Genomic DNA, 57671 nt, shown 5'->3' with positions numbered 1-57671 from the left:
ACGATCCCGATATTCGTATCGATATCCTCGATAAACGAGCTCATCGGCCCTTGAAGCACGTTCTCATTCGTAGGGGATTCCACCGTCCGATTTAAGACAATAGGGAACGGATCGACAATGGCACAGCTTCGTTCATTCTCGAAAAAAATAATCATTTTGCCCCCGACAAACAAGGTAAGGGCTTCGTTTATATCTATTTCTCTTACCTCTCCGGATAGCGCCATGATGTCCGCTAACGTTTTTGGCGCAGGATTAGCGTTGTCTACATTTTTTCGCAATGCTATTTTTGTGCTGACCAAATCAAACAGCGATGTAAAACCGAGCAAAACTACGGGTTCCCCGTAAATCTTGTCCGGCTGCATGAGGAAATCGTCGTTTCCACCAAACCGCTCCTTTACTTCCTGCAGAAAAACATCCATATCCCGCTTCTCCTTATGTACAATTATTCCATCTTACGATTGTCCCCTCCTCGGTGCTTTATATACTAAAAAAGGAGCGCCCTATGAATAAGGACACTCCTTTGCTGCGTTGCAGCTGGATTTAACCGCTGGTTAGCCGCTCCATTACAAACTGCTGAAACTCCTCGGCCGAATCAAAAATACGCTCCGGCTGGATCCGGTAATGCTTATCCTGTACCACTGCCATCCACTGTGCCGCAAAGGTTCTTACGCCAGCCTCTTCGCCCGCTTGCATATCATCATTGCTGTCGCCTACAAAAATAGTCTGCTCGCGCGCCCAGCCAAGCGCGCTCAAAATCTGATGAATGCCTTCAGCCGAAGGCTTGCGCTTCTGCACATCGTCACCGGTTACGATTTTATCAAAGCCCACGTCCCAGCCCAGTTTGTCCAGCGAAATATCCAGCGTGCGCCGAGATTTTCCTGTAAATAAAGCTACTCCAAAGCCCGCCTGCCGAAGGGTGCTAAGCATCTGCGCAATCGCCACGTTTCGCTCCACAAGCTCCTCATGATGCTGCTCATAGTCTGCTAAAAACTCATTTATCGCCGTTTCAACCTGCTCCCGATTCGCCAAATGCCGCTCGATGATCTGCAGCTCCGTTGGTCCCGCCATCGTATAAATATCCTCAATCGACACTTCCCGGTTGTCATGCCTTTGGAATACGCCAGCACAAGCCTGATACATTACCGGCCAAGTATCGGCAAGCGTCCCGTCAAAGTCAAAAATAATAGACTTAATCTCCTGCATAAAAAATCACTCCTCTCCCGTTGCTTTCACTCTCCATTATAAGCCAAAAAGGCGCTCCTGCTAGAGGAGCGCCTTACTTGCTATTTATTGATGGCTAGTCGGGTGATTCACGGTAAGCGGTATTTCATTATTGAACAGCCTTGCAATGTCGCCGGTCAGCCGCAAATAAAAATCGGAGGATACGGCGACGCCGTCTGCATCCAAGGTAAGGAAATATTGATTGTTTGGAATCATCGAGCTGTTTTCCGCCGCTTTGGCAATCGCCGTCGCTTCGTCATACTCGTCAAACATCGCAATGTAACCCGTGTTCACGCCGAGGCTCTTCAAATTATAAGCCTGACGCCACATAAAATCGCCATGAAGCCGCGGAATTTCATTAACGGGGCCATTTTTCATGTTTTTCCAAGCAAAGCCCGGCCAAATAACCGGCTGATACACGATGCCATTTTGCTGTGTAAATGCATAATCGGGCTGCCATTGATTGGTCTTGTAATGATCGGCTCCCGCAAGCTGGCTGAACCGTCCGACAAACCACGGAGACAGCATATCAAGCGATTTGTACACATCAAGGAAACCCGGCTTCGAATCGTTGTCGCCATTGCGCCAATGGGTTGGCACTCCGCCGATGACGTAATAGCCTTGGTTCTTAAACCAAGCGATCAAGTCCGCGGATTCCGCTGCTGTTCCCGGCCGGTCGGTAAAGCCGATTCCCCAAATACAAATGACAAGCTTCCCGTCCTGCTTGGCGTAAGCCGACGAGGAGGTCAGATTCATTGTGCCGACTACATTGTTCGTAAAATCATTTTTGACCGCATTGACCCATTGGTTTGGATCAAGTCCCGTAATATCATACATGACATAAAATTTGCGGCTGTATGCTTCTGCTGCATTTTTCACCTTAACGGCTACGCTGTCGCGGTTCTGGTTCCAGCTACTCGGCGCATAGTTCGCATCCGCTCCAAACCTTTGAAGCGCCGCTCCGCTGATGTTGTACGTCTGCATCCATTCAAAATGCTTGTTGACCGTTTCCTGATCATAAGAAGAAAACAGCTTAGCTGGCTGGCCGTTGCCCAAATTGCCCAGATTCGTCTGATAAAGCTTGGAATATTCCCGTAAATCCGGATACATCTCGAAATTCACGTTCGAATTCGCCGTAAGGTTATTGTTGTTTTTCGACCAGTGCGTCCAATTGTTAAGCGGAGAGCCGTCACCGCCTGCGGTGAACCAGCCTTGATAGCCGGCAAATATTTTGCCGACCACATCGCCGCCAAGCGAAGCGGCTGCGAACTTAAACCACTGCACATTAAACAGATTTCCGGCTCCGCCGGTAAATTTCAAATACAGATTATGCACCCCGCTTATCGTCGATATCGCGCAGTTTTTCGTAGTCCAGGATTGCCAGCCGCCCGTGCTCGTCACCGCGCATGTGCCTGCTAACGTACCGCTGGCGCTATCCAGCCTTATTTCGATATTGCCGCCGCTCGTTTGACTCGCTACGCGCAGCGCGACCGAGGAGGCGCCGCTTCCGAAATTCACATTATCGAAAGCGATGTAATCCCCGTTATCCACGAAGGCAACATTTTGCCCGCCTTCGCTGGAGGCTTCCAATTGCGTGCCCAACTGGCTCGTAAAGCTGGAAGCCGCCGTTTGAGCAAAAGCCGAGAAAGAGCTCGGCGCAGCAGTAGGCTGCATCGTAGCAGTTGGAGTCGGCGATGGTATCGTTGCCGGTCCATATACTTCCAGCTCGGATAGCTGACCGCCGCTGGCCCCCGTATTTGCAGTGATGCTAATTTTAATGTATCGCGCGCTCGCGCTGGCAAAATTAATCGTCACCGCATTGGTGCCCGCGCTAAATGAATAGGCAGTTGAAGCAGCGACCGTGCTGTAAGCGATGTCGTCGCTGCTCTTCTCCACCGATAAGGTTTGCGAACGTGCTCCCCATGTCGCCGGAAGCTTAAGAACAACTTGATTGACGGTCTGGCTGCTGCCGAGATCCACTCTGACCCAGCTCGGATAGCTGTTTGCCGCTCCCTCCCAATAGGTGCCTTGATTGCCATCGGTAACGTTTGAAGCTGCATAGCTCTGGGTATGGCTGCTTTCCGTTACGCTTTTGTTTAGCGCTAGATTCGTAGCTGCGGAAACCTTGGATGAAGAAAACGAAAGCTGCGTGGAAATAAGTGCAAAAACAAGCAAAGCGATTACGTACGCTTGATTCCTTCCTTTTACCATCATACTTGCCTCCTCATTGATTGGAATGATAGAGAAACAAAAGCCTGTCGTTCAATTGGTCGATCCTACCACCTCCCTCTCTGCTTTTGTATTTTCAAAAAAAAGAGCCTGGTCCCGGGGGACCAGGCTCGCGGATTAAGGCTGCCTTGCGGATTCAGCTTGCTGTTGTCGCCTTGGTAAAGCTTAGCTTGAACGTATGCGTATTCCATATTAAGAAAATGTATTCGCTTACATTATGATTCAAAGGAGAAGCCTCCCTTTTTTAATAGCAGGTCGGCTTCTCATGTGGTGTGCGTATTATTTTTTGGCTGCAAGGAATTCATCGATTTGTCTTTGCGTTTCAGCGATGATGACGTCAAGGCCGTTTTTCTTTTGAGTTGCGATATAATCGGCTACCGCTTTCTCAACATCTTTGACGACGCCAAACTCAATCGGTCTGTTCAGCTCATCGTTTGCCGTGTCGCGTTTGGCAATTTCATTTTTCATATTGTCTTCCGCGATGAACAAGCCGTCAATTGGAGAGTTTACGTTGTTAGGCTTGCTTGCAAACTCAGCTTCCTTCAGCCAGAAGTCCTTGCCGTAAGTCATAGTCGGACGCATGAATTGCGGCTTCCAGAATGCCCATTGGCCGCCCCACTCCATGTAATTGCTCGTTGTCGTTTCCATGCCTTCTGGATACTCGGCTGTTTCACCGTTCAATACATAGGTTTTGCCTTCGATGCCGTATTGCACAAGGTCATACAGCGTTTTGTCGGTTTCCATCATATCGAGGAAGCGAAGGACGCGCTCTGGGTTTTTGGAATTGCGGTTGATCGCAACGACGTTGGCAAGAGCGGTACGGTTAACGAAACGTTTGTCAGGATAAAGCTCGGCAGATTCCATTTTGAACGTTGGATCAGAGAAACCTGGATTTGCGCTTACCCACTCATGCGACGTTACGGTAAACAGCTTTTTGCCGTTTCTCCACTCAGCCGCTTCATCCGATTTGTCAATCATAGCGTCGCGGTTGATGAGGTTATCGTCATACCAAACCTTGGCAAGCTTCGCAGCTTCAAGATAGAAAGGCTGCTGCTCAACCGGTTTAACCGTAATTTTATCGTCGCTCAAATAGAAGCCGAGACCGTGGAAGTTAAGGTCAACCCACTCATCACGAATCATAATGAGCGAAACGGGCGGCGTGCGGGAAATTCTTTCGTTTGGATACGCTTTTTTGAGCTCGCGCAGCAATCTGTCGACATCCTCAATCGTCTTGATGGAGCCCGCAGGAATATCAAGGCCTGCTTTCTCTACAAGATCGGAACGCCAGCCGGTAAACTTGCGCTCATTCATTTTCATCGTCCAAGGAAGACCTACGATGTTGCCGTTAACTGTTGCTGCAGCCAGCGTTCCCTGCTCCTCGTACTTTTTGTGCAGATTTGGAGCATACTCAGGCAGCAAATCGTTCAGCGCCATATAGGAGCCTTTTGCGGCCATTTGCTTGTACGACAGCCAGTCGCCGTCGAAATTCATATCCCAGTTATCGCCGGAAGCAGCCATAACGAGCATTTTCTCTTTGAAATCGCCGAACGGGATAAAGTTAATATCAAACTTTACGTTAAGCCCTTTAGCCTTCACGTATTCGCTGACCTTGGACCAAACCTCGTCCGTAGCCGCTTTTTTATCCCCGCCAAAATAAAACTTAAGCGTAACTTCATCCTCCTGCTTCTCCCCTGATGCATTCGAAGGCGCATTCGTTGCCTCATTGCTTGGGGCATTTCCGTTGTTTGAGCTGCACGCTGCCAGAATAACGCTAAACAGCATAATGACGGCAATAAGTAGCGGCAGTTTTGCTCTGCTTTTTTGCATGTAAACCTCTCCCCTTAGCTTGTGATTTATATACTACACGGCTGATGCCGACATAGTCATCCTTTTACAGCGCCAACCATCAAACCTTTTACGAAAAACCGTTGAACGAACGGGTACAAGAAAATGATTGGCCCGATCGTAACGACCGTCAGCGCCATCTTGATCGATTCCGAAGGAATCTGCGCCGATATTCGCTGCATGGCTGACGCGTTGCTCGAGCTCTTCAAAAATTCCACATTGGATATGAGCGTTCGCAGCAGCAGCTGGAGCGGTTGAAGCTCCTGCTTATCGACGAACATGAGGCCAAGAAACCAGTCATTCCAGTAGCTCAGCGCTACGAATAATCCTACTGTGGCAAGTACCGGCAAAGAGAGCGGCGCAATGAGGCGGTAAAAGATTTTAAAATCGCCCGCTCCGTCCATCTTCGCGGATTCATTCATGTCCTCGGGTATCGATAACATAAAGTTTCGGATGAGGAACATATTGAACGCATTGGCGAGCATCGGTAAAATAAGCGCCCAAAGCGTATCTTTCAGATCCAAATATCTGACGCAAATGATGTACCAAGGCACTAGTCCGCCATTGAACAGCATCGTAATAATGACGTAGACGGACAAAATATTCCGGTACTTAAACGACCGCCTCGCCATGACGTATGCGCCCATGCTTGTGACGAACAGCGACAGCACCGTGCCCGCTACCGTTACGAACAAGCTGACGCCATAGGCATCAATGATGCGGGTCGAGCCGAGAAACAGAATGCGATAAGAGTCAAACGTAATGCTTTTGGGCCATAACGTATACCCATAATCCATAATGTCCTTCTCCGTGCTAAGCGAGCCCGAAATAACCATAATGAACGGAAACAGGCAGGACAAGCTGAACAGGGAGATGGCTACAATGATGATAAACTGTGAGATGGAAAACTTTTTCGCAAGCATATGGATGATCCTCCCTTGATGTAAAATGACGTTTTTAGAATATCGCCGAATCCTTGTCTATTTTGCGAGCTGCATAGTTGCTGCCGATAATAAGCACGAATGCGATAATCGATTGCAGGAAGCCCGCCGCAGATGCCATTCCGATATCTCCAGATTTGCGCAAGCTGCGATAAACGAACGTATCGATAACGTCTGTCGTCGGGAACAAGAGAGAAGCATCGCCAACCATCGCGTAAAACATCCCGAAATCCGCATTCATAATTCTTCCCACCGCAAGCAGCGTTAAAATGATAATCGTAGGCCTCAGCATCGGTATGCTGATGTAGCGAATTTGCTGCCATCTGGTCGCTCCGTCGATCGAAGCCGCTTCGTAATACGAATTATCGATTGACGTGAGTGCCGCCAAATAAATGATTGTTCCGTAGCCTGTAACCTTCCACCGCACCGCGATGGTTAGAATCAGCGGCCATAGGCCGGCTTCGCTATAAAAATCGATCGGCTGCATGCCAATCGTTTCAAGGAGACGATTGATCGCCCCGCTCTCGAAATTCATGAGATTGTAAGCGAACACGCCAACGACAATCCATGAAATGAAGAAAGGCAGGAACGTTAACGACTGCGTTACCCGTTTAAAATATTTGTTCCTAATCTCGTTAAGCAGGAGTGCAAATCCAACCTCGAACAGCAGCCCCACCGTAATGAACAATGCGTTTAGCAGAATCGTGTTTCTCATCGCCCGGAAAGCGGTGGAGGAGGAGAACAAATAGTCAAAGTTGTTCAGCAGCGGGTCCATCCAATCGCTGCCGAAAATACCTTTGGCAAAGTCAAAGTCCTTGAAGGCAATGACCAGCCCTGCGAGCGGCAAGTAATTAAAGAGAAAAAGGAGCGTCGCTACGGGCAGGAACATGAGCAGCAACGTGCGATTTCTAAGCAATTCCCGAATGACTCCATTAGATTTCATATCAATTTCCCTTCCCCATATGTGATACTTTTATTCTAATGGAGGCTATAAGGGCTTACTATGAGCCATTCTTATACTTTGTGGTTTAGGTTTATCCTCATCGCCTCTGGCTTGTCCTTGCAGGCGAATGAGAGAGGAATACGCAGGATATCTAGCCTTTGGTGAAAGCATGCACGTAAATGCACTAACCAGCATTCAGCGTATAACCAGCTCAATCTAACTAGCATGAGTTACCCGCACACCCTCTTGATACAAAAAAAAGCTGCCCCACAAGGCAAATACCTTGTTAGACAGCCTATCCGGCGAATTACCGCTTCCACTTCTTCCGCAATTCCAGCGTTTGTTTGTTCCATGCTTCCGTCTCCGCAATGATCCGGTTAATATCATGTCCCTGGAAGACGATATCGTTAATCACGTTGATCCAGTTGTACTCGGAAAACCCGGGAATCGTTGCGCCTGGCAGCACGAGCCCGTTATCCTTGGTCATCTTGACCGCCTCTATGTTTTTCCCCTGCCACAAAGGAACCTGATCGATATACGCCGTCAGCTCCGGCTCGATGACGGAGGCGTTGGCGCCCTTCTCGATCTTCCACTTTTGCGCCTCCGTCTCGAATTGGAAGCTAATCCATTTGTACGCCTCCTCCTTATGCTTCGAGCCGCTCAGCAGCGCAAGCGGACCTAGAATATGGAAGGAAAATTGGTTAACCTTGCCTCTAGGAAAGGGCAGAATATCCCATTCAAACTTCGCTTCCTTCTGCAGCTTTGGGAGCAGCCAGTCTCCGCCGATTTCAAATGCGGTTTTGCCATTGATGAATTGTTTGACCACGTCGCCCTGCTCTGCCGATTTGCTCCATGACAGCATCGAGCCGTCCTTGGTGACGAATTCCGTCAGCCAGCGCACATCCTCCATAACAGCCGGCGTGTTAAGCAGGCTTTGCGTCAGTCGCTCATTCAAATAGGCTAAATTCGGAGCGTGTCCGTCGGCCGCCGCTTTCATCGGGAGCAGGCGCATCACGAAGTCGCTGCTCGTTGTCAGGCCGTATTCGCCCGCCGCAGGCTCCGTCACTCGCCTTGCGATATCTCGAAAATCATCAAAGGTCCAATTATTCGGCGGCATATCTACGCCATGCTTCGCAAGCAGATCCTTGTTCACGACAATCCACATCGGCACGTCAACGAACGGCACCGCAAGCCTGCGGCCATTAAACGCCATCGTATCGAAGTAACCGTCAGGCAGCACCTTTCCTTGGAAGGAAGCATCGGCGTCCATATACGGCTTCAAATTTTCTAAGAGGCCATGCTGCTCGAAGCGCAGCAGGTCACCCACGACCCACGTCAGATCAGCAGGCGTACCTGCAGCCTGAAGCGCAAGTATTTGATCCAAAATGCCGTCATCGCCGCCCTCGATTGGAATGGGCTCAATCGTAATCCAAGGATATCTCGCATTAAATTTGTCATACAGCTCCTGGTACGTATCATCGGCCCAAGTCAGCAGCTTCAGCGTGACGGGAGCTTTAGCAGGTTCCGGCTCCTTGTTCGTCGTGCGAACTCCCTTTGCCGCATCTCCGCCTCCCCAGCCATTGTACGAGCAAGCGGTAAAAACGAGCATAAAAATCAGGAGTAAACTTATAACAAATGTGTTTGTACGTTTGTTTTTCAAGGTTATGCCTCCTTAGATACTCACGCTTCACCCATTCCCAATCGCATCCAAATCCTGACCTTCCTTCAGGATAGGATGCCTTAACGTAATCTTCGTGCCTATTTCGGGCCCTGTCTCGATCTGGAGCTTGTACGCGTCGCCAAAATAAAGCTTTAACCGGTCGTTCACATTGCGAAGCCCCACTCCCCTGCGCGTATGGGAGAACTGGACGCTAGGCTCCTCCTCCTTCTCCAGCTGCTCCAGAACCGAAGCCGGAATGCCTTTTCCGTTATCACTCAAATCGATAACGATGTCGTCGCCTTCTTTTCTAGCCGATATGATGATTTTGCCCTTCTCAAAATTGTCCCGCACGCTGTGCTGAATCGCGTTTTCCACAAGCGGCTGCAGCAGAAGCCGCAAAAACGGCAAATCCATCGTCGCTTCCTCGCAAGCATACAAGATGCGAACAACCTTCCCCATTCGCGCTTGTTCAATTAACACATATGCTTTGACCTGCTCGATCTCGCGGCGCAGCGTTGTAATCTCCTTGCCCTGGTTCAGGCTGAGCCTTAGCAGATTGCCGAGTGCCGACACCATCTCGCTAATGTCGCTGCGGCCATGGTTTTCCGCCTTCCACCGAATCGATTCCAACGTATTATACAAAAAATGTGGATTAATCTGATGGCTCAGCACTTGGAATTCGAGCGCTTTTTTGTTTCTCTCCGAGCGCGCTGCTTCCTTAATCAACCCTTCAATCCTCTGCACAAGGCTGCCAACCCCTCGGTAAAGCCATCCAACCTCGTCCTTACGCGACGACCATGGAAGCAAATAATGCAGATTGTCCGCTTCCAGCCTTCTCATAATGCGAACCAGATGAGCAATCGGCTGCGTGTAATAGGCGGTAATATAAAAGACGACGCTAATGCAGCAGACCAGATAGACGATCAGAAAAATAACGAGCATCCGGTTAATCTCATCAATCGTTCCCGTCAGCTCGTGCAGGGGAGTCAGACTGACGATGGTCCACGGATGGTTTGCCATTTTAATATAGGTCGCCAGATAGGTTTGCCCATTGAGCGTAATGGATTTGGAGCCTTCATCCCCGGTGTTCATATAGGAGATAAAGGGGGCTGACGGAAACTCCTTGCCGGTCCATTCATTAGCCGATGAATCGTAGTGCACGACGCCCTTCTCATTGATAAGCAGCAGCTTTTGGTCCTTCAGCTGGTCGGATGGCGAGAAATAACGTTTCAAATAGTCCTCGGATAAATCCGTAGCAATGATCCCTCTAACTTTCTGGTCGTACAGCCCCGAAAAACGTTTGACATAGGAGAGCAGCGGCTTTGCGTATTTGCCCTGCTGCGGCATGGTCAGGTACCAAGTCGGGCTGACTGTCGCTTTGGAGCGCTGGAACCAATACTGGTCGCCAATGCGAACCGATTCATCTATCGTCCTCATGTACGAGGGATAATCGGTTGGCTTGATCGGATAAACCTTGACCCTGAACCCATCGATCGCCGGAGTAGCATGATACAGCACGGTCAACAAATTAACTGTAAACGCTTCCTCTTCTGCTTGGTCCTTTGGCTCTTTTTCGAGCAAATCCTGAAGCGCTTTATTGCCGATCACTTCATTAACCTGATCGTTTAATTTATTGAGATAGATTTCAAAGTTTTTTCTCGCTTGGAGAAGATAACTCATGGACATCGTCGTATTCGTATTGGAAATGCCCTCAATCGATTTGATATGCGCATAATACGCGAAGAGCAGAAACGGAACGATTATGATCATAAAAAAGATTAGAATCATCCGATTGCGGAAGGATGAGGCCAACCGAAAGGAAACTTTATTCATCTGCATGTACCTTCCTTCGACTATGCTGCCCCCTGCGCGCAGGTAGACTTGTCCTCGATTTTATACGCATTACCGTTCATCCTGCAAGATGCAATTTCCTCTTATGCAGGAGCATCTCTATGCCTTTTGGCTCTTTCGGCCCGAAACGATAATAATTCCCCTTAAAGTTTGTTTTTCCCTCATTGTGACCAAGCTGCGGATTCATTACACTATTCCCGTAATACCTAACCTTTCACGGAAAAGAGGAACAACGATGACTGCATCTAAAAGGGTGGTACATGTCATTTCCCACACCCATTGGGATAGAGAATGGTATATGCCTTACGAGGCCCATCATGTGAAGCTTATTGAAACGATGGACACGCTGCTGGAAACGTTCGAGTCCGATCCTGATTTCCGCAGCTTTTATTTGGATGGGCAAACGATTATTTTGGACGATTATTTGCAGGTATACCCGGAGAAACGCGATCAAATCCAAAAGCTTTGTGATGAAGGCAAGCTGTCGCTTGGCCCTTGGTATATTTTGCAGGACGAATTTCTTACGAGCAGCGAAGCGAATGTCAGAAACTTGCAAATCGGGCACCGGGATGCGGCAAAATACGGACCGATCTCGAAGCTTGGCTATTTCCCCGATTCATTCGGCAATATGGGCCAAGCCGCGCAGCTGCTCAGGCAAGCGGGCATCGACACCGCTGTCTTCGGAAGAGGCGTCAAGGCTACGGGCTTCAACAACCGAGTGGAGGATAGCTCCGGTCTTGAGTCTCCTTTCTCCGAGCTGATCTGGCAGGCGCCTGACGGCTCCAGCGTACTCGGCATCCTGTTTGCCAACTGGTACAACAACGGCATGGAAATTCCGGTAGATCCGCTGAAAGCGAAGCCTTACTGGGAGCATCGTTTATCGCGCGCGATGCAGTATGCGTCAACCTCGCAGCTGCTGCTCATGAACGGCTGCGACCACCAGCCCATTCAGACGAATCTCTCTGAAGCGCTTCGCGTTGCCAGGGAGCTCTTCCCGGACTACGAGTTTGTGCATTCTAACTTTGCTGACTATATAAAGGCCGTTCAGGCCGAGCAGCCGCCAACCTTAAGCTTGACGCGCGGCGAGCTTCGCGGACAGCAGACGGACGGCTGGTATTCCTTAGTCAATACCGCTTCCGCCCGCGTCTATATCAAGCAGCTGAATCAGCGCAATCAGACGCTGCTGGAGAAAGTTGCAGAGCCGATCGCAAGCTTAGCGCATCAGCTGGGCAAGCCTTACCCGCATGGGCTGTTCCAATATGCTTGGAAGACATTGATGCAGAACCACCCGCATGACAGCATTTGCGGCTGCAGCGTAGATGAGGTCTACCAAGAGATGCAAACGCGGTTCGCCAAAAGCATGGAGGTAGGCAAAGCTTTAACGAACGAGAGCGCCAAATTCATAAGCGCAAAAGTGAATACGAGCCATTTTGCAGCATTTGGAGAGTCCGCAGCGCCTTTTGTCGTTTTTAATACGAGCGGCTACGAGGGCTCGTCTGTCATAACCGTTGAGGTTGAATGGTCGCATCGCTTCTTCGATCAGAGCGAGGACCCTGTGGCCATTGCCGCTCTCGTTAAGGAGCGGACGCATGCTGGTGGTTATTTGGTTAACGCTGCCGGAGAGCGGATCGCGTTCACCGTGCAAGATTTGGGCGTGCGTTTTGGCTATGAATTGCCAAGCGATAAATTCCGGCAGCCTTACATGGCACGCGCGCTGAGCATAACCTTCGAGACGGGAACGCTTCCTTCCATGGGCTACAGCTCCTTCGCTTGGATACCAAGCGAGCATGATAGCAAGCCTGAAGCCGATAAACGCGAGACCTTGGTGACAGGTACGGCAACGCTCGAAAATCGTCATCTCAGACTGACCGTTGAGGAGGACGGAAGCTACGTTGTTTATGACAAGCGAAGCAGACAGCTGTTCCTTGATCTCGGCCAGTATGAGAACGTTGGCGATATCGGGAACGAATATATTTTCAAACAGCCAGCTGGCGATTTGCCGATTACGACAAAAGGCAGCAAAGCCGAAATTCGGATTGTTGAGGATTCGCCATACAGGGCCGCCATCGAAATCGTGCATCGGCTATCTATTCCTGCACGGGCAGATGACTTGCTCGCGGAAGAAGTCCGGACGATGGCCCCATTCCGGCAGCGGAAGGCTGGCAGATCCGACTTGCTTGCTCCGCTCGTCATCGTAACCCGCGTCAGCCTCGAGCGCGAAGGCACAGGCGTGCATGTTCATGCGCGTATTGAAAACCAGTCCGCTGATCACAGGCTGCGCGTATTGCTGCCATCGGATATTCTGGCAACAACCCATTTTGCGGACTCCATCTTTGAGGTCGCAGAGCGCCAAAACGTACCGTCCAAGGAATGGGAAAATCCAAGCAACTGTCAGCATATGCAAACCTTTATCGACGTGCACGCGGATCAAAGAGGCTTAACCGTCGCAGGCAAAGGCTTAAATGAATACGAGGTGCTCCTGGACGGAAGAAACACGATCGCGTTAACGCTGCTTCGCTCGGTCGGAGAGCTTGGCGACTGGGGCGTTTTCCATACGCCTGAAGCACAGTGCCTTGGCACGAACGAAGCGGAATGGATGATCATTCCGTACGGCGATGCCGCGGACCGCTTCGATGCTTACCGTGAAGCGTACCGGTTCCCCATTCCGCTGACTGCTGTCCTTACAGGGGTTCATAATGGCGAGCTTGCTGCTTCGCATGATTTTCTCAAGTGGAACGGCGACCAGCTTGCGTTCTCCAGCTTGAAGATCAACGAAGAGAGAGGCGACAGCATGGCGCGGTGGTATAATTTAGCCGGCACGTCTGCGAGCTTAGCCATTCATCCAGACGCTGCTTCCGAAACCTACGTAAGCAATATTATGGAAGACAAAAGCTCCGAGCAGGTTAACAATACGGTTCAAGTAGGTGGCTATAAAATTGTAACGATCGGCTTATCATCAGAATCGAACTAATTCATTACTATCATTTGCATCAACGTTTAACGCAAAGAGGCAGCTTCCGAAGGTTCATGCTATTTCCACCTTGGAAGCTGCCTCTTGCTGTCATAATGAATGCCATTGTTCCTATTTGCGGGTTACCGCAGCTTTTATTCGTCAGCAATGCCCCTTTGTCGTCTATATTCTTTGGGCGTGCAGCCGACTTGCTTTTTGAATAGCTTGGAGAAATGCACCGGATCCTTATAGCCGACCTGATACGAAATCTGGTACACCTTATACTGGATGTCTCCCAGCATTTCCTTCGCTTTCTCAATGCGTATTTCCGTCAAATATTCCAAGAAGGTTTTCCGCTTCTCTTTCTTGAACAGCTTGCTCAGCCATACGGGCGTGACATGAACGGCCATCGCCACGCTTTGCAGCGTCAAGCTCTCCGCATAATCGCGGTGCAATATTTTTTCCGCCTCATAAACAATCTGGCTTGGCGTCGCGGATAGCTTGCGAAAGTCTGCCGCAATCGCTTTCAAAAATAATTCCGTCTGTACGCGCAGCGACTGCAGCGTATCATATTGCTCTAGCTGCTCCCAAACCGCAATCGGGTTGCTGCCCCAGTTTTTATTCGGAATGCCGGCCGCCGCTGCTCTTCGAAACACCTCAAAGAGCCATTCGAATATTTTCTGCTGGATATCCCGCAATTGGCTCAGCCGCCAAGCTTGGACCATCTCCACAAACCGATCCATCGCCGCCGTTATTTCATCATCTGATCCGTATTTGACGAGATCAAGCACCTCCTCGGGCTCGCCAAGCGACAAGTCGCCTCCATCGCCTTCGTAATAAAGCCCCTGCTCCGTAAATAATCGATTGCCGCCATATACCGCCTTCTGCTCCAATACGTTCAGCGCTTCCGCATACATTTCATGAAGATGCTCGAACGTGCAAGGTGTCGTCCGCATGCCAGCGCTCGCCTTCACCTTCACAAAATCATTGATTCGCTGCAAGCATAGCTGCGCCATGCCCCGGCTTAGCTCCGCATGCTCTGGGCGCGAGCAGCCTAAGATAACGACCCAGCGGCTGCTGCTGTCGGTGCAAAGCGCGAAGGGGTGCGGATATTCCTCCTCCAGCGTCTGATTGACCACATTGCCAATTCCAAACAGCACCAGATCCTTCTCCTTCGTGTGGCGGTTCTCAATCGCCTTCAGATCATCGGCTTCCACGACCACAAGCGTCATCTGCTGGTTTGCGATCCACTCCAAGCTGAGCGTCTGCAGACGATGGCGCCGCCTCGCTTCCCGGTAAGGATCGTAATCCTGCTCAATCATCTCTCTGAGCAGCTCCTCGCGCATTTTGGGTATGGCGAATTTAACTTGGTTGATTAGCAGCTGTTCGTTATGCTGGTCCATTTTTTTCTTATGGATATGGTCCATCGTTTTGCGAACGATTTGGTCTAGCTCCTCCAAATTGATCGGCTTGAGAATATAATCCAGCACGCCGATTTGCATCGCCTGCTTAACCAGCTCAAAGTCATCATAGCCGCTGACAACAATCGCCTCCGGCTTATAATCCTCCACCTTACTCAGGGAGCGGAGGAATTCTAGACCGGACATCCGGTTCATTTTAATATCGGTAACGATCAGATCAGGCCGCTTATCCATTGCGAGCATCAAAGCTGTATCTCCGTCATCGGCCACCAGCACTTCCTCGATGCCAAAATGATCCCAAGGAAAGCGGTTACGTAAACCTTCGCGGATTTCGAATTCATCGTCCACTATTAGCGCACGCAGCATCCTCTCACCTTACCCCTCTTGCATTTTCATTAACCTTGCTCATTCTAGCTGTTGCTTACCTCCATACTACCTGACTGTATTTTGGATTGCACGGGGGTAAAAGCAAACTTTATGGTTTACTTTTAAATGAATTGGCTTACATGAAAAAAAAGCCCTCGCCATTAGCAGCGCTAATGAGTGAGGGCTTCCCGTTAAAACAAACGCAAAATCGGCTCATAAACGCCATAAAGCAACAGATAAAAAGCTGCTCCCAGCGCGGAGCCAATATACGCTCCATTCAGTCGGATGCGCTGCAAATCGGTCTCGACTTTGCTTTCAATAAAGTGCACCAGCTTCTGCTCTGTAAAGCTGTCCAGCGTTTTGCGCACAATGACTCCGATAATCGCATGCTCCGTCTCAATCATTTTATGAACGAATTTCTGGGCGTACTGCTCCAGCCAGCCCTTCGTTTCCTCATTCGCCTTAAACCAGTCCCAATAAGACATGACAAATTGATTGATCAAATCCTTAATATCCGCTTGGTTAACGGAATGCTTCTCTTGCAAGGCCAGCTGAAGCCCCTGATCCTTCATCAGCAGCTGCCGCAAATTGCCAAGCAACGCCTCAATCGAAGGAAGGAAGGAAATCTTCTCGATAACCTCGTCTCTCCACTCGTTGACGGCTGCAGATACGTCTTCGCGATTTTGCAAATGGTCAGCCAGCTGGTATACCATGTTTTCGAGCAAAACACGAAGCTCATGCTGAGGATTTCGCAGGTCATTGATTAATCGCTGCAAATCGCCATGCAGCACGTTTGCCGCATCGTCGAGATTTAGCGCGTTGGTTGATTCTGCGATTTCTACCGCCATTTTTTTGAGCCACTTGGAAAAAATGCTTCCTTGGTTAACGAATTTCTCCTTCTCCTTGCCAAGCAGCTCCCTTATCGCTACTTTCGTCTGCTCATCGGCTGCCTTAACAGCTGCAAACTCAACAACATAGTTGAGCCAGCTTTGAAAATTGCCCTGGTCCATCACCCATTTCAGCGCCTTGCCGGCATATGGAGACATATTAACGCGGCTTAAGCTTTTGCGAGCCTTCTCATCCAATACGACGGATAAGCCCTTGAAATCCAGCTTAGCCAGCAGCCCCGACACGAGCTTCCAGCCCTGCTCTGCGAGCATGCCGCCTGGACGGCGATCTACCCAAGCTATCGCGATCTCCACCAGCGAAATCTGGCTCACTTTATCCTTCAACAAATCTTTGCTGAGCAGCTGCTGCTCAACCATGCTCGCGACGCCTTCGATCAGCTTATCGCGATTTCTCGGAATTATTGCGGTATGCGGAATCCACTTCAACCCAAATGGATGACGAAATAGTACCGTTACCGCAAATAAATCAGCTAAAGCGCCAACAAGTCCCGCTTCGGTCGTATAGAGCAGCATGCGCGTCCACCAGTTGTTCGGGAACACATATACGCAGCAAGCAGCAAGGACGAACAAGACGGCTAGCAGCATCAGGCTGCGATTTGCTTTTTTTCTCATTGCCATTACGCTTGCCCTCCGATCCAAAAGGTTGCCAAATGCAGCACCACGCCAATAAGCGCTCCAACCCCTATGCCGTTAATTCGAATGTACTGCAAGTCACGCCCTGCTTTCTCTTTAACGAGCTCGATAAGCTCCTCCTCAGAGAAGCTGTTCAGCTTGTCGGTTACCATTTTGCCGATGTACGAGTGCTTCTGCTCCATCCATTTGAGCACGGTGGTCTTCACGTATTGATCGATGCGGTTGAGCAGCTCCGCATTGCCTTCCAAATAAGCAATGCCTTCCTTCAGCTTCTCCTCAATCCAAGGATATCGCGTAATCTGCCCTTCCGCGTTCGCTGCCGCGGCACTGCGGATAGACTCGAGTCCCCGCTGTATGTAAACATCAAGCTTTACCTCTTCCTTTACAGAAGAAAGAAGGGTCGTCTTGCCCGCTTCAATTCGGTTGCGCAGCTGCTCGTCGGTACGCAGCCTTTCAACAAATTGCGCAATGAATGCCTTGAGCTGGATGCGCTGCGGATGATCTTCCGAATGGAATTTCTCCAAAAATGACACCAGCCACTGCTGCAACCTGCCGCTAATATTCGCCGATTCCAGGCCCGCTGTAGCATCTATCAGCTTTCTTCTAAATTGATCACCCTCATAAGAACGAATCGCAGAATCAACGATTTGGCTGATTACGGTGCCAAAAGCGGCCGACTTCACGATTTTCATGAGCTCCGGGATCAAAAATTCGATCATACGGTCATCGTAGCCATTACGGATCGTCCAATCGCCGGCATCTGCCGCGATATCCGCGACCGGTATCGAATCGGCATGCTCAAACAAGAAGATTTGTACCGTTTTGGCCAGCTCCTGCAAATCGATTGTCGTAATCACATCATCCGCTAGCTGCTGCAAAATATCGTTTACGCCTTCTTCGCCGCCATGCTGCTTCAAATAGGTGACCAGCACATCCGCAATGTTGTATTCGTCAAGCCTTTCCTTAATGTTCGGGATGGTCAGCAATTCATTTTGCACCATCTTCACAAGCTCGCCAATCAATCGCTCCCGGTTGCGGGAAATAATGTTAGTCCCCATCCATTCCGGCCATTTGATCCGCAAAGGATTGCCGAACAATGCGCTAACCGCAAAGGAATCGGCAAGCCCGCCGATCGTTGCCGCACTAAAGAGCGAAAAGAAAAGTCCCCCAATAAACGTATCGTGAAAGGGAAATGCGGCAAATATTCCGATAGCCGAGAAGAGCAGCGCCAAATCCGCTTTTTTCTTAATGCTGAATTTATTCATAGACAAGCTCCATTCCTGATGATCGTTACCTGAGTAATTATCCCATAACTATGTAGTATGAAACAATGGAGCTTTCAAAACATCTATTTTATCCTCGCAAAACCAGATTTATTTTGTGCTTCTAGATACCTGCCATATGCCCCAAAAAACAAAAGCGGCGCCTGCGACATGCGCCCATGAAAAAGGTTCATGGAGCACGACATAGGAGAGCAGCAAGGCGCTGACTGGAATGCAGCTCGTATAAACGGCGGCAGTACCGGCGGGAACCTTGGCGACGCCGCGGAACCAGAGGATATAAGCTAGTGCCGTAACGAAAATGCCATAGTAAAGCAGAAGCCCGATATCCCCAAAGCTTAACTCGCCAAAATCGTAGGTTAAAGCTTCCGCAAACGAAAAAGGCAAAAACATTAAGAACGAAAAAAAGGTCACATAGGTGGTGCCGAGCAAGGAGGAGACGCTGCTGGCTGTCATTTTTCGCAAAATGGTAAGCATCGCCTCCCCGATAACGGCGCCTAAAATGAGCAAAAGCCCGATGTACAGCCCCTGCGGCCGTGACTCGGAGGATGGCAGCAGCCAGCCGGGCAACTGCAAGCTCAAAACACCCAACAATGAGCAAATGATGCCTATTTTGAGCCGTGCCGTAACCAGCTCCTTCAAGAAAATAACCGACAGAAACGCCACGATGGCCGGGGTTAGGCTCGTCACGATGCCCGCCTCCGTTGCAGGCGCAAACCGCAAGCCATACAGCATAAGCACCCGAAACATGAACATGCCAAGAAACGCCTGCAACAGCAGAAACAAAAGATCCTTCTTCCCAACCATGATCAGAACGCTGCGTTTTCGCAATAAGAGTGGAATTAAGAGCAGCAAAGCAACCGATAGGCTCATACTCTGCGACAGAAAAATAGGCATCTGCATGGTAGTCATTTTGCCGGCGACAACCGAGCTTCCGATCAGAATAGCGGCAATGGCAAGCTCGAAATAAGCAAAAATACGGGAACGATTCAAAAACAACAACCCCTCTTCTATTGTTTCCTATATACTGTAGCAAAGGGGAATTGGTTTGTTGTAGTGCCACTCACAAGCCTATTTGAAGGTACCGCTTTACGGGGGAGGACTGGAATATTTGTGGTTTTCTATTGATAGGCAAGCGACTGCGCCTATGTTTCGCCAAGTGTTTAATGCGCTGCAAGCAGCGATTCTTACCGGTCAGCTGCAAGCCGGCTATAAGCTGCCGTCCACTCGGGAGCTGGCTGAGCAGCTTAATGTCTCGCGCAATGTCATACTGGAGGCTTACGATCTGCTGCTTGCCGAAGGATATATTAATGGCCGCTCAGGTGCGGGAACTTATGTAGCGGAGGGCGCTTGCCTTATTGGCTATACGTCGGCGGAGACTGATGATGAATCTTCCGCTTCGTCCGCAGTTTTGAAAGAGCCGGAGCAGCCTTTTCTTTCCTTTCGTACCGGCCTTCCTGCTCTGGAGCTATTCCCAATGAAGCAATGGGGCTCCATTCTTCAGAGAGTCTGCATGGACCTATCAACCGCGGAACTGGCGTATGGCGACCCTTCCGGAAATTTCGAGCTGCGCCAATTGCTCGCACAGCATTTGCGGCGAACGCGAGGGGTAATCAGCAAGCCGGAGCATATCATCATAACGAATGGCGCCGTGCAAGCACTGCAATTGATCGTCAGGCTGCTGCTCCAGTCCGGTGATGTTGTTTTGGCGGAGGACCCTTCCAATGACGATTTAAAAAGCATTTTGACCTCTACCGGCGCTGTGCTGCAAGACATACCGGTCGATGATTCGGGCCTTCAATCGCAAAAGCTGCCGCAGGACGTCTCGCCAAAATGTATCTACGTGACTCCCTCGCATCAATTTCCGCTTGGCGGCATTTTACCGATTCAAAGGCGGATTGAGCTAGTGGAGTACGCCCGCCGCACCGGCAGCTTCATCCTTGAGGACGACTATGACAGCGAATTCCGATATGACGGCGCTCCCGTCCATTCCCTGCAGCATTTATGCCCGGAGCAGGTCATCTACATCGGAACCTTCAGTAAAATAATGTTCCCCTCTCTTCGGGTCGGATATATGATTGTTCCGGAGTGTTTAGTAGACCGCTGCAGACAGCTTAAGAAGCTGTCCGACTACCAAACGCCAAGCATCGAGCAGCTTGCCTTGGTACGTTTTATGGCGAAGGGATATTTAAATGCCCATATTTTAAAAATGAAAAAGCTATACAAAAGAAGACGCGAGCAGCTGCTTAGCGCCTTGCACGAGCATCTGGACGTGGAATTCCGGGTGCTCGGCAAAGCCGCCGGCTTGCATCTGGTCGTGGAGTTTTCTGACCCGCTCCCGGTTGGCTTCAGCGACAGGCTAAAGGAAGAAGCCGTACACGCCGTGAGATTGCCTGAGAACAGGCTGCTGCTTGGCTACGGCCATTTGGATGAACAACAGATTTATGAGGGGGCTTGCCGGATCGGCAAAGCTATGAAGAGCTAAAAACCAGCCTATTCCCTTGCACTGGAATAGGCTGGTTTTTTGCATGGTGCTATTTATTCGCATTAGTTTATAGCGCTTTGGATGGGAGCGTGCGCAGCAAGCACATATTCGTCTCCTGCCGCTGCCATCCAAGTAATCAGCCCGTCTTTGCCGGCAACACCCTCTACCGCAAGACCATCCTTCGTCACGATGATCGGACTGTTCGTTTGAACCGAGCATAGCTGTGCGGCACTCGCGCGAATACGGGCCTCTGCCAGCTTCCCATTCGCCCAGCGCATGTCCACCTCAAAGCCGCCTCTGGCGCGCAAGCCCGTTATTTCACCCTCCGCCCATGCCGCAGGCAATGCCGGCAGCAAGAGAACGCTGCCCGCATGGCATTGAAGCAGCATTTCCGTTATGCCTGCCGCACCGCCGAAATTGCCGTCAATTTGGAACGGCGGATGATTATCGAATAAATTCGGAAGCGTCGAATGGCCAAGCAGCGCATGTACGTTTTCCAAAGCCTTCTCGCCATCCTCCAGCCTCGCCCAGAAGTTGATAATCCAAGCCCGGCTCCAGCCTGTATGTCCACCGCCGCTTGCGAGCCTCCGATCAAGTGTCACTCTCGCAGCAGCCGCCCATTCCGGGGTGCCTTTAACCGTGAAGCGCTTGCCGGGATGAAGGGCGAACAAGTGGGAAATATGCCGATGCCCGGGCTCCGCTTCCTCATAATCGTCCATCCACTCCTGAATTTGTCCGTACTTGCCGATTGCAGGCTCTGGCAGCCTCGCTCTCATTTGCTCCCACTTTTGCCGCTGCGCCGAATCGATGCCAAGCACCTTAGCAGCTTCAACACAAGCTGTAAACAATTCATGCAAAATCTGGCTGTCCATAGAAGCGCCGATACAGAGTGTGCCTGATTCCCCGCTTGGCAGGATGTACGTATTTTCCGGTGAAACGGATGGATTGGCGACGAGCAAGCCGTCTTCCGTCTCCGTCAAAAAATCTTCGAAAAACCGTGCCGACTCCTTTAAGGTCGGATATATCCGATCAAGGAATGCTGCATCAAGCCCATACTCATAGTGCTCCCATAAATGCAGGCACAGCCATGCAGCTCCCATCGTCCAATAGGACGCGGGCAAATAAATATCCTGCGGCGCGGTATCGCCCCAAATATCGGTATTATGATGGGCGACGAAGCCTCCGCAATCGTACATGGCTTTGGCGGTTACTCTGCCCGGCTCGCGCATCCTTTCAATAAGATCGAATAATGGCTCATGGCATTCAGCCAGATTGCCCGTCTCGGCATGCCAATAATTCATTTGCGCATTGATATTAATCGTATATTTGCTGTCCCATGGCGGAAGCATTTGCTCGTTCCAAATGCCTTGCAGATTGGCAGGCAGCGAGCCGGGCCGGCTGCTCGAGATAAGCAGATAACGCCCATACTGATAATATAGCGCCGTCAATCCCGCATCTGCCTTGCCCGCTTGAACGAGCGTTAGCCGCTCGTCGGTTGGCATAGAGGCAGCGCCCGGGCTGGTCGTGCCATCATCTGCTAGTCGAAGCTTCACCCGCTCCGATAGGGAAGCGAAATCCTGAATATGGCGGGCTTTGAGCGCCTCATAACCCGCTGCCGCTGCATGAGCTCCCGTACTTACCGCATAGGATTCTGGATCGCCATGGCGGAACGACGTCGCTGCTGTTAACAGCAGCGTTACGCTGTCTGCCCCTTCTACAACCATGTGCTCGCCGATAATCGATACCGAGCCGCCTGCCGCAACCGCTCGCAAAGCCATTCGAAAATCCGAGCCGCCTGCTCCACCGCATACGCCGCGCATAACAATCGTACTCTCATCGGCCTTCACAAGCTCGTCATAGTATCGATTTCTCCCACGCTGCAGTCGCGCTGTAAAGCTGATGCTGCCCGGCTTATCCGCGGTTAACCGCGTTGCAAGCACCTCATCGGGAAAACTCGCAAACGTTTCACGGCGATATGACGTGCCCCCTTTGCTGTAATCAACCGCTGCGATCCCGCTGAATAAATCCAGCTCTCTCGCATAGGCGTGCACTTCGTCCTCGTTCTTATAGCGGAAGTTCAGCTGCAAATCGCCTAGCGGCATATAATGGCGCTGCGTTTCAGGAACGCCGGAGAGCGCCATCGCAGAGAGGGAATGCGCCTCCCGCAAACGCCCTTCTTTTAATAGCTTCCGAATGTTTTCAAGCTGAGGCAGCGCATCCGGATTGTTGCGGTCGCGCGGCCCGCCATACCATACGCTGTCTTCATTTAGCGCAATTCTCTCCTGATGCGTGCCGCCATGAACCATGCCGCCCAGCTTTCCGTTGCCAATCGGCAGCGCCTCCTCCCATACCGAGGCTGGCTGCTTATACCACAAACGATTTTCTGCTTGCTGCGTCATCTGCGATTCTCCTTTTAATCTTTTATTTGATGGAACAATCCATTACTATAATTAGTAGTTAATCCAATAAAACTTCGGATGGCGGTGCTAAGCAGGTGATCAGGACAAATGAACAACATGCGCTTTCCGATTTGCTGCAATCGCTGCAGCTGCAGCTGCTCATCGCGCATAAAACGCTGGTTCCGCTCTATTGGGGAGAAACCGACTCCTATCCCGATTACAACAAGCTGTATTTCATTTGCGAAGGGGAGGGCTGGATACGAATCGGCGATGACGATTATTATCCGCAGCCTGGACAGCTCTTTCTTACTCCCGCCCTTGCGAAAGTTTCCTTCTCGACCTTAAACGAGCGTCCTTACTTAAAATATTGGTGCCACTTCAGCATTCTGGCGGGCCCTCTCGACCTGTTCCAGTGGATTGGCGTCCCTCTTTGCATTCCCGTCCAAGACATCGACAACATGACTCGTTTGTTCCAAGAGCTGATCGCTTGGCATGAGCAAACCTCAATCGTAGCCCGGCTTCGCGAAAAAGCATTGCTGCTTGAAATCGTCAGCCTGTTCCTTGACAGCGTTCCGATTCGCGTGCTCCAGCACCGAACGGAGGAGATGAACCGCTTAAACGTCATTGCGCATTTTGTGGACAGCCGCCTTCATACGAGCATTAACGTCGATCAGATGGCTGAGTCCGTCCATCTTCACCCCAACTACTTCAGCTCCTATTTCAAAAAGCATTTTGGCATTCCGCCGCTTAAATACGTCAGCCGCAAAAGAACCGAACGCGCGAAGCAGCTGCTAACGACGACTTCGCTGAGCATCAAAGAAATCGCCGATCAAACCGGCTTCAAAGAAACGAACCATTTCACTAAGTTTTTCCGCAAGGAAGTAAGCTTATCTCCAACTGAATACCGTGCTGCCTATTCGAAGCAGCATCCGCTATCTCCCGCTACCCTCATTATAAAAGCGCCTTCATAAACAAACGATGGAAGAAACTAAGATAGAAGGGTATAAAACTAAGGAGTGTCCCGCTAGAGGCACCTCCAAGCGCCGCACTTGCGTGAATAGAGCTAGAAACTAAAGCCACGGCTGCAACAAAAATAGGACGGGGCAGATGTAACATCCTGCTCCGTCCTATCCTCTAATCCTATTTGTTAAAAGAAGAGATCATCGTCCAATCGTCATCCGTCAGCTGGTTGATCTGCCACAAGGCAACGCCGCGCAGCCCCAGCTCCTTCGCCAATCGCATCTTGGCTTGAATGCTCTGCACGTTCTCGTACCACATCAGGTGCGAGCCTCTTGCATCGGTAAAAGTCACCTTATTCAAAAAGTAAGGCAGCTGCATAACCGATGTCGTATCCGGTGCCGCTATCCGGCTTTCCACGGCGGTAATCGCCGGCGAACGGAAAAATTCCACTTTGCCATCCGTGCCCGTCGTCCATTGGTTTGCCTGCTTCGATATGCCAAGCAGCAGCTTGTCCGCCGGTATATGCTTCAGCGCATCCCGCGCAGCATCGCCCACTAGAGTGAGCGGCGCGGACGGCAGCCCGCTTTCTTCATGCGTAAATTCATAAGCCATCAGGACGACCTGGTCAGCAAGCTCGCCAATCTGCTTGTAATCATAGCCAGCGTAATAATACGAAGGCGGTACAACAACCGTTAAACCTGCATCGCCAAGCTCCGCCTTAATCGCACGCAGCAGCTCATTGAGCGGCTCTTTGTAGGAGGCTGGCACAAGTCCCTCAAAGTCGATCGCAACCCTGTCAAATCCGTATGATGGATTGGCGGCTGCCTCCCCTACAGAAACGGCAAATGCTTTGCGGGCATCTGCATCCATCAGAAAATCGCCAAGCTTTTGAAACGTCGTATTCGCAAAAATCATTAGCGTTTTCGTAGACGTACTGCTCTCTGCCGCAGTAATCGCCTGCTTCCAATCGCTTGGCGGCGCCAGCGCAACCGCTGCCTTGCCCGCGCCTTGATAATCGAGCTTCGCCCAATCGAAGATGACCTCGTTTGCGGAAGCGAAGCGCTCGAGCTTCTTATAAGGCCCGGACGCCGCATAAAACGTCGCGATCTCAAGCTGATGGCTGGCGCTCCGAAAGCCGATCATCCGATCGATAATCGAGGCTGCCTCGCGGCGCGTCAACGACTTTTTCGGAAGGAACATGCCTTTATTGTCGCCTTTCATAATCGCGTCTGCGTATGTCCTTAGCACATAAGGAGCAAGCTTCTGGTCAATCTGATCCTGATCGCCAAAAGCAGCCTGCTCGCGCGCCGGAAGCCAGTCCACCTCAAGCCACTGCTTTTTCTCCTCCGCCGTTTTGCCCTGAAATAAAGCAAAGGCGGTTAATGCCGCCACTTCTTCGCGCTTGATGCTTTGGCTTGGACTGAATTTGCCGTCTTTGACAAGCAAGTCCAGCCATCCCGCATCATAGGCAAGCTTGATTGGTCCGTAGGACCAGCGGTCCTTTGCCACATCCGAGAGCGCGGCCGATTTCTCTTTCTCTATTACCGGCTTTACCGATTCTACCAGCAGCTTCACGAACGCTTCTCTAGTAAGCTCTGCATTAGGCCGATAGGTACCGTCCTCATAGCCGGATACGACGCCAAGCGAGACTAAACGGTAAATGGATTCAGCCGCCCAGTCCTTCTCCGGCACGTCGCGATATAATTTCAATTGTGCATCATAAGCAAACGCCTGCATAGACGTTCCGATCATGAACAGCATAAGGATCCCAATGAGCATCGTCGTTTTTCCCCGCAACTTCAAATCATCTCTCTCCTTTTAGAGTAAAGCTATTACTCTATCAATTTGGTCGATAGAATCATATACCATTTCCCATCAAAAGTCCAACTTCCCCAACTTATGGAACTTGCTTCTGAAATGCCGCTAAAAAAGCCATCCGCTCGGAACGTTATCGCTCCAACCGCATGACTTCCCTATCTTTTCCTGCTATTTCATTTACTATTTTAGAAGTCAAATGACTTCCCGTTCGTCGTTCCCCGGCAGAGAAGGATACGAAGCATGCGGCTCCAGTTGGTACCAAAAAGCCGTTGAAGAAATATCGCTTTGCTGCGGCAAATATCTTCCTCCCGAACGCCAGCCAAGATCTTGGATCGTCACCTTCAAGTCGCTATGGAACCGGATCGGGTCCATGATATGCCAACGGTACATGCCAAACCGCTGCTGGCTGCGATATAAGCCGTCCGGTTTAATCAGCTGATGCATGCCTAAGTACGCGGTAGAGTAAGTGCCGTATTGCCCGCGCGGCTGCTCCCAGTTCCATGCGCCGCCAAAATAATCCTCCGTGCCTGTTCCGCATATCGTCGGAAACGCTTTGTCTCCGTCCATAAAAAACTTAATTTCGCCTTCGCCCCACCAGCCTGTATTGTTGACCTGCCAAGCCAAATAAGTGCCGATATAATGCCCTTTTCCGGTTACGCCGTCGAGTATCGTATGGACTTCGCCGTACGGCACGGGATTGGATCTTCGCCACTGGGCATGGAAATAAGCCATATCATCCGGCACGTCCGTTAGCGTGTAATCGACCTGATAATACAATACGACCTTGTCGGCCTTTTTGTTCTCGACCGTCATTTTCGCATGCTTCCGAAACGGCATCAGCCAGTAGCTGTTCATCCCCCCAGCCGGATTTACGGCAATTGGCTGCGAGTTTACGTCGCTTCGCTCCTGCCAGCCGTTGCAGAAGAAGTCTCCAATCGGAACCTCTACGGAAGGCTGCTCCTCGCCATCCCAATACATGCGGAGAATCATATTTCTCCAGTTCGCCGGAGCGCATGTCAGCCATATATGTTGAATCGCTCCCGGACCGTCGATATCCGCCATCGTAAAGGTCGCTCCAGCCGCGATTTCCACCGAAGGCGACACCTTCCAGCCGATCCCCAAATCCCGCGCGCAATTCGCGCCGGTACCTTCCGTTGCCATACCGCCCTTGCCCTTCTCGCCGTTAAAGTTTTCTGCGCTTATCGAACGAGTCTGCGCATCAGAAACTCTAGCCAAGCTGCCTATGCCCATCTCTAGCCCGTTAAATCGACTCATAACCGAATGCTCACTCCCCATAAATGTCAGTGATTGATCGTTAAACAGCTCCGTCATATAATAGAAGATGCTATTTGTTTTTCAAGCCTATTATCTTTGTTTCCGCCTTTACACCGTATTGTTACCGTTTACATTGCTTATGTTAGCATAGTTATTTGGGAACTTCTTTATTTCAGCTTGTTATTATTTGTCCAATCCTGCTATTTTGGAGTGATGAAATGGAAGCGTTCTCCGAATCAAAAAAAGGACTAATGGCCAAGCTTTCCCCAAACGTCCGCAGAGCTTGGAATCATCGCGAATCAGGCATGCGCCTGAAAGCCCGGATCATTTTCGACTATGAGCTGCTTTACTTAGAGAAGGGACAGCTAACGTTAAGAATCGACCATACTATTCATAACATCCTGCCCGGTGACATCGTACTGTTTAAGCCTGGCAAGGAGCATGAGTTTATCGAATCGGTCGGCGAATGCTGGATGCCGCATATTCATTTTGACGCGCTCTATGCGGACAATCATGAGGAAGTGCCCATCAGCTACAAAAGCCTGTCCGAATGCAGCGAGCAGGAAAAGGGATGGATTCGCGAAGACGTCTTAGGGTCCGTGCTGCAAATACCGGATGTCATTCGAGTGGACAACCACGGAGAAATATTAAAAACGCTGCAGCAGCTTATTTATGCGTATGAACGGCGTGACCTTGCATTTTACATTTTGCAAAAATCGTTAGTTTTAAAGCTGATCTATCTCATTGCCAAAGGGCTGGAAGCATACGAATTGACTCGAAGCCGCGTCCATCATAAATCACTGGATGCGGCAGCGACACTAATCATGGAACGTTTTGACCAGGCGATTCTTCTTGAAGAGCTGTCCAAAACGGCAACGCTAAGCGTCTATCACTTCTCGCGGCTGTTCAAACAAAAATACGGGCTTACGCCCCATCAATTCCAGATGCGCTACCGCATCGAGAAAGCGAAGCATCTATTAATTTATACGCCGTTATCGATTACGACCATCGCAGAGAAAGTCGGTTATGGCAGCGTCTTCGCATTCAGCAAGGCCTTTAAGCAAATCGAATCGATCTCGCCGCGAAAATTCATCCAAGCCTTTACCGGTCTCAATGACCTCTAATAAAAAGTCCCCGCTGCGCTGTAAATCCAGCTTAACGGGGACTCTTTTATTCCAAACGCTGAAGCGCTTCGGCCGCTTCGAGCAGCATCACGCCGCTAAGCTGGACGCTTAGCTGCACCGGCACCACGGGAAGGCTCTCCCACGAAGGGCCGCATAAGCCGCTTGCCTTATCCAGTCCCTGCTCCAACAAAATCGCCCTATTGGCAAGGACAGCTTCCCGCACCTCGTTCATCTCCGGAGCAGCACGCAGCAGCTCGACCAAATACCTTACCAAAATGCCTTTGAATAGCCCCGTATCGTCGATGCCCTCATCAGGCAATACGTGGTTTCCCGGGCTGCATAATCTCACGATGCACGCGTGCGCCGTACGCTTCGCCTCTTCCAGAAACGACCGATCTCCCGTGCTGCGATACAGCTCTACGCCAGCGCCGATATAAACGCCTTGGCAATACGTAAACGCCCAATCATAATCGATCTGCATATCGCCCAAGCGGTTGATGCCATCCCATACAAAGCCGGTTTCAGGATCAACCAGATTTTCTTTGTTCCACTTATATATTTTCAAAGCCCATTCCAAATCCGACTTGTCCCCAAAGCATTGAAACAGCCTTGCGGCGAGTATAGCAGCAGGCGCGTTGGCCGGCGTATTTTTATAATCCAATTGTCCTTTGTTCCAGGCCATGCCGCCGCCCATATGCTCGCTCCAAGCCGTCTTAATATCCGCCCACAGCTCCAAGGCGCTTTGTTTATACGCTTCATTGCCTGTGGCTTGATAGGCTCTCAGCAAAGCTAATCCGAGCCATTCCATATCATCGTAATAATGGTGCAGAAACGTCCCGCCGTTGCTCCTAAGCAACCCCTCGTAAATCGCTTCAATTCGGTCCTTATAAAGGCGGTCTCCCGTCCGGTTCAACCCGTCCACAAACACGTCGATCACATGCGCCTGCCACCAGTAGTAATAGTTTTCGTCAGCCCTGTTCGCTTCGCGCGGATACCATTGATTCATAATCGAGGTCGTTTCATTCCAATAATTGCCCATCAAAGCATCCTGTGCAAAATCAGCCCTATTCATTATGCTCATCCGCGGCGCTCCGCCATTCGCTCCAGCAGCATGACTCCGCTAAGCTGCACGCTAAGCGTAACGAGCCCGCCAGGCATTTCTGTCCAATTTTGATTAAACAATGCCTTATCATCCGCTTTGCCGCTCAGCCAAAGCTGCTCAGCGTTCGCCTGCAGCAGCTGCCAAGCGCCGGCTCCGCCCGTTTCCTTCGCCAGCTCCGCTGCATACCGAACGAGAATGCCCTTGAACAAGCCGCCATCTCCCGTCTCCTCATCAGGCAAGATGCCCGTGACTGAATCAGCCAGCTCCGAAACCGCTGCCTCGAAGGAACGTGCCGCATCATCCAAATACGCTTGCTCGCCGCTTATGCGGAACAACTCTACCGCAGCGCCAATAAATACGCCTTGGCAATACGTAAACTTCCATTCTTTATCGATGGCGCCGTCCCCGTTGCGGTTCATCCCATCCCATACGAAGCCGGTTGCCGGATCTACGAGATGATCCTTCTGCCAATGATATATTTTGAGCGCCCATTCCAAATCGCTCTCGTCCTTGAACGCTTGATATAAGCGTGCCGCCAAAATCGCAGCCGGCGCATTAGCAGGCGTGTTCTTGTAATCGAGCTGCGTTTTCTGCCATGCGATGCCGCCTCCCATATGCTCGTTCCAGCCGGTTTTAATATCTTCCCATAGCTCCAAAGCAGCTTGCTTGTACGTCTCTTCTCCGGTTGCCGCATAAGCACGCAGCCAGGCCAGCGCCATCCATTCCATATCATCATATAATTGGTTAGGCAAGGAGCCGCCGTTTCTCTCCAATATCCCTTCATAGAAAATGCGCAGCCTCTCCGTATAACGCGAATCCCCTGTTCGAACCAAGCCGTCTACCAGCACGTCAACCGCATGCGCCATCCACCAGTAATGAAAAATCGTATTGCATTTGCCGTCCGGGCACGGCGTCTCAATATTGTACATCCGTATCGCATCATTCCAAAAATAGTGCTCCAGCGCTGCCTGAGCTTCGTCGGCACGCTTCTCCCATACTCCTACCGCTAATTGGTTCATCTGCCTTCTCCCCTTATGTCATTATTCGTTCCAATCTCCACACGCTGCAAATGACTGGCTGATCGAGCCGTCACGGCTATCCCTTAATTCCGCTAAACGCTATTCCCTGCACAAAGTAGCGCTGCAGCAGCAGAAACAAAATCAATATCGGCAATATAGCGACCAAGGCGCCTGCCATCATCGGACCAAAATCCGTTTGAAAGTTGTAGGAAAAGGCTTGCAGCCCCATTTGAACCGTCGCTTTTGCCGGATCATTAAGCACGATCATCGGCCACAGAAAGCTGTTCCAGCCTGCCTGAAACGTAAATATCCCAAGCGTAGCGAGTGCCGGCTTCGTCAGCGGCAAATAGATTCGCCAAAAAATCATAAATTCTCCGCAGCCTTCGATGCGCGCCATCTCCAGCATATCGGTAGGCAGCGTTAAGAAAAACTGCCGCATAAAGAAGACCGCAAACGTTCCAGAAGCACCTGGCAAAATAATGCCCCAAAACGAATTCATAAGACCATGCCCGCCTGCCCCAAGCAAGTCATTTCCGCCGAAGAAAGGAAGATGCTGCAGCACATACACGCTTGGAATCATCGTAACGATTCCCGGTATCATCATCGCCGCGAGCAATACCCGAAATAGCGGCTGGCTTAGTTTGAATTTGAGCTTGGCAAACGCATAACCCGCCAAAGATCCTAAAAAAAGATTAAATAATACCCCCGAAGCCGCAAGCACAAACGAGTTCCAGAAATATAAGCCGAATGGCACCGTCGTAAACGCCTTCCTGTAATGCTCAAACGTAATATCCGTAGGCAGCCATTTGATCGGCATCGCAAAAATTTGATCATCCGGTTTAAAGGAAGTGAGCACGCTCCAATAAAATGGCAAAAACATGACGATGGCGATCAAGGCGCACGCGACATAATAGAACGTTTTCTTCAATCCCTTGGTTAAGGGGGTATTTCCGACCGTTTCCATATGCATCCCCCTATATCACAGACTCTTCTGCTTTAGTAATTCTCATATTAATGACGGAGAAAATGAGAATGGCTACTGCCAGAACAAATGCCTGCGCTGACGCATAGCCCATTTGCAGCTGATTAAAGCCTTGCTGGTAGATCAGATATACCGGTGTTTTGGTCACATTGGCCGGCCCGCCTTGGGTAAGCACGAACGCTTGATCAAATAACTGAAGCGCCCCGATAATGGATAACGTGCTGACAAGGAAGGTTGTTGGCCTGAGTTGCGGCCATGTAACGAACCGGAAGCAATCAAGCTTGGTCGCCCCGTCAAGCCGTGCCGATTCGTACAAATAATCAGGAACGCCCTGCAAGCCGGCAAGATAAATAATCATGTTGGAGCCGACAGACTGCCAGAGCGTCACCATAATGATCGAGAGCATCGCCGTCTCGGTCTGGGCTACCCATGCCGGTCCGGTAATGCCGACATACGACAGCAAACCGTTTACGAGTCCAAACTCGGGATGAAGCAGCCAGATCCATACGGTAGCTGCTGCTACGGATGAAGTGAGCGTAGGCAAGTAATTCAACGTCCGAAACAGCTTAATGCCGCGCCAAGCCCGGTTCATCAAAATGCCTAGCCCGAGCGAAATAATAATATTGAATGGAACAAATACGACCGCATAAAGGAATACGTTTTTGAACGTAACCCAAAGCAGCTCATCATCCAGCAAGCGCCGGTAATTTTCGAAGCCAACCCAATCCTTGCGGCTTAGCACATCATAGTTGGTGAAGCTCAAATAAAGCGCCATAAATACAGGGATCACGGTAAAAACGAGAAACAGCAGCATGGTCGGCGCAATGAAAGCATATGCCGTTCTTGCCTGATGACGATCCAGCTTTCTAACGGAAGCCATAGGAACTCCCCCCTCCATGGAGAAAGGGAGGATTTCCTCCCTTTCTTTTTTAAAGTGCTAAAGCATTATTTCACTTCGCTATTGTCCTTCAGCAGCTTATCGCCCTGCTCCTGCGATTTCTTAAGCGTATCCTCGATACTTTGCTTGTTTTGCTGGAATAGCTGAAGGTTCGGTATTAGCGCATCGCCCTCCAACACCGAGTAACCAGGATGGTTTGGACGCACCTTCGCGAATTCCAGCGTATCCATAAACGGCTTCCAGAGCGGATCATCCTTGAAAAACGGATCTTCGAGCGCCGGCTTGTAGCCCGGAATGTTCAAGCTCGTTTTTGCCCATAGCAGCGCGTTGTCTTTGTTTGCAAGCCACCATTTAATGAATGTCCACGACTCCTCTTTATGCTTCGCGCCCTCTGGAATAACAAGGCCGAATCCGCCCATGACGCTTCCTTTGTCGCCGCCCGGTCCAGCTGGCGGCGGCACAATGCCAAATTCCAAATCTTTACCGTATTTTTTATAAGTGCTTAGCATCCATGGACCAGTAAACTGCATCGCCAGCTTGCCGGTTACGAACGCATCCTGTCCCTCGCCTAACCCTTGCTCAAAGCCGACTTTATACACTTTGTCTTGATTGAGCAGACGGTCCCAGTATTGCAAAACTTGCTTGCCCTGCTCGTTGTTAAAATTGGTTTTGCCGTCTTCGGTAAGCATATGTCCGCCTGCTTGCTGCAAATACATGTTGAACAATCCGACATCGCCAAGCGAGAAGCCTGCAACCTCCAGCTTATTGCCATTCCACTTCGTTAGCTTGGCTGCGGCATCCGCAAGCTCATCCCATGTTTTTGGCGGCTGCAAGCCCGCTTCGTCAAGAAGCTTCTTATTATAGAAGAGAGCGCGCGCATCCACCGTCAGCGGCAGCCCGTACAGCTTATCGTTCAGGGAAAGCTCCTTTAACGATTCCTCATAATAGTCATCGCGCGAAATGCCGTCACGCTCTAAATATTCATCAATCGGATGGAGCACATTTTTCGGCGCATACAGCGACGTTCTCCAACGATCCCAGAACAGAATGTCCGGTGAGCCGCCCGAGGTTGCAGCCGTCAGAAACTTGGTGATCATATCCTGCTGCAGCACATATTTGACGCGTATTTTATCCTGCGATTTGTTGAAGGCATCCACCATTGTCTCAAATTGCGCTTGCCCTTCGCCGCCCCAATCGCCCCAGAAGGTCAACTCTACCGCTTTATTGTTTTTCGAGCTTCCTTCTCCCGCTTTCGTGTTTCCGCCTGTATCTTTCTGGTCCGTATTGTCCGAGCATCCAGCCATAAGCGACGTTGCGAGCACCATTGCCGTTAACCCCATCAACCATTGCTTCGATTTCATTGCCAAGCCTCCCTTTTGTTTGGTTTATTCGATAAATAGTAAACGCTTTCATGTAATTAGTATATTAGTATGAAATGTGTATGTCAACCTAAATATATTTCGACATTTTACAAGCTAATATATCATTTAAACTGGGCTGCACACAAAAAAAGAACGTTCGACATCACTAATCGAGTGATGTTGAACGCTCTATAGGCGCGGCTCCATTATTTGCTTGCTTTATCTGTCGACTCTCCAATGATTAGATCCGCTTCAAGCATGATTTTGTTCGGTACGGCTTGGCCTTGCATAATTTGCAGCACATGGCCGATGGCTAGGCGACCCATTTCCTCTTCGTTTTGGCGAATATGGGTAAAGGCATAACCGCCGCCAAGTCTGGTGGACGGGCTATCGAAACAAATAATCGAAATATCTTGAGGAATACGAAGGCCCAGCCGCTCCACAGCCGATTTGGCAAGCAGCGCAATGTTATATTCAATAGCGAACAATGCGGTAATGGACGGATGCTCCTTCAAATGCTCCATTAGCTTTTCAATATCCCGTTCGATGTTTTCATCGCTGAATGAATTCGGCAAGGTTGAGGTCAAATCGCTTACCCACAGCTCCCGATCCACCGCAATCCCGTGCTCGGCATGCGCTTGAATATACCCTTCGATCCGATCCTCGACAGCGGTCGTATCCATTGGCGGCGGTGATAGGAACGAAATATGGCGATGGCCCAGCTCAAATAAATAGGAAGTTGCTTTTCTGGCGGCAGCGGCATTATCGGAGCTGATCGAAGCGGCGGAAACTCCCTTTAAGTGCCTATCTATTAATACGAGAGGGAATCTGCGAATAACCAGCTTCAAAATTTCCTCGTTAAAATACTCCCCCTGCGCCGGGAAAATGATTAATCCGTCTACCCCCAAATCTAGCAGCTTCTGAATGGAAAGCTCCTCATTGGCCGGTATGCCAAAAGATCTGCGGAGCACAAGGAAGCAATCATGCTCTCTTGAAGCTTCTTCCATGCCATAGATCAAACCCGTCCCATAGCTGTTGCCAAAATCGGTTATGACGAGTCCAATCGTCGTCATTTCCGTTGCCAAAGAAGACGCAGCAGCCTGAGAGGGAGCAGCAGCGGACCCGAAATCGGTAGCTGGATCAGCAACAAATGATCCTCTCCCCGGCTTTCGTACGATCAAACGCTCATTCGTAAGCAGCTCCAGCGCTTTTTTGCTCGTTATTCTGCTTACTTTATAGGCTTCCGCCAATTCCTTCTCCGAAGGGATCCGTTCGCCGATGCCATATACCTTCGTTAAAATTTGATTTTTTACCGATTCAAATATTTTTTCGTACATCGGTTTAGACGAAGTTTCATTCATATTGAACCCCTCTCCCATTTGACCATATCAACATGTCTCTAATAATATATCATGATATGTCATTCATTTCTCTTTTGCAAATGGATTTTCAAACGGAGCCCTATAAAAAGAAGCCAATCAGCAGCGGCAAATTGACCTCCAAACGGCACGACCGGACTAGTGTCATCGGATTGCCGCGCACATCAAGCTGCGATGTAAGGGTCAGCGCATGGGGCACTTTTAAAGGTATCTTTAGAATAAAGTGTGTTTTTTAATCACTTTGATTCCTCATACGTTTGTCTCCACAAGCAGCTGATGCGGTATGCATGGATGCTACGCTGCAATTTATACAACGTAATTCAAAATTTGCCGCCTGCTCCTTTGCTACAATGTATTTTTTACAGCAGAATCGCTGAATTCCGCCTCATCTTCCACTTTGGAGGCTATTTCTAACGCATTTCTGCATCATTGCTTCTTAGTAGTGGTTTCATTTGAAGCTTACGTTGCACTTTTTGCAACGTAAATCCAATGGGCAGCACACTAAACGGAAAATGGCAAAACAAAAAGGACCTCATTCTCAGAGGTCCTCTTCGTCTACCTATTCAAAACGTTATCCGCTTATTGCTGACTGCTATTTGGAGCTTGATTCTCGGACTGGTTGCCGCCTTTGCTTTGGTTACCTGACTGTCCGCCGCCAGGAGCTTGGTTGTTGCCTCCGCCTAGGCCGCCATTGCCGCCATGGTTGTGGTTGCCGCCTTGGCCGCCGCCAATGTTGCCGCCCTTGCTTTTGTTCTCGCCTTGGCCGCCGCCAATTCCGCCGCCTTTGCCTTGGTTCTCGCCTGCGCCGCCGAATCCGCCGCCTTTGCCACGGTTTTCGCCTGCTCCGCCGCCAATTCCGCCGCCTTTGCCTTGGTTCTCGCCTGCGCCGCCGCCAATTCCGCCGCTTTTGCCACGGTTCTCGCCTTGGCCGCCGCCGAATCCGCCGCCTTTGCCTTGGTTCTCGCCTGCTCCGCCGCCAAATCCGCCGCCTTTGCCACGGTTTTCACCTGCTCCGCCGCCAATTCCGCCGCCTTTGCCTTGGCCTGCGCCGCCACCAGCTCCGCCGCCTGCTCCGCCACCTGCTCCGCCACCTGCTCCGCCGCCTGCGCCGCCACCTGCTCCGCCGCCTGCTCCGCCGCCTGCACCGCCGCCTGCGCCGCCACCAGCGCCGCCACCTGCGCCGCCACCAGTTCCGCCGCCTGCACCGCCACCAGCTCCGCCGCCTGCACCGCCACCAGCTCCGCCGCCTGCACCGCCGCCTGCACCGCCACCAGCTCCGCCGCCTGCGCCGCCACCAGCTCCGCCGCCTGCGCCGTTACCAGCTCCAGCTCCAGCTCCATTGCCTTTACCGTTGCCGATTGATTTTGCTTTCATATTCGACTTCGCTTTGCTCCGAGCTTTCATCGAAGACTTCGACACTGAATACGAGTATGAAATGGAGTTTAATGTTTTAGCATCCACAGAGCCGGTTGCCTTTAGCCCGTGCTTTTTCTGATAGTATTTTACGCCGCGAACGGTAGATGGACCATAATAGCCATCGATTGGACCAGAATAGCTGCCCAGTGACTTCAACATGCCTTGGATCACGTACACATCCGGCCCCTTCGCGTTTTTGCCAATCGCATGTCCGGTATGAGGCATGCTGAGCATTAATGTTACGGCTAGCAACACTGCGCCTATGTATCTTGCAGCAAGCCTCATTAACGAACTGCTTTTCTCACCTGATGTCATTTCATCGCCTTGTTGCATACTTAATACACCATCCTTTTCAATTCGTTAGTAAAGCACCACCTTACTATCCCCATCTTTTTATTTTCATACCACAATTATTTCACGACAAAAAAACGGATCGCTATACGCGCTCCGCTGCTCTTTAAACATCTTATTTGGAAAATACTTACGCCAAACCGCCTAGCTTGCACGAAATTTGTGATGCAGCCGCTTTCACGTATTGAATCACAATTGGAATCTCTTTCTCATTAAGTCTGTGAATCGGACCCGCTGCCGATAAGCTCGCGACGATTCGCTGCTGCGGATCAAAAATCGGAGCCGCGATTGCAAAAGCATCGGTATCCACCTCGCCCAATGTGAAGCTATAGCCAGCTTTCCTTATGCCTTGCAGCTCCTGCAATAACGAAGGCTTGCTGGCATCTTCCGCAAAAAGCTTGCACATCTCTTCAATAACCTTGTCATTTTCATAAGCGAGCAGCGTCTTTCCTGAGGCGCCAGAGTTAAGCGGCAGTACTCTGCCATTTTCAATGGAGAGCCTGATCAGCCGTTTGCTCGTTACATTTTCGATGCAAATGGCTTTAGAGCCGGAGCGGACGAACAAAACGGTCGTTTCGTTCGTTAGAGCGGTAAGCTCCTCCATTACCGGCCTAGCAATCGTTAGAAGCTCCTTCTCAATTTGCTGAGACAAGCTTCTGGCTAAATCAAAGATGCGCAGCCCTAAACCAATTTGTCCCCTGCCCTTGCGCTCCACAAAACCATTTTTTATAAGGGTTTGAATAAAACGATATGCCGTGCTGTCCGGGATGCCTACCTTCTCCGCAATCTCGCTGACCGTAAGCGTAGCTCCCGACTCCGCAAGCACGAACAAAATATCGATAGCACGCCCTAATGTTTGAGTACCATTCATCATTACACCTCGAAATATAAGCAATAATTATTACATGTATGTGGAATAGTATATCATACCCGCTGTTCGCCGCGTGCTCTATGCAGCGTGGTTTTTTCGAGTCTCAGAAGAATCGTATTCGTCGATAAGGCCAGAAGTGAAACGAGCAGCGTGCCCCAGACCATTTTAGGAACGGAATTTTGGTACAAGCCCTCGAATAAAATGCCGCCTAATCCGCCCGCATTGATCCAAGCTGCAATCGTCGCTATGCCAATAACGGAAACCGAAGCGATCCTCACCCCGCCAATGATGACCGGAAGCGCTAGCGGGAGCTCGATTCGGACGAACATCCTCCAAGCGCCAAAGCCCATTCCTTTTGCTGCCTCAAGGATAGACGGCTCAATGGATTGAAACCCTGATATGACGTTGCGCACCAAAATCAGCTGGCTGTATACGACTAACGCAATAATGGCTGGCTTGCTCCCAAGCCCAACGAGCGGAATAAGCAAAGCGAACATGCCGAGGCTCGGGATCGCATAAATGATGCCTAACACGGACAATATAGGAACCGAAATCCGGCGATGTCTTGCGAGCCAGTAACCAAGCGGAAGCGCGATTAGCAGCGCTATAAACAGCGACACGAAAGTAAGATAAATATGCTCAAGCAAGGAGGCCAATAGATCGTCATAATGGCGGCTAAAATAGTCGATCATCTACGTTCACCTGCCGTTCTGCAGCTTTAGCTGCTCAAGCGTGATCCGGCCAACAAGCTCATGCTCTTCGTTTTCCACAGCCACATACGGTATGTTTTGCTGCAACAACATTTGAAGCACCGTTTTTAGGCTCTCCCCCTTTTGGACGCGGGGAATGTTGTCGCCTGCTGTACTTTCCGCAAGCTCGATCATCCGCTCCTCCGCACGCATAAGATGCAGCTGCTGGAACAAGTTGTCGGATTGAATCAAGCGTGACACAAAGTCATTGCTCGGATTTGACATGATCGCAAGCGGAGCATCATATTGCTGGATCGTGCCTTCATTCATGACAATCATGCGATCTCCGAGCTTCATCGCCTCATCCACGTCATGCGTCACAAATAAAACCGTTTTGCCAAGCTCGCGTTGAATTTGCTTGAAATCATCCTGCAGCTTCGTCCGCGTAATCGCATCGATCGCGCCAAACGGCTCATCCATTAGCAGGATTGCGGGGTCTCCCGCCATCGCTCTCGCTATGCCGACACGCTGCTGCTGACCGCCGGACAGCTGGCGTGGATACAGCTTTTTATAGTTTTCCGGCAGATGGACAAGCTCCATCAAGTAGTTGATTCGCTCAGCCGTTTTCTGGCGATCCCATCCTAATATATCAGGGACGGTTGCGATATTCTGTTCGATCGTCAGATGGGGAAACAGCCCCACCTGCTGAATGACATAACCGATGCTTTGGCGCAGCTCTGTAACCGGCAAGCTCCTGATATCTTTGCCGAACACCGAGATGATGCCTGCTGTTGGCTCAATGATCCGGTTGACCATTTTGAGCAATGTCGTTTTTCCGCAGCCAGACGCGCCTAATATCGTGACAAAAGAGCCTTGCGGAATAACGAGGCTCGTCTCATTCACAGAAGGCTTCGCCGCCTTCGGGAATGTTTTGGATACCTGATTGAATACGATTGCCTCTTTGCTCATTGTTTATCAACTCCTGTAGGAAGGGGGCTTCCCCAATATGGAGAAACCCCGCTGCATCAAAATATGATTTATTTCTTGATCAAGCCCTGCTCTTCCAAAAATGCTTTTGCCACATCAGCATACTCTTTTTTGTCGATATCCACTTGAGCATTTAGCTTCTGTACCGTCACGTTATCCAGCTTAGCCGATACTTTGTTCAGCACCTTCGCCACTTCCGGGTCTTTCTCGTTAAGCTCACCGCGAATGACAGGAGCCACGAAGTACGGAGGCCAGAACTTTTTGTCATCTTCAAGCAGTACGAGATCCGGGTTCGTCAAGTCGCCGTCTGTAGTAAAGCCAACCGTTACATCCGCTTCGCCATCAAGCGTTACGCGGTATTTGATGCCGTAATCAAACAGCTTGATGCTTTTGAAATCCATTTTGCCGTAGAAAGCATTCAGACCCTTCAAGCCATCCTCGCGCTCTTCGAATTCCGGTACAGCAGCAAGGTTAAGCTCAGGTGCAAGCTTCACAAGATCCGAAATTTTGTACAGATTATATTTTTCAGCAATTTTTTTCGTCGTTACAAGACCTTGCGAATCATTTGCGTTCGTTGGCTCAAGCCAGATAAGGTTAAATTTTTCTTTGTAGCCTTTAGCTACTTCGTCATATACCGTCTTAGCGTCGGAGTTTGGCGGCAATTCCAATACGTTGATGAGGCCCGTTCCCGTGTATTCCGGATAAAAGTCGATATCGCCTTTTTTGAGCGCTTCATGAGCGACCAGCGTACCGCCAAGGTTCAGCTTGCGATCCACTTTATAACCTTCATTTTCAAGCGCCAATGCGTACATTTCACCTAAAATCAATGATTCCGTAAAGTTTTTGGAGCCTACTTTAACTTCTGTCTTGCCTGAGCCGCCGTTCGACGAGCATGCGCTAATGACCAGTACCGCACTAATGATCAACCCTGTCAAAGCTACTAATCTCTTTTTCATTTGAATAATCCCCCTTCATTATAAACGCTCATATTTGGTTGCCGCTCTTTCAATTCCTGCAAAGCCGATTTCCGATATAATCGCTAGCAGCGCCACCGGCAGCGCTCCGACAAGCAGCAACGAGAAGTTGTACATGCCAAGGCCGTTAATGATGAACGTTCCAAGCCCGCCGCCCCCGATAAAAGCGGCCAATGTCGCACTGGCGATTACCTCCACGGCTGCTGTTTTGACGCCCGACAGCAGCAAGGGAACCGCAAGCGGCAGCTCGATTTTGCGTAATATCATTCGCTCTCCCATTCCAAGTCCTGACGCAGCCTCGATGATAGCCGGTTCAATCCCTCTAAACCCCATGTAGGTGTTGATCAGAATCGGCGGGCAAGCGAGCAGCGTTAACGCAATAAGCGCAGGTGCAAAACCCGTCCCCATTATCGGCAAAATAATGATAAGTACAGCCAGACTGGGAATAACCCGCAAGGAGTTGAACAGACCCATAATTGGCCCAGTCAGCCACTCTTTCTTCGCGCACAATATGCCTAGCGGCACGCATATGACGATCGCGATAAGGAGCGCGTAGAGGCTAATGGTCAAATGAACCTTGACTGCTTCCAGAAACCTATCGCTATTGGTTATCACATATTCGTAGGCACCGCGGAAAGCATCCATCTGTCTTCGCTCCACCTTTCCGATTGAATTATCATTTATCAATAATGCATTACCATTATTATTAAACTATATATCCCATTATGTCAATCGGAATTATGATTCCAAATCATTTGCCAGCAGGATGAGCGTGTTCACAAGCACATTCGCACCTGCCTCGCAATCCTCCGGGCTGCTCCATTCCAGCGGATGATGACTGATCCCATCTCGGGAACGAACCAAAATCAGGCCGATATCCGTCAGCTGATTCATGGCAACCGCATCATGGCCCGCGCCGCAAACCATATAGGTGTCCGGCAAACCAACACCCGCGCAGCTGCTCGCGAGCGCATCTACGATTCGTTTCGAAGACTGCACAGGCTGCGCACCGTCAATCGTACGGATGGAAATGGATAATCCCCTTGCAGCGGCTGAGCTTGCGAGCGCAGCCTTAACTGCAAGCTCCATTTGCGCTAGCGACTCCGCTGCTTCATGCCGCAGGTCAATCGTAAAGATCACTTCGCCAGGAATGACGTTAATGGCCCCCGGAGCGAGCTTCAGCGTACCCGCCGTCGCGACTCCGCCCTGCTCGGCAGCAATTTGCTCAATCGCAAGCAGCGCTTCGGCTGCAGCGGTGAGCGGGTCCTGCCGCAGCTTCATCGGCGTCGTTCCCGCATGATCAGCCCGTCCGCGCATGCTCGCCTCAAGCCAGCTATGACCATAAATAGCCGTTGCTATACCTACGGCTTCCCCTAACTCCTCCAGCACGCGTCCTTGCTCGATGTGCAGCTCCACATAAGCTTTGACTGCTTCCCGGCTGCGGCTGGCAAGCGATATGAGCTGCGGATTCAAATCCGCGAATGCCATCGCTTCCCCAAGCTTGGTGCCAGCGGAATCGGTCAGCTCGAGCAAGTTCCCATCCCATGTGCCTGCCATCGCTCGGCTGCCCAAATAACCGGCGCCAAAGCGCACGCCCTCTTCGTCCGTAAAGCAAATAACCTCAAGCGGCCTATCATGTTTAAGCCCTTGCTCGTTGATGGTTCGAAGCGCCTCAATGCCGCCAAGCACACCCAGCGCGCCATCGAAGATGCCGGCATGAATGACCGTGTCAATGTGAGAGCCTGTCACGATGGCTCCAGCGCCTTGGCGCTCGCCCTCCAGTCGACCGATAAGATTGCCTGCTTCATCCTGCCTAACGGCTAATCCCGCTTCCTCCATCAATCGAATAATAAATTGTCTTGCTATTAATTCCTCGTTGCTGAGCGAGAGGCGCGTTACGCCGCCGTGCGGGTCAGCTCCGATCTTGCCTAGCTCCTGAATCGATTCCCACAACCGCCCGCCGCTGATTCGTAAGCTTCCTGTCTTATTCATCCTGCCACCCGCTTAAATCCTTAGCGTCAAATAACAGCAACGCGGCTGCCAAAGCCTGCGTTCCAGCTGCTACGTCCTCATAATCCGTCCATTCCTCCGGGCAATGGCTTCTGCCGCCCTTGCTGGGCACAAAGATCATCCCGATTGGCGCAATCGTTGCAAGCTGATTGGCATCATGCCCCGCGCCGCTTGCCAGAGTAATTGCCGGAGCAACCGAAGAGCATGCTTGGAGCACGGTTTGCAGCACCTGCTCCCCGGCCATAACCGAATCCGACTTCGACAATGGCTCAAGCGACAAGCGAAGTCCACGCTTAGAAGCTATTGCAGACGCCTCCGCTGCAAAAGCCGCATACACCGCTTCCGAAGTCATTCGGTCAAGCGAGCGAATTTCCAGGTTAAACCGAACAAGACCCGGCACTACATTCGAAGCGTTGGGCTCATTCGTAACTTTACCGATCGTCCCTACCGCTTCCGCCGCGTAATTCATGCAGAGGCGTTCAAACGCTAATCCTATTTCGCAAAAGCCCGCCAGCGCATCGTTACGCAGCGTCATCGGCGTAGTGCCCGCATGGTTCGGCGCGCCAGCCAGCGTGACGCGGTATCGATGAATGCCTACAATGCCAAGCACGGCGCCAAGCCCGTGCCCTGACTGCTCAAGCACCGGGCCTTGCTCGATATGAAGCTCAAGATAAAGCGCCACGTCACCAGGCTTTTTTGCTTGCGCTGCGAGCTGCCCAGCGTCCCCGCCCTGCCGGTTAATCGCATCGCCAAGCTTCAGACCGTTATCGTCGCTTAGCTCCAGCATCGCTTCTGTCAGATTGCCGACCATTCCCCGGCTGCCCACCGTCGAGATGCCGAACTCGCTCGGCTCTTCCGCCGTGAAGTCGACGATTTGAAGCGAGTGGCGAAGTGGCTTGCCCGCTTCTTTAAGCAAACGCGCAATTTCGATGCCGGCAAGCACGCCGATAATTCCGTCAAAGCGGCCGCCGCCCGTCACCGTATCGGTATGGGAGCCAATCATAATCGGAGGCAGCGCGAGGTCGCTTCCGGGCAAGCTTCCGATCAAGTTAGAAGCCGCGTCAATCGATACCTCAAGTCCCGCAGCCCGCATTAGCTCGGAAAGCCAGCGCCTTCCGTCATCATAAAACGAAGTGAACGGACGGCGCGTCCAGCCCGGCTTTGACGGATCGCTATACGACGATAGCTGCTCGATATCAGCCTGCATCCGAGCGGCGCTCGGTACCAGTTGGTCTATTCTGCTTTCCATCCCATACCTCTCCTTCTTCAGCTATGGCTTAAACGCTGTGCTCTGCCCTTACAAATTTTCCATGGCCAGCTTTGCCTACAATGGCTCCGGCTTCATAAACGAGCTTACCCCTAACGATCGTATGCGACACTTTTCCTTGCATAGACATGCCGTTATAGGCGCTCCAGCCTGCGCTGGAATGGAGCTCACGCTCATCCATTATCCAAGAAACGGATGGATCGATAATGGCGATGTCAGCGTCATACCCCTCCGACAGCCTGCCCTTGCGATGGCCAAGCCCGAAGACTTCTGCCGGCCTTTGGCATAACATTCTTACCAAATCCGTCAGTGCCAGCTTGCCCTTGGCTACTCCCTCGCTATAAATAATAGGAAGCAAATGCTCGACACCGGGTGCGCCTGAAGCATTCTTGAAAATATCAGCATCCGATTTGCGGTCGGTAAGCCATGGCGCGTGATCGGATGTAATCATATCGATTGCCCCTTTTCTCGCTAGATCCCATAAGCCGTCCTTATCCTGCTCGGTGCGCAGCGGCGGATTGATTTTCCCCTTTGCCTTAAGCCGCGGCAGATCATCCTCGCTAAGCGTCAAATAATGCGTACAGGTTTCAGCCGTAATCTTAGCCCCAAGCGAACGGAAATAGTCAGCCAGCTGAAAAATACGCGGATAAGTGCAATGATATAAATGCAATTTAACGCCGGTTTCATAAGCCAGCTCCATCGCCGTCAAGGCGGCCACCGATTCGCTTACCTTCGGCCTGCTCCAGCCATGCGCGCGAGGATTGTTTCCCTCTGACTTATATTTGTCGATGTACCTGTGAACAATCTCATCGTTTTCCGCATGAACGCCAACCGGACAGCCTGTTTCAGCAATGACTGCGAACGAGTCGAGCAGCTGGCCGTCGTCAATGCGCGGAAACCGAAAGGAGTCGGTATTAAACATCGATACCTTGAACCCGCAGGCTCCCGCCTGCGCCAGCTCGCGTATATGCTCATAGCCGTCTTGCTTATGAATCGTAACGAGCATCGCCATATCCACGATGGATTGCTGCTCAAGCAGCACTCTCTTTTGCTCAAATGCCTCAAGCGTGCAGATCATCCCCGTCGCATCGTAAGGCATTTCGATAATCGTCGTTACGCCGCCCGCAGCCGCAGACTTGCTCGCTGTATGGAATCCCTCATCTACCGAGCTGTAGCAATGGACGTGAGCATCAACTGCGCCTGGCAGCACGAAGCTGCCTTCTGCTCGTATCACTTTTGCGGCTGGCAGACCGTTCTCTCCTATCCGGCCTATCGTTTCGATTCGGCCGTCCTTGATTCCGATTGCCGAGTCATATAAAACACCCTCTGGAAGCACGATGTTGCCAAAAACGACTAGATCATAGGACTTACTCATCCAGCACCCCTCCTTCGATTCGAATCCCTCTGCGAATAAGCTCATATACGGCTCCAATGTCGGGAGTTAGCGGTCGATCCACGGTCAGCACCGGAACAACGCTGCGGATTTGCTCATAAACAGCAGAAGAGCCTTGGCCTAGCCCAGCCTGCGAACCGCGCAGGTCGATCGCTTGCGCAGCATGCAGCGCCTCCATTCCGATAATATAGGACAAGCGGTCAATAATGTCCGCTGTCTTGCGTATAACGAGCGGCGTATTGTTCGCATGATCCTCGATCTCGCCCGCAAGCGAGAAATAATCAGCAGACACCGGATTGGACAGCAAGCGGATTTCAGCGTCTAGCGAGGTATAGGTTTTTTGCAGCGTACCAAATGCAATCGTCCCCGGATTCGGAGCCAGAAACCGTCCGAGGCCGGTAAAGGAGGACGTTCCGAGCTTAAGGGAGCGGTAACATGATATTTTCGACACATGGCTTAGTGCAATCGCGACCATTTCAAAGGCTACCGTCCATGAGGTAACGTCGAAGTTAGAGGAAGGAACCACTCTTCTCTCGTCAATAAGGACGCATGGGTTATCATCGGAGCCGTTCAATTGAAGGAGCAGCTGCTTCGACGCATACGCAAGCGCATCACGAGCCGCGCCATGCACATGGCAAGCGCTGCGAAAGCTAAGCGGATCTTGAATTTTATCGCTTTGATCCATCTGCACAAGCCTGCCGCCGCGCAAAGCATCTCTGACATTAGCCGCGCTCTCCGCCGCTCCCTCGAATGGTCTTACAGCGAATAACGCCTCGTCCATTGGGCTTGCGCAGCCTTGCAAGGCTTCGAGCGATAAAGCAAACACAGCATCAGCCGTGTCCAGCAGCCTAAGAGCCGCAGCTGCCGTCAATGCCCCGATGCCCGAGGACAACGCATTGGAGCTTACGATCGCAAGCGCATCCTTAGGCCCTAGCTTCACCGGTTCCATTCCTGCGGCTTGCAACGCTGTCTTAGCAGCCACGTTCTGCCCCTCGCAAATGACATTTCCTTCGCCAATCATGGTTAGGCCGATGTGCGACAGCACCGAAATATCTCCGGCGCCAATCGAACCTCGCAGCGGCATGATCGGGTGGATGCCGGCATTCAGCAAATCCCGGTACATCATGACGATCGCCGGCTGAACGCCTGTGCAGCCCTTAAGCAGCGAATTCAGGCGGGCAACAAGCACCGCCCTCACCTCCTGCTCAGAGGCTGCAGGCTCAACCGCCGCGGAATGCGAATATATTAAATTCCGGTTGAAGGCTTCATACATGTCCGCCGTTATTTCAATGTCTTTATTCAGCCCTACCCCGCGGTTAAGCCCGTAGATGGGAATGCCTTCGGCCGCAAGCTCATGAATCAATCGATGCGCTTGCCCTACCCGCTTCAAAGCATCCTCCGACAGCTCCACTCGCCAGCCTTCGATTGCGATTAGCTCAACCTCCCGAATGGAGAGCGAATGCCCATCGAGCATAACGACTCGAACAGGCGGCGGCTGCCTGCCGAGGTCTGTATCTACTATTTTGTCACTCATCAATGGCACCCTCTTAGTTGAAATCAATTAGGAATGAACGAATTAAACAATGCCTTTCAATCCGTACTCGGCAAGCGGTATGCCAAGCGCCTTCTCAACTTCCGGATACACTGTCGGGTCCTTCACGCTGGAGCTAAGCGGCACATGCTGCTTGTCGATGGCAAGCAGCGAAAGCTCCATGCCTTCCTTCACGCCGCCTACGCTGATCGGCAGACCGGTAGCCGCTTCAAATGTCGTAATGACATCGGGATAAGTCGTCAGGCGATTGCCTTCCGCATCATCCACCGCCATATACTCGTTCATCACATGAAGCGTCAGCTGTCCGCCCCCGCCGTCCTCCATCGTAATCGTGCCGATATCGAAAGCGCCCGAATAATGAACGTCCTTCTTCAATACGATGCCTCTGCCGATCATCCGGCCGTTTGTTTTCTTGCATACCGTTTCCATAATCGCCTCAGCTCCAGTTGCCTCCGCCTCGATCATCGCGTAACCAAGCTCCAGCGCTATAGAGATGCCGCCAATGGCTGCATGCTCCTTCACGTAAGAGGCCGGGATCGGATGGCGCGCCGACGCAATAAAGCCGCCTGACATATCAGCCGCCGTCCGCAAAATGTTGGACGTTTTGGCAGGTGTGCCCTTCACAACCAGCTCAAGGTACGAGCCTGTATCCCGTCTGCCGCCGACAACAACCTGGATCGTTTCATAATCCGTGCGGGATGCAAGCCCCATCGAGCCCATCTTGCCAGTAGGATGCGCGCGGATATCGCCGGTCGCATCAACGACGACGAGACCAAGCGCCGCTGCTGGAAGCCAGCCGTTAATCGTGCTCGACATGCCGTTTTGCGGAGTCATCACGCCTACGACCTTGCCGTCATAATTATCCATCAGCAGCTTAACCGCTTTGATGTAATCAATGCCCCACATTTCCCAGTCATTGCCCGCAGGCGCGCCAATCGCTGTCGCCGTCACAATAATCGCGTCATCCGGCAGCTCATCTACTGAAACCAGCTTCGGCTTGGCAATGCCAACCGCCGCGCCGCCAATCTCCAAACCATGGTCAACCCAGCCGCCGCCGCCTGCTGCGAATACGGATCCCCCTCTTACTGCCGCCCGTACATCCTCTATCGTTAGTTCACGCAAGATGAATTCCCCTCTCGATTCGTATCGATTCTACGTATTCCCTTTTTGCTTACTTCATCCAATGCTTCCTCATAACCAGCGTCAGCATAGCGCAACACGCCAAGCCCGGTATCATTGTCCAGCGTCGTTTTCAGCCTGAGCTCGGCATCCGATGTGCCGTCGGCAACAAGCGTTACGCCAGCGCTTGTCATATATCCGCTGTATCCTCCGCCGCCTGAGTGTATCGCTACAAGATCGGCCATTGATGAGCAATTAATCATCGCATTCAGCAGCGGCCAATCGGATATCGCATCGCTGCCATCCTTCATATTCTCGGTCATGATGTTCGGGTGCGCCATCGCTCCGGCATCCAGATGATCGCGCGAGAAAGCAATCGGCCCGCTAAGCTCGCCCGCCTGCACCATCGCGTTAACCGCAAGTGCCAGCTTCGTACGGTCGCCGTGGCCGAACCAGCCGATACGAGCAGGCAGCCCTTCGACCGGGACGTATTCATTCGCGAGGCGAATCCAGTTCACGACGACCTCGTTATCGCTGAAATGCTCCAAAATATACTGATCAATCTTGCGGATGTCTTCGGCATCGCCGCTCAGCGCCACCCAGCGGAACGGCCCGATCGCGCGCGCGAACAGCGGTCTAAGGAAGGCTTCCGTAAATACCGCGATATCGAATGCATCCTTCACCCCATACTGCACCGCTTGCGAGCGAATATTGTTGCCATTGTCAAAAACAACCGCACCCTTGCGCTGGAACTCCAGCATCGCTTCCACCTCGGCGGCAATCGACGCGCCTGCATCCGCCTGAAGCTGATCCGGCGCAGTCTTGCGAAGCTCAGCCGCTTTCTCCAAGCTATAGCCAGCTGGGATATAGCCGTACATGAAATCATGCGCCGAGGTTTGGTCCGTTACGACATCCGGCTGGATGCCTCTGCGGATCAATTCCGGAAAAATGTCGGCAGCGTTTCCAAGAAGCCCAACGGACAAGCTCTCCTTTGTTTTGCAGGCCTCATCGATCCATTCCAGCGCTTCATCCAAACTTTCGGTCTTCCTCTGCAAATAGCCGACTTCGATCCGTTTATCGATTCTAGCTTCGGACACTTCCACGCACAAAATGACCGCGCCTGCCATCGTGCCTGCGAGCGGCTGCGCACCGCCCATTCCGCCAAGTCCGGCAGTCAGAATGAATTTGCCTGCCAGAGAGCCGCCGTAATGCATTCGAGCGATCGACTGAAATATTTCATACGTGCCTTGAATAACGCCTTGAGAGCCGATGTACTGCCATGCGGCAGCCGTTAATCCGCCCCAAACGATCAAGCCTTGCTCCTGATATTTATAAAAATTTTCGCTTGTCGCCCACTTGCCCACCATATTGCAATTGGCCATGACGACGATCGGTGCATATTTATGCGTGCGCATAATGCCAATCGGCTTCCCGGATTGAATGACGAGCGTTTCTTCTTCCTCGAGCGTTTTGAGCGTGCTTACAATGGCATGATAGGAATCCCAATTGCGCGCCGCTTTCGCAAGCGCAGCATATACCGTTAGCTCCTGTTGATTCTCGCCATTTTCAAGCACATTTTCGAGCATGCGCAGCAGCGCTTCCTGCCTCCATCCCTTGCAGCGAAGCTCGCCGCCTCTAGCAGCCAAAATTCGATCCATATTCGCCACTCCTTATTATCAATATTCAATAATTAGTTTCTATTAATCAATAAATTATCAAATGAATACCTGATAGTCAATACAATTTCGTTAACAATATGTAAGTTTAAGTAACGCACTAGGAATAAACCGCTTTATTAGTGTACACGCCCCCATCCTTTTATACAAAATCGTTTCGAGCCGCATGTTATGGACATGCTTCTTCTTATATAGTTCGCTTTCGTATAACCGCGCTGAAAGTTTGCTGAATGCTGCTGCAAATAGGTGCATCTTCTGCTCAAAAGGCTGATAATAGAATGATAATAAATCGTGAAAGGGGCTCTTATGCATGACATCCTTCAAGGGGATTAAAATATTGCTTGTTGATGACGAACCTAATATCGTGCAGTTTTTGGAGCTTGGACTTATTAATGAAGGCTTTGACATTCGTGTCGCGTACGACGGGGAAGCTGCCCTGGCGGAAGCAGCTGCTTTTATGCCTCATGTCGTCATCCTAGACGTCATGATGCCTGGGCTGAACGGATTTGAGGTTTGCCAAGCGCTTCGGGCGACCGGCGACAATATCGCGATCATTATGTTGACGGCCAAGGATGAGGTCGAGGACCGCGTCAAAGGCTTAACGCTTGGCGCAGACGATTATTTGGTTAAGCCTTTCAGCTTCAGCGAGCTGCTCGCGCGCATTGGGGCAAGGCTCCGCAACCAATTTCCCAATCTGCTTGGCGAGGTCGTCTATGGGCCGTTTCGGCTCGATGACCGCCGCAAGGAGCTCGTTTACTTGGAGGAGCCGCTTGAGCTGTCGCCTACCGAATACGAGCTGCTCCGGTTCATCATTTTGAACAATGGCGTCGTGCTTAGCAAATCGCTTATTTTGGACAAGGTATGGGGCTATCGATTCGGCGGGGAAGAAAATATCGTCGAGGTGTATATCCGCTCGCTCCGCGATAAATTAAACGATAAGGAGCATCGGCTTATCCGAACGCTTCGGGGCGCAGGCTATCGGATGGACTTGCCATGAACAAGCTGAGATCAAGCGCGTTCGCTCGGCTCTTCGCCCCCCGGTCGCTCCGCTACCAGCTTTTAAATCGCTCCTTGCTTATTTTAGCTGCCTTGCTGCTGCTCATCGGCGTACTTCAATATGTCATAATGAAGGATTTTGTTTTCAAAAATAAAGCCGAAGCGTTGAACGCTCAAATTATGTCGATGCCGATGGATTGGTTTAGGAATGCCTCCTCTTCTAATGCAGGAACCGGCAGCAATCGTCCACAGCCTGATAATCCAAGCGATATTGGCCTAGGGGACAAGCCCGAAAGAAATCACCGGGACTCGCCAATGTTTTACCAGCCGGGCTTATCCATCGTATTGATCGGTCAAGACGGGACGATCAGCGATGTGTCGAAGGATACGACGGTTAGCGCGCCGCTCCTATCCGAGGAACAATACAAGAAAATTTCGAAGCAGCTTCAAGCGCGTAAGCAAGTGGATTACCAAATCGTCAACAACGCGCAGGGAACGGAGCAGCTTGTCGTCTTTCGCCTTGCCGGACCGCCCGGCAAAGCTGAGGGCATCATTCAAGCAAGCACGGAAACGGACTCGCTGAAGCAGCTCCTCCTGACACAGCTCGCCATATTCGCGGGATTGTCAGCTCTAGCGCTCGCTGCCGGGCTCGCTCTCTATTTGCCGCTGCTTCGCCGCACGCTTAAACCATTGTCCCGCGTAGTGCTCGCCGCTCAGCAAACCGATGCGGGCAGCTTAACAAGGCGCATTCCGGCCAGCCATGGGCAGGTGGAGATTGACCGATTGTCGGAAGCGTTCAACGGCATGCTGGCGCGACTGGATATCTCCTTTGAGACCGAGCGGAAAACAACGGAAAAAATGCGCCGCTTCATCGCCGACGCCTCCCATGAGCTTCGGACGCCGCTTACGTCCATTCACGGGTTTCTTGAGGTGCTGCTGCGCGGGGCTGCGGCAAATCCCGAGCAGCTTAACCGCGCGCTAATCAGCATGCAGCTCGAATCAAGGCGCATTAACAAGCTCGTCGAGGACCTGCTCGCGCTGGCGAAGCTCGATCAAGACCCGCAGCTGCAGCTTGCCGATACGCGGCTGGATGAGCTGCTCCTTGAAATGGAGCCTCAACTGCAATTGATAGCCGGCAGCCGCAAAGTAGAGCTCGCCCTCGCGCCTCCTGTGAGCGGCCGCTTCCATGCGGATAAGCTCAAACAGGTGCTGCTTAATTTATTTCTCAATGCTGTTCAGCATACCGATTCGGAATCGGGTGTAATCCGCATCACGCTTGCGCAGCATATCAAGCAAGCCGAATTAACCGTTGCCGATAACGGGTCGGGCATTCAAGCGGAGCATCTACCGCATTTGTTCGAGCGGTTTTATCGCAGCGAATCGTCCAGAACGCGCAAAAACGGCGGCGCCGGGCTTGGCCTTGCTATCACAAAATCAATCGTAGATGCCCATAAGGGAACGATCGAGGTAAATAGCCAGCCAAACGAAGGCACAACCTTCCGAATTGTGCTTCCGACCGACTTATAGCATGCAAAATAAAAAGCAGGCGTCAGCAGCTCCAGAGTGGAGAACTAACGCCTGCTTTATTTGTTTTGCAACGTTTGTTTCAATGCTTTAGCACAAACTCATCCAGCTTTTGACCGTCCGCATCGTACGCCTGATAGGTTAACGAATCCCCGCTGACCGTAATGCCTGCGAACATCTGCTTCCCATTTTGAAAATGGACCTTGTGGTAGAATTGGTCTTCCTTCTTCTCGTTAAACTTCTGTCCTGACGCATTCGTTACGACGTATACTGTTCCTTCACGATTTTGCACCTCGGACTCGCCGTCGCCTGCAATTTGTCCATCGCGCAGCGGATAAGATCTCGAATATTCGTGATTATGGCCCTGCAGCACCAAATCAACTTTGAACTTATCAAACAGCTTCGTCCAATCCTTCACTTTCTTGTACGTATTGCCTCCATAAGGGCCTAGATGCACAGCAACGACTTTCCAAGGCTTGTCTGTATTTTCAAGGTCGCTGCTCAGCCACTTTGTCTGCTCTTTTATATTTGATTCGGAATTTAAGATAACAAAATGAACGGAGCCGTAATCAAAGGAATAGGCTGTGCCTTGGGCGGAGCCTTCCGCGCCATTGTTCGGCAAATTAAAATGAGAGATGAATCGCTCTGCTAGCCCATCCACCTCGTCATGATTGCCGGTTACCGGCATAAAGGGAAACTGCGATACCCACTTGCTTGCTTTTGCGAATAAACTCGTCCACGCCTGCTCATCTTCCGGGTCCTCAGTCAGATCGCCATTATGAACGATGAAGGCTGCGCTCGGAAAGGTCGCAAACGCCTTGTTTAATGTATTTCCCCACAGGTCAAAATCCTGCTCGGTCACGCCTTGCGAGTCCGTCACATTAATGAAGCTGAAAGAATCGAGCTGCTCCGGCTCCGTCTCAAATACGGCGGCATCGCTCCAGCCCTTCGCCTCCCCGCTGCCTACGCGGTAACGATAGGCCGTTCCCGGCTCAAGACCGGCTGCCTCCGCTTTATGGACGGCTTGCGAGGCTCCGCCCCCTATATCAACGCTTGAAGATGTGCCTGTAAAGGTCATGACCCGCTCATCGTCCCAGCCCAAGGAGGCATCTTCCTTCATTAGCTGAACGACCGAAGCTGCTTGCCGGCTCCCGCTGTGCCAAGTAAAGGCGCGGCTCGTCATCGGATCGCCCTTGAACGTTGTTACGATGGCGACCGGCTTCTGCGACTTGTCAGCCTTTAGCCATTCCACTGCGGCTGCGCCTGCAAGAAGCAGCGCGCAGCATGCGAGCACGAGCATCAAATCCTTGCGCAATTTCAAGGCTTATCCCCTCCTCCATCTTTACGTGATCTTCATCCTATCTTATCAAAAACCTTGCAAACGGCGCATTCAGCAATCTTTCAGCCGACCTTAAGTTAAGAATAAGTAAAGGCCCGTACAATAACATTTGAAAGCAGCAAGGGGCGTTGAACAAGAAAAGAGGTGTGAAATGAACAAAAACGTAAACTACCGCAACGAACTAAAATTTTTCATTAATTATCATCAATACTTCATTATACGGCAGCGGCTAAAGGATCTAATGGAGCAAGACAAGCATGTCGGCCCTACTGGCGAATATCACATACGAAGCTTGTACTTTGATGATATCAACAACAAGGCTCTGCACGAGAAGCTTGGCGGTGTGCGGGACAGGGTTAAGTATCGCATCCGCATTTATAACGGCCAAGACAACGTCATCCACTTTGAGAAAAAAATTAAATTCAAAGACTATATCGCCAAGGTGAAGGAGCCGCTAACCAGAGTCATGTACGACAAGCTGATGGTCGGCGACTACGATGTGCTTAAAGAGCCGGACAAACCGCTTTTGAACGAAATCCATAATGAAATCAGCCATAAGCTGCTGAGGCCGAAGGTGATCGTCGATTATGTCCGCGAGCCCTACGTATGCGATAACGGCAATGTGCGGATCACGTTTGATAAGGAGCTGCGCACCGGACTGCACGCCGTTGATATTTTTGACAAAAGCGTTGAGCCGATCCGTGCGCTTGATAACGACCTGATCATACTCGAGGTCAAGTACGATGCCTACATTCCGGCTTATATCAAAATCGCCCTGCAGCTCGAAGGCTTAAACCGGCAATCGGCTTCGAAATACGTGATCTGCCGCAAACATTTGAAATTCAACACTTGGGAGGATTATTAAAATGGAAACAACAACAACGGCTGCCGAAGCGACTGGGGCTACGACCAATTTTACCGATATACTAAAAAATTCAGTATTAGAGAACTTCGCCTCCGATATCAGCCTCTCTAAAATATTAATTACGTTAGGCGTTGCTTTTCTGCTTGGCTTCTTCATCTACTTGCTTTACAAACGAATCTTTAGCGGCGTGCTTTATTCGAAAAGCTTCAACGTATCGCTTATTGGCATGACCATGATTACGGCTGTCGTCATTATCGCTATCAACTCCAATCTCGTACTCTCGCTCGGTATGGTCGGCGCGTTATCCATCGTACGATTCAGAACGCCGATTAAAGATCCAACCGATCTGATTTTCCTTTTCTGGGCTGCGGTTGCAGGGATCGTAACAGGCGCTGGCTTCTTCACGCTAGCAGTAATCGGCTCTGTCGTCGTTGGCCTTATCCTCTTCTTCTTCGTCAAGGGCGGTTCCGTCGAAACGCCATACCTGCTTGTCGTTAACTGCGACAACGATGCGACTGAGCAGCTCGTTCACAAGCAAGTCGGCACGCTCGTGAAACGCTACAACGTGAAGCAAAAAACAGTGACGCAAGGCAACATTGAAATGACGCTTGAGATTCGGCTGCGCGACGAAACCGGACGTTTCGTGAATCAATTAACGGAGCTTGCAGGCGTTCGAAATGCGGTGCTTATTAGCTATAGCGGGGATTATGTGTCCTAACAATCGGGAGGTGCTTCAATGAAAGCGAAAGCGCATGTTGTTTTATTATGCTTTTGCTCCATTCTCCTGATTATCGGATTGACGGGCTGTGCCGTGGGAGGTACGTCCTTCAGCCTCGCAAGCTCGGGCAAAGCGACGAGTGCAAGCGATAAATCAGCGGATGAGCAAAAGCTCGATGAAACGGTTTTTCCAAAGGATAAGGTCGTGGATGTGAAAATTACGATTGATGCAGCTGAGTTCCAAAACCTGCTGGACAATGCCAGCGCCGAGGAATACAAGGAAGCGACCGTTGAATATAACGGCCAAACCTTCAAAAATGTCGGCATACGGGCAAAAGGCAATCTGAGTCTCAGAAGCGTCGTCAATATGACCGACTCCGATCGGTACAGCTTTAAAATCTCTTTTGACGAGTATGTAAATCAGACGTTAGAAGGAATCACAAAAATTAATTTGAACAATAATTACAGCGATGCTTCGTATATGAGAGAGTTTCTTTCCTACGAGCTGGCGGAGGATATGGGGCTTCCTACTCCAAAATATTCGTACGTAAACGTGTATGTAAATGATGAGCTTTGGGGCTTTTATTTGGCGGTTGAGCAAATTGGAGACTCCTATCTGGAGCGTCATTTTGACAATGCCTATGGAGCGCTTTACAAGGCAAACGGCGGCACGGGAAGCGAGCTTAATTGGCTGTCAACCATCGAATCCTATACGGGGCTCGACCTGAAATCGGACAAATCCAATGACGATATTTTGCTCGATATGCTGGATGAGCTGAACAACGGAACCGACATTGAAAGCTTGCTGGATGTCGATGAAGCATTAGCGTTTATCGCGTTAAATGTGCTTACGAGCAACATGGACAGCTACTTAGGCCAAAATAAGCATAATTATTATTTGTACGAGGACGACGGTGTATTTAACGTACTGCCATGGGATTATAATATGGCATTCGGCGGATTAGGCGGTTCTGGCATTTTGATCGATGAGCCAACTACCGGCACGTTGACCGATCGTCCTCTGGTCGCAAAGCTGCTGGCGGTGGATGAATATAAGGAAACGTATCATAACATCCTTGCCAAAGCGATTGAAGGCTACTTGTCTGGCGACGCATTTGCAGCACGGGTGCAGGAAATACGCGACATGATCTCCTCCTATGTGAAAGCCGATCCTTCCTCTTTCTATACCTACGACGAGTATGAAAGTGGCATCACTTCGGTTCTGTCATTAAATACGACGCAAACAACTAGTATCGCAAAGCAGCTAGACGGTACGATTGCATCTTCCGGTGACGGTTCCGGCAGTGGAGGCGGCATGGGTGGCGGCGGCTTCGGCGGGATGGGCGGCGGACGCGGCGGCAACCGTCAAAATGCCCAGCAAAATACGGGACAAAATGCAGCTGCTCCGGCAGCAAACGCTGAAAATGCGGATAACAATGGGCATGCGGCAGCTAATGAGCAATCCGCATTAGGCAATCCTGCTCCGGCAGTTGAACTGGCCGCAGCAGGCGTTGCCGATGCCGGAAATGCGGCAGCTGACGGACAGATGCCGCAAGGCGATGCCGACGCAGCTGCCCCAGGCGGGCAAATGCCTGATGGAGGCATGCAGGGCGGCTTCGGCGGCCAGCGGCCTGACGGACAAGGCGGCGGCATGGGCGGCGGCGGGTTCGGCGGTCCAGGCGGACCTGGCACTCTAGCCGTTCAGCCGAAAGGCAGCCCAAAAGAAGCTGCTACTGTTGGCATTACGCTCATTATTCTACTTCTTTCCTGCGTGTTCATCGCCTTCTATAAACGAAAACGACTATAATCAATAAAAATAGTAGAGGCTCGATTATCTACCCGTAAGTCGGATAAGCGAGCCTCTTCTTAATGACCAACTTAACGGTCAAATGGAGCAATCATTCTCAGCAGAATATTAACTTTGGGGATCTGATATCCTCCAATTTTCTGTACATTAAGCACCATTAAGCCATTTAAAACCGACAAATAAGAAGAAATCAACTCCTCGAGATCGCCCGCGATAATCTGGCCCGCCGCCTGTCCCTCTTGGAATAAGGGCAGCAATTGCCCGACTGCCGCTTTCATTGAATAATCTTCCACGAGCTGCTTTACTTTCTCTGGCACACCGTCTGAGGTTCGCGCCTGATGAATGAGCATAAAATAATCCGTGCCGCTTTCATCAAGCATGTCAATGGTTAAAGCTTTGATCTTTTCGAAATGCGATCCAGGCAAGTTATAGACATTCTGGAGCGCATCTTGCGCTGCGAGCACGGCACTCTCAACAAGTGTGGTGAAGAGTTCTTCTTTTGACTTAAAATAATGGTATAACAGTCCATGGCTAATGCCTGCTTCGGCTGCGATCATGCTCATCTTCGTACCAATAATGCCCCTCCGCGAGAAAACCTTCAGGGCCGCGCCCATTATCTGCTCCTTACGTTCATCACGAATATGATGAAGCTGTTCATCGTTTAAAGGCGCCAATTTATCCTTCACTCCTTAATGAGGTATAATCTTATCCAGCACGTCCTCAAGCGGCAGCCCATGCTCTTCCAAAAGCTCTGCGAGCAATTGCCGCCCTTCGTCAGAAGCTTGCAGCACCGCGCTTACCCTATCCAAATTATACAGCTCCCGCAGCGGAACCGACAGCGTATTTACCGCCCAGTACATGCCGAAGAGCTCATAGTTATGATTGCCTGTTCCCTCTTTAAGCACAAGATCCATAAACCGCCGTCCAAAAGCAATTCCCTTAAGCGGCTCGGACGCAGACTCATATTCGACACCCTCCCACTCGAGCACAGCGGAGCAGTTTAACCACCAAGTAGGCGTGATGACCTCATCTTGCATCTTCCGAAGCAGCCTTTGCTCGAACCCCACT

General features: G+C 51.0%; 45 protein-coding genes (2 of these 45 cut by a window edge). 9 read left to right on the top strand and 36 right to left on the bottom strand.

Features of this window, described 5'->3' with window-relative positions:
* From ADU23_RS17645 to ADU23_RS17610, 8 genes are all read right to left on the bottom strand, one after another.
* Nucleotides 1-419, bottom strand: the beginning of a protein-coding gene (locus ADU23_RS17645) for a spore germination protein (RefSeq protein WP_053374931.1). 916 nt of this gene lie to the left of the window's left edge; the window shows 419 of its 1335 coding nt (coding positions 1-419); the start codon lies at nucleotides 417-419; its stop codon lies off the left edge, out of view.
* A gap of 121 nt (nucleotides 420-540) precedes the next feature.
* Complete coding sequence (locus ADU23_RS17640) at nucleotides 541-1203, bottom strand: HAD family hydrolase (RefSeq protein ID WP_053374930.1); 663 nt, start codon at nucleotides 1201-1203, stop codon at nucleotides 541-543.
* Nucleotides 1204-1287: 84 nt separating this feature from the next.
* Nucleotides 1288-3432, bottom strand: a complete 2145-nt coding sequence (locus tag ADU23_RS17635; RefSeq protein WP_197286081.1) for a carbohydrate-binding protein — start codon at nucleotides 3430-3432, stop codon at nucleotides 1288-1290.
* A gap of 297 nt (nucleotides 3433-3729) precedes the next feature.
* Nucleotides 3730-5277 carry an extracellular solute-binding protein gene (locus ADU23_RS17630; RefSeq protein ID WP_053374929.1) on the bottom strand — a complete coding sequence of 516 codons (1548 nt, stop codon included), beginning with the start codon at nucleotides 5275-5277 and terminating at the stop codon, nucleotides 3730-3732.
* Nucleotides 5278-5333: 56 nt separating this feature from the next.
* Nucleotides 5334-6218: a carbohydrate ABC transporter permease gene (locus ADU23_RS17625; RefSeq protein ID WP_053374928.1), complete on the bottom strand. Its 885-nt coding sequence runs from the start codon at nucleotides 6216-6218 to the stop codon at nucleotides 5334-5336.
* Between the two features lie 34 nt (nucleotides 6219-6252).
* Nucleotides 6253-7179, bottom strand: a complete 927-nt coding sequence (locus tag ADU23_RS17620; protein ID WP_053374927.1) for an ABC transporter permease — start codon at nucleotides 7177-7179, stop codon at nucleotides 6253-6255.
* A 307-nt stretch (nucleotides 7180-7486) separates the two neighbouring features.
* Nucleotides 7487-8839: an ABC transporter substrate-binding protein gene (locus ADU23_RS17615; RefSeq protein WP_053374926.1), complete on the bottom strand. Its 1353-nt coding sequence runs from the start codon at nucleotides 8837-8839 to the stop codon at nucleotides 7487-7489.
* Between the two features lie 27 nt (nucleotides 8840-8866).
* A complete protein-coding gene (locus ADU23_RS17610) occupies nucleotides 8867-10672 on the bottom strand; it encodes a cache domain-containing sensor histidine kinase (protein WP_053374925.1) in 1806 nt (601 codons plus the stop codon).
* A gap of 253 nt (nucleotides 10673-10925) precedes the next feature.
* Here ADU23_RS17610 and ADU23_RS17605 point away from each other — a divergent pair, with 253 nt between their 5' ends.
* On the top strand, nucleotides 10926-13661 hold the full coding sequence (locus ADU23_RS17605) for an alpha-mannosidase (protein ID WP_053374924.1): 2736 nt from the start codon (nucleotides 10926-10928) through the stop codon (nucleotides 13659-13661).
* 134 nt (nucleotides 13662-13795) lie between these two features.
* Here the strand turns inward: ADU23_RS17605 and ADU23_RS17600 are convergent, their stop codons facing one another.
* From ADU23_RS17600 to ADU23_RS17585, 4 genes are all read right to left on the bottom strand, one after another.
* On the bottom strand, nucleotides 13796-15427 hold the full coding sequence (locus ADU23_RS17600; RefSeq protein ID WP_053374923.1) for a response regulator transcription factor: 1632 nt from the start codon (nucleotides 15425-15427) through the stop codon (nucleotides 13796-13798).
* A 191-nt stretch (nucleotides 15428-15618) separates the two neighbouring features.
* Complete coding sequence (locus ADU23_RS17595) at nucleotides 15619-16953, bottom strand: DUF445 domain-containing protein (RefSeq protein ID WP_053374922.1); 1335 nt, start codon at nucleotides 16951-16953, stop codon at nucleotides 15619-15621.
* The gene (locus ADU23_RS17590; RefSeq protein WP_053374921.1) at nucleotides 16953-18233 is read right to left on the bottom strand and encodes a DUF445 domain-containing protein; all 1281 of its coding nucleotides are present in this window, start codon (nucleotides 18231-18233) and stop codon (nucleotides 16953-16955) included. Before ADU23_RS17590 ends, ADU23_RS17595 begins: the two co-directional genes overlap by 1 nt.
* A gap of 108 nt (nucleotides 18234-18341) precedes the next feature.
* Nucleotides 18342-19241 (bottom strand): DMT family transporter, encoded by a 900-nt coding sequence (locus ADU23_RS17585; RefSeq protein WP_053377692.1) that lies wholly within the window; start codon nucleotides 19239-19241, stop codon nucleotides 18342-18344.
* A gap of 118 nt (nucleotides 19242-19359) precedes the next feature.
* Here ADU23_RS17585 and pdxR point away from each other — a divergent pair, with 118 nt between their 5' ends.
* Nucleotides 19360-20733 carry a MocR-like pyridoxine biosynthesis transcription factor PdxR gene (gene pdxR / locus ADU23_RS17580; RefSeq protein ID WP_053374920.1) on the top strand — a complete coding sequence of 458 codons (1374 nt, stop codon included), beginning with the start codon at nucleotides 19360-19362 and terminating at the stop codon, nucleotides 20731-20733.
* 62 nt (nucleotides 20734-20795) lie between these two features.
* On the opposite strand, the gene ADU23_RS17575 is transcribed toward pdxR, so the two are convergent.
* A complete protein-coding gene (locus tag ADU23_RS17575; protein ID WP_063846038.1) occupies nucleotides 20796-23132 on the bottom strand; it encodes a glycoside hydrolase family 95 protein in 2337 nt (778 codons plus the stop codon).
* Nucleotides 23133-23227: 95 nt separating this feature from the next.
* Here ADU23_RS17575 and ADU23_RS17570 point away from each other — a divergent pair, with 95 nt between their 5' ends.
* A complete protein-coding gene (locus ADU23_RS17570; RefSeq protein WP_053374919.1) occupies nucleotides 23228-24103 on the top strand; it encodes an AraC family transcriptional regulator in 876 nt (291 codons plus the stop codon).
* 169 nt (nucleotides 24104-24272) lie between these two features.
* Here the strand turns inward: ADU23_RS17570 and ADU23_RS17565 are convergent, their stop codons facing one another.
* Both ADU23_RS17565 and ADU23_RS17560 read right to left on the bottom strand, forming a co-directional pair.
* Entirely contained in the window at nucleotides 24273-25895 is a 1623-nt protein-coding gene (locus ADU23_RS17565; RefSeq protein ID WP_053374918.1) for an S-layer homology domain-containing protein, read from the bottom strand.
* A gap of 207 nt (nucleotides 25896-26102) precedes the next feature.
* Nucleotides 26103-27185: a glycoside hydrolase family 172 protein gene (locus tag ADU23_RS17560; RefSeq protein ID WP_053374917.1), complete on the bottom strand. Its 1083-nt coding sequence runs from the start codon at nucleotides 27183-27185 to the stop codon at nucleotides 26103-26105.
* 218 nt (nucleotides 27186-27403) lie between these two features.
* Between ADU23_RS17560 and ADU23_RS17555 the strand changes: the two genes are divergently transcribed.
* Nucleotides 27404-28309 (top strand): helix-turn-helix transcriptional regulator, encoded by a 906-nt coding sequence (locus ADU23_RS17555; protein ID WP_053374916.1) that lies wholly within the window; start codon nucleotides 27404-27406, stop codon nucleotides 28307-28309.
* Nucleotides 28310-28355: 46 nt separating this feature from the next.
* Here ADU23_RS17555 and ADU23_RS33640 read toward each other — a convergent pair whose 3' ends face one another.
* From ADU23_RS33640 to ADU23_RS17470, 18 genes are all read right to left on the bottom strand, one after another.
* Entirely contained in the window at nucleotides 28356-29390 is a 1035-nt protein-coding gene (locus tag ADU23_RS33640) for a glycoside hydrolase family 76 protein (RefSeq protein WP_231637449.1), read from the bottom strand.
* Entirely contained in the window at nucleotides 29387-30430 is a 1044-nt protein-coding gene (locus ADU23_RS33635; protein WP_231637447.1) for a glycoside hydrolase family 76 protein, read from the bottom strand. The genes ADU23_RS33640 and ADU23_RS33635 overlap by 4 nt, the downstream gene beginning before the upstream one ends.
* A 76-nt stretch (nucleotides 30431-30506) precedes the next feature.
* Nucleotides 30507-31394, bottom strand: a complete 888-nt coding sequence (locus tag ADU23_RS17545) for a carbohydrate ABC transporter permease (protein WP_053374915.1) — start codon at nucleotides 31392-31394, stop codon at nucleotides 30507-30509.
* A 10-nt stretch (nucleotides 31395-31404) separates the two neighbouring features.
* A complete protein-coding gene (locus tag ADU23_RS17540) occupies nucleotides 31405-32292 on the bottom strand; it encodes a carbohydrate ABC transporter permease (RefSeq protein ID WP_053374914.1) in 888 nt (295 codons plus the stop codon).
* Nucleotides 32293-32357: 65 nt separating this feature from the next.
* Nucleotides 32358-33671 carry an ABC transporter substrate-binding protein gene (locus tag ADU23_RS17535; protein ID WP_053374913.1) on the bottom strand — a complete coding sequence of 438 codons (1314 nt, stop codon included), beginning with the start codon at nucleotides 33669-33671 and terminating at the stop codon, nucleotides 32358-32360.
* 206 nt (nucleotides 33672-33877) lie between these two features.
* On the bottom strand, nucleotides 33878-35032 hold the full coding sequence (locus ADU23_RS17530; RefSeq protein WP_053374912.1) for a GntR family transcriptional regulator: 1155 nt from the start codon (nucleotides 35030-35032) through the stop codon (nucleotides 33878-33880).
* 597 nt (nucleotides 35033-35629) lie between these two features.
* Nucleotides 35630-36799, bottom strand: a complete 1170-nt coding sequence (locus ADU23_RS17525) for a peptidoglycan-binding domain-containing protein (protein WP_157265833.1) — start codon at nucleotides 36797-36799, stop codon at nucleotides 35630-35632.
* Between the two features lie 148 nt (nucleotides 36800-36947).
* Nucleotides 36948-37688 (bottom strand): IclR family transcriptional regulator, encoded by a 741-nt coding sequence (locus ADU23_RS17520; protein WP_053374911.1) that lies wholly within the window; start codon nucleotides 37686-37688, stop codon nucleotides 36948-36950.
* A 53-nt stretch (nucleotides 37689-37741) separates the two neighbouring features.
* Nucleotides 37742-38380: an ABC transporter permease gene (locus ADU23_RS17515; RefSeq protein ID WP_053374910.1), complete on the bottom strand. Its 639-nt coding sequence runs from the start codon at nucleotides 38378-38380 to the stop codon at nucleotides 37742-37744.
* Between the two features lie 6 nt (nucleotides 38381-38386).
* A complete protein-coding gene (locus tag ADU23_RS17510; RefSeq protein ID WP_053374909.1) occupies nucleotides 38387-39346 on the bottom strand; it encodes an ABC transporter ATP-binding protein in 960 nt (319 codons plus the stop codon).
* Nucleotides 39347-39414: 68 nt separating this feature from the next.
* On the bottom strand, nucleotides 39415-40320 hold the full coding sequence (locus tag ADU23_RS17505) for an ABC transporter substrate-binding protein (RefSeq protein ID WP_053374908.1): 906 nt from the start codon (nucleotides 40318-40320) through the stop codon (nucleotides 39415-39417).
* Nucleotides 40321-40338: 18 nt separating this feature from the next.
* Nucleotides 40339-40983, bottom strand: coding sequence for an ABC transporter permease (locus ADU23_RS17500; RefSeq protein ID WP_053374907.1), 645 nt, complete (start codon nucleotides 40981-40983; stop codon nucleotides 40339-40341).
* Nucleotides 40984-41076: 93 nt separating this feature from the next.
* Nucleotides 41077-42330 (bottom strand): Zn-dependent hydrolase, encoded by a 1254-nt coding sequence (locus ADU23_RS17495; RefSeq protein ID WP_053374906.1) that lies wholly within the window; start codon nucleotides 42328-42330, stop codon nucleotides 41077-41079.
* Nucleotides 42323-43597 (bottom strand): M20 family metallo-hydrolase, encoded by a 1275-nt coding sequence (locus tag ADU23_RS17490; protein WP_053374905.1) that lies wholly within the window; start codon nucleotides 43595-43597, stop codon nucleotides 42323-42325. The genes ADU23_RS17495 and ADU23_RS17490 overlap by 8 nt, the downstream gene beginning before the upstream one ends.
* Before the next feature lie 28 nt (nucleotides 43598-43625).
* On the bottom strand, nucleotides 43626-44990 hold the full coding sequence (locus tag ADU23_RS17485; protein WP_053374904.1) for a dihydroorotase: 1365 nt from the start codon (nucleotides 44988-44990) through the stop codon (nucleotides 43626-43628).
* The gene (locus ADU23_RS17480) at nucleotides 44983-46542 is read right to left on the bottom strand and encodes an HAL/PAL/TAL family ammonia-lyase (RefSeq protein WP_053374903.1); all 1560 of its coding nucleotides are present in this window, start codon (nucleotides 46540-46542) and stop codon (nucleotides 44983-44985) included. Before ADU23_RS17480 ends, ADU23_RS17485 begins: the two co-directional genes overlap by 8 nt.
* A 42-nt stretch (nucleotides 46543-46584) precedes the next feature.
* Complete coding sequence (locus ADU23_RS17475) at nucleotides 46585-47682, bottom strand: DUF917 domain-containing protein (RefSeq protein WP_231637445.1); 1098 nt, start codon at nucleotides 47680-47682, stop codon at nucleotides 46585-46587.
* Nucleotides 47670-49337: a urocanate hydratase gene (locus ADU23_RS17470; protein ID WP_053374901.1), complete on the bottom strand. Its 1668-nt coding sequence runs from the start codon at nucleotides 49335-49337 to the stop codon at nucleotides 47670-47672. Before ADU23_RS17470 ends, ADU23_RS17475 begins: the two co-directional genes overlap by 13 nt.
* A 328-nt stretch (nucleotides 49338-49665) precedes the next feature.
* On the opposite strand from ADU23_RS17470, the gene ADU23_RS17460 reads away from it, so the two are divergent.
* Nucleotides 49666-50352, top strand: coding sequence for a response regulator transcription factor (locus ADU23_RS17460; RefSeq protein WP_053374899.1), 687 nt, complete (start codon nucleotides 49666-49668; stop codon nucleotides 50350-50352).
* A complete protein-coding gene (locus tag ADU23_RS17455) occupies nucleotides 50349-51878 on the top strand; it encodes a sensor histidine kinase (protein ID WP_053374898.1) in 1530 nt (509 codons plus the stop codon). Before ADU23_RS17460 ends, ADU23_RS17455 begins: the two co-directional genes overlap by 4 nt.
* Before the next feature lie 79 nt (nucleotides 51879-51957).
* On the opposite strand, the gene ADU23_RS17450 is transcribed toward ADU23_RS17455, so the two are convergent.
* Complete coding sequence (locus ADU23_RS17450; protein ID WP_053374897.1) at nucleotides 51958-53196, bottom strand: purple acid phosphatase family protein; 1239 nt, start codon at nucleotides 53194-53196, stop codon at nucleotides 51958-51960.
* Between the two features lie 169 nt (nucleotides 53197-53365).
* Between ADU23_RS17450 and ADU23_RS17445 the strand changes: the two genes are divergently transcribed.
* The 3 genes from ADU23_RS17445 to ADU23_RS17435 are packed head-to-tail and all read left to right on the top strand — an operon-like array spanning nucleotide 53366 to nucleotide 56603.
* Nucleotides 53366-54079 (top strand): polyphosphate polymerase domain-containing protein, encoded by a 714-nt coding sequence (locus ADU23_RS17445; RefSeq protein ID WP_053374896.1) that lies wholly within the window; start codon nucleotides 53366-53368, stop codon nucleotides 54077-54079.
* A 1-nt stretch (nucleotide 54080) separates the two neighbouring features.
* Nucleotides 54081-54797 carry a DUF4956 domain-containing protein gene (locus ADU23_RS17440; RefSeq protein ID WP_053374895.1) on the top strand — a complete coding sequence of 239 codons (717 nt, stop codon included), beginning with the start codon at nucleotides 54081-54083 and terminating at the stop codon, nucleotides 54795-54797.
* Between the two features lie 18 nt (nucleotides 54798-54815).
* Nucleotides 54816-56603 (top strand): CotH kinase family protein, encoded by a 1788-nt coding sequence (locus tag ADU23_RS17435; RefSeq protein WP_053374894.1) that lies wholly within the window; start codon nucleotides 54816-54818, stop codon nucleotides 56601-56603.
* A gap of 71 nt (nucleotides 56604-56674) precedes the next feature.
* On the opposite strand, the gene ADU23_RS17430 is transcribed toward ADU23_RS17435, so the two are convergent.
* A complete protein-coding gene (locus tag ADU23_RS17430; protein ID WP_053374893.1) occupies nucleotides 56675-57277 on the bottom strand; it encodes a TetR/AcrR family transcriptional regulator in 603 nt (200 codons plus the stop codon).
* A gap of 15 nt (nucleotides 57278-57292) precedes the next feature.
* On the bottom strand, nucleotides 57293-57671 hold the final stretch of the coding sequence (locus ADU23_RS17425; protein WP_053374892.1) for an FAD-dependent oxidoreductase. It continues 1070 nt past the right edge of the window; the window shows 379 of its 1449 coding nt (coding positions 1071-1449); its start codon lies off the right edge, out of view — the gene reads right to left on this strand; the stop codon is at nucleotides 57293-57295.

Source organism: Paenibacillus sp. FJAT-27812 (assembly GCF_001273905.1).
Taxonomy (GTDB): domain Bacteria; phylum Bacillota; class Bacilli; order Paenibacillales; family Paenibacillaceae; genus Pristimantibacillus.
This window is presented reverse-complemented; position numbering and strand designations above follow the sequence as displayed.

Excerpts from the sequence above, each read along its gene's own strand:
- ADU23_RS17640 (WP_053374930.1), bottom strand. The coding sequence starts at position 1,203 with ATGCAGGAGATTAAGTCTATTATTTTTGACTTTGACGGGACGCTTGCC.
- ADU23_RS17635 (WP_197286081.1), bottom strand. The coding sequence starts at position 3,432 with ATGGTAAAAGGAAGGAATCAAGCGTACGTAATCGCTTTGCTTGTTTTT.
- ADU23_RS17630 (WP_053374929.1), bottom strand. The coding sequence starts at position 5,277 with ATGCAAAAAAGCAGAGCAAAACTGCCGCTACTTATTGCCGTCATTATG.
- ADU23_RS17625 (WP_053374928.1), bottom strand. The coding sequence starts at position 6,218 with ATGCTTGCGAAAAAGTTTTCCATCTCACAGTTTATCATCATTGTAGCC.
- ADU23_RS17620 (WP_053374927.1), bottom strand. The coding sequence starts at position 7,179 with ATGAAATCTAATGGAGTCATTCGGGAATTGCTTAGAAATCGCACGTTG.
- ADU23_RS17610 (WP_053374925.1), bottom strand. The coding sequence starts at position 10,672 with ATGAATAAAGTTTCCTTTCGGTTGGCCTCATCCTTCCGCAATCGGATG.
- ADU23_RS17605 (WP_053374924.1), top strand. The coding sequence starts at position 10,926 with ATGACTGCATCTAAAAGGGTGGTACATGTCATTTCCCACACCCATTGG.
- ADU23_RS17600 (WP_053374923.1), bottom strand. The coding sequence starts at position 15,427 with ATGCTGCGTGCGCTAATAGTGGACGATGAATTCGAAATCCGCGAAGGT.
- ADU23_RS17595 (WP_053374922.1), bottom strand. The coding sequence starts at position 16,953 with ATGGCAATGAGAAAAAAAGCAAATCGCAGCCTGATGCTGCTAGCCGTC.
- ADU23_RS17590 (WP_053374921.1), bottom strand. The coding sequence starts at position 18,233 with ATGAATAAATTCAGCATTAAGAAAAAAGCGGATTTGGCGCTGCTCTTC.
- ADU23_RS17575 (WP_063846038.1), bottom strand. The coding sequence starts at position 23,132 with ATGACGCAGCAAGCAGAAAATCGTTTGTGGTATAAGCAGCCAGCCTCG.
- ADU23_RS17560 (WP_053374917.1), bottom strand. The coding sequence starts at position 27,185 with ATGAGTCGATTTAACGGGCTAGAGATGGGCATAGGCAGCTTGGCTAGA.
- ADU23_RS17555 (WP_053374916.1), top strand. The coding sequence starts at position 27,404 with ATGGAAGCGTTCTCCGAATCAAAAAAAGGACTAATGGCCAAGCTTTCC.
- ADU23_RS33640 (WP_231637449.1), bottom strand. The coding sequence starts at position 29,390 with ATGAGCATAATGAATAGGGCTGATTTTGCACAGGATGCTTTGATGGGC.
- ADU23_RS33635 (WP_231637447.1), bottom strand. The coding sequence starts at position 30,430 with ATGAACCAATTAGCGGTAGGAGTATGGGAGAAGCGTGCCGACGAAGCT.
- ADU23_RS17545 (WP_053374915.1), bottom strand. The coding sequence starts at position 31,394 with ATGGAAACGGTCGGAAATACCCCCTTAACCAAGGGATTGAAGAAAACG.
- ADU23_RS17540 (WP_053374914.1), bottom strand. The coding sequence starts at position 32,292 with ATGGCTTCCGTTAGAAAGCTGGATCGTCATCAGGCAAGAACGGCATAT.
- ADU23_RS17535 (WP_053374913.1), bottom strand. The coding sequence starts at position 33,671 with ATGAAATCGAAGCAATGGTTGATGGGGTTAACGGCAATGGTGCTCGCA.
- ADU23_RS17530 (WP_053374912.1), bottom strand. The coding sequence starts at position 35,032 with ATGAATGAAACTTCGTCTAAACCGATGTACGAAAAAATATTTGAATCG.
- ADU23_RS17525 (WP_157265833.1), bottom strand. The coding sequence starts at position 36,799 with ATGCAACAAGGCGATGAAATGACATCAGGTGAGAAAAGCAGTTCGTTA.
- ADU23_RS17520 (WP_053374911.1), bottom strand. The coding sequence starts at position 37,688 with ATGAATGGTACTCAAACATTAGGGCGTGCTATCGATATTTTGTTCGTG.
- ADU23_RS17515 (WP_053374910.1), bottom strand. The coding sequence starts at position 38,380 with ATGATCGACTATTTTAGCCGCCATTATGACGATCTATTGGCCTCCTTG.
- ADU23_RS17510 (WP_053374909.1), bottom strand. The coding sequence starts at position 39,346 with ATGAGCAAAGAGGCAATCGTATTCAATCAGGTATCCAAAACATTCCCG.
- ADU23_RS17505 (WP_053374908.1), bottom strand. The coding sequence starts at position 40,320 with ATGAAAAAGAGATTAGTAGCTTTGACAGGGTTGATCATTAGTGCGGTA.
- ADU23_RS17500 (WP_053374907.1), bottom strand. The coding sequence starts at position 40,983 with ATGGATGCTTTCCGCGGTGCCTACGAATATGTGATAACCAATAGCGAT.
- ADU23_RS17495 (WP_053374906.1), bottom strand. The coding sequence starts at position 42,330 with ATGAATAAGACAGGAAGCTTACGAATCAGCGGCGGGCGGTTGTGGGAA.
- ADU23_RS17490 (WP_053374905.1), bottom strand. The coding sequence starts at position 43,597 with ATGGAAAGCAGAATAGACCAACTGGTACCGAGCGCCGCTCGGATGCAG.
- ADU23_RS17485 (WP_053374904.1), bottom strand. The coding sequence starts at position 44,990 with ATGAGTAAGTCCTATGATCTAGTCGTTTTTGGCAACATCGTGCTTCCA.
- ADU23_RS17480 (WP_053374903.1), bottom strand. The coding sequence starts at position 46,542 with ATGAGTGACAAAATAGTAGATACAGACCTCGGCAGGCAGCCGCCGCCT.
- ADU23_RS17470 (WP_053374901.1), bottom strand. The coding sequence starts at position 49,337 with ATGGATCGAATTTTGGCTGCTAGAGGCGGCGAGCTTCGCTGCAAGGGA.
- ADU23_RS17460 (WP_053374899.1), top strand. The coding sequence starts at position 49,666 with ATGACATCCTTCAAGGGGATTAAAATATTGCTTGTTGATGACGAACCT.
- ADU23_RS17455 (WP_053374898.1), top strand. The coding sequence starts at position 50,349 with ATGAACAAGCTGAGATCAAGCGCGTTCGCTCGGCTCTTCGCCCCCCGG.
- ADU23_RS17445 (WP_053374896.1), top strand. The coding sequence starts at position 53,366 with ATGAACAAAAACGTAAACTACCGCAACGAACTAAAATTTTTCATTAAT.
- ADU23_RS17440 (WP_053374895.1), top strand. The coding sequence starts at position 54,081 with ATGGAAACAACAACAACGGCTGCCGAAGCGACTGGGGCTACGACCAAT.
- ADU23_RS17435 (WP_053374894.1), top strand. The coding sequence starts at position 54,816 with ATGAAAGCGAAAGCGCATGTTGTTTTATTATGCTTTTGCTCCATTCTC.